54 protein-coding genes (1 of these 54 running past the window's edge) are annotated in these 56,675 nt (G+C 69.3%); 28 read left to right on the forward strand and 26 right to left on the reverse strand.

Annotated elements, in window-relative coordinates; translation table 11 throughout:
* Nucleotides 1-650: 650 nt before the first annotated feature.
* Both ACZ4D5_RS41575 and ACZ4D5_RS41580 read left to right on the forward strand, forming a co-directional pair.
* The gene (locus ACZ4D5_RS41575; protein ID WP_467777719.1) at nucleotides 651-1,127 is read left to right on the forward strand and encodes a hypothetical protein; all 477 of its coding nucleotides are present in this window, start codon (nucleotides 651-653) and stop codon (nucleotides 1,125-1,127) included.
* 37 nt (nucleotides 1,128-1,164) lie between these two features.
* Nucleotides 1,165-4,065, forward strand: coding sequence for a helicase associated domain-containing protein (locus ACZ4D5_RS41580; protein WP_467777720.1), 2,901 nt, complete (start codon nucleotides 1,165-1,167; stop codon nucleotides 4,063-4,065).
* Nucleotides 4,066-4,073: 8 nt separating this feature from the next.
* Here ACZ4D5_RS41580 and ACZ4D5_RS41585 read toward each other — a convergent pair whose 3' ends face one another.
* The 14 genes from ACZ4D5_RS41585 to ACZ4D5_RS41650 form a co-directional block, all read right to left on the reverse strand.
* The gene (locus ACZ4D5_RS41585) at nucleotides 4,074-5,264 is read right to left on the reverse strand and encodes an IS110 family RNA-guided transposase (RefSeq protein WP_467777721.1); all 1,191 of its coding nucleotides are present in this window, start codon (nucleotides 5,262-5,264) and stop codon (nucleotides 4,074-4,076) included.
* A 503-nt stretch (nucleotides 5,265-5,767) separates the two neighbouring features.
* On the reverse strand, nucleotides 5,768-6,487 hold the full coding sequence (locus ACZ4D5_RS41590) for a hypothetical protein (protein WP_467777722.1): 720 nt from the start codon (nucleotides 6,485-6,487) through the stop codon (nucleotides 5,768-5,770).
* A gap of 365 nt (nucleotides 6,488-6,852) precedes the next feature.
* Entirely contained in the window at nucleotides 6,853-8,001 is a 1,149-nt protein-coding gene (locus ACZ4D5_RS41595) for a hypothetical protein (protein ID WP_467777723.1), read from the reverse strand.
* Between the two features lie 3 nt (nucleotides 8,002-8,004).
* Complete coding sequence (locus ACZ4D5_RS41600) at nucleotides 8,005-8,757, reverse strand: ParA family protein (RefSeq protein WP_467777724.1); 753 nt, start codon at nucleotides 8,755-8,757, stop codon at nucleotides 8,005-8,007.
* Nucleotides 8,758-9,078: 321 nt separating this feature from the next.
* On the reverse strand, nucleotides 9,079-9,345 hold the full coding sequence (locus tag ACZ4D5_RS41605; protein ID WP_467777725.1) for a hypothetical protein: 267 nt from the start codon (nucleotides 9,343-9,345) through the stop codon (nucleotides 9,079-9,081).
* Nucleotides 9,342-9,581 carry a hypothetical protein gene (locus tag ACZ4D5_RS41610; protein ID WP_467777726.1) on the reverse strand — a complete coding sequence of 80 codons (240 nt, stop codon included), beginning with the start codon at nucleotides 9,579-9,581 and terminating at the stop codon, nucleotides 9,342-9,344. Before ACZ4D5_RS41610 ends, ACZ4D5_RS41605 begins: the two co-directional genes overlap by 4 nt.
* Complete coding sequence (locus tag ACZ4D5_RS41615; protein ID WP_467777727.1) at nucleotides 9,578-10,102, reverse strand: hypothetical protein; 525 nt, start codon at nucleotides 10,100-10,102, stop codon at nucleotides 9,578-9,580. The genes ACZ4D5_RS41610 and ACZ4D5_RS41615 overlap by 4 nt, the downstream gene beginning before the upstream one ends.
* A gap of 123 nt (nucleotides 10,103-10,225) precedes the next feature.
* Entirely contained in the window at nucleotides 10,226-11,440 is a 1,215-nt protein-coding gene (locus ACZ4D5_RS41620; RefSeq protein WP_467777728.1) for a helix-turn-helix domain-containing protein, read from the reverse strand.
* Nucleotides 11,441-11,601: 161 nt separating this feature from the next.
* Nucleotides 11,602-11,877: a hypothetical protein gene (locus ACZ4D5_RS41625; RefSeq protein ID WP_467777729.1), complete on the reverse strand. Its 276-nt coding sequence runs from the start codon at nucleotides 11,875-11,877 to the stop codon at nucleotides 11,602-11,604.
* A gap of 54 nt (nucleotides 11,878-11,931) precedes the next feature.
* A complete protein-coding gene (locus ACZ4D5_RS41630; protein WP_467777730.1) occupies nucleotides 11,932-12,264 on the reverse strand; it encodes a hypothetical protein in 333 nt (110 codons plus the stop codon).
* Between the two features lie 147 nt (nucleotides 12,265-12,411).
* A complete protein-coding gene (locus ACZ4D5_RS41635) occupies nucleotides 12,412-12,774 on the reverse strand; it encodes a Pycsar system effector family protein (RefSeq protein ID WP_467777731.1) in 363 nt (120 codons plus the stop codon).
* Nucleotides 12,775-12,989: 215 nt separating this feature from the next.
* On the reverse strand, nucleotides 12,990-13,475 hold the full coding sequence (locus ACZ4D5_RS41640) for a hypothetical protein (protein WP_467777732.1): 486 nt from the start codon (nucleotides 13,473-13,475) through the stop codon (nucleotides 12,990-12,992).
* Nucleotides 13,476-13,658: 183 nt separating this feature from the next.
* Entirely contained in the window at nucleotides 13,659-15,878 is a 2,220-nt protein-coding gene (locus ACZ4D5_RS41645; RefSeq protein ID WP_467777733.1) for a hypothetical protein, read from the reverse strand.
* The gene (locus ACZ4D5_RS41650) at nucleotides 15,878-16,855 is read right to left on the reverse strand and encodes a hypothetical protein (RefSeq protein ID WP_467777734.1); all 978 of its coding nucleotides are present in this window, start codon (nucleotides 16,853-16,855) and stop codon (nucleotides 15,878-15,880) included. Before ACZ4D5_RS41650 ends, ACZ4D5_RS41645 begins: the two co-directional genes overlap by 1 nt.
* A gap of 126 nt (nucleotides 16,856-16,981) precedes the next feature.
* On the opposite strand from ACZ4D5_RS41650, the gene ACZ4D5_RS41655 reads away from it, so the two are divergent.
* The 6 genes from ACZ4D5_RS41655 (at nucleotide 16,982) to ACZ4D5_RS41680 (ending at nucleotide 21,188) form a co-directional block, all read left to right on the forward strand.
* A complete protein-coding gene (locus ACZ4D5_RS41655) occupies nucleotides 16,982-17,299 on the forward strand; it encodes a hypothetical protein (RefSeq protein ID WP_467777735.1) in 318 nt (105 codons plus the stop codon).
* A gap of 39 nt (nucleotides 17,300-17,338) precedes the next feature.
* Nucleotides 17,339-17,827: a hypothetical protein gene (locus tag ACZ4D5_RS41660; protein WP_467777736.1), complete on the forward strand. Its 489-nt coding sequence runs from the start codon at nucleotides 17,339-17,341 to the stop codon at nucleotides 17,825-17,827.
* A 516-nt stretch (nucleotides 17,828-18,343) separates the two neighbouring features.
* Nucleotides 18,344-18,907 carry a Uma2 family endonuclease gene (locus ACZ4D5_RS41665; RefSeq protein ID WP_467777737.1) on the forward strand — a complete coding sequence of 188 codons (564 nt, stop codon included), beginning with the start codon at nucleotides 18,344-18,346 and terminating at the stop codon, nucleotides 18,905-18,907.
* Nucleotides 18,908-19,045: 138 nt separating this feature from the next.
* Complete coding sequence (locus ACZ4D5_RS41670) at nucleotides 19,046-19,534, forward strand: hypothetical protein (RefSeq protein ID WP_467777738.1); 489 nt, start codon at nucleotides 19,046-19,048, stop codon at nucleotides 19,532-19,534.
* Between the two features lie 62 nt (nucleotides 19,535-19,596).
* Nucleotides 19,597-20,028, forward strand: a complete 432-nt coding sequence (locus tag ACZ4D5_RS41675; protein ID WP_467777739.1) for a hypothetical protein — start codon at nucleotides 19,597-19,599, stop codon at nucleotides 20,026-20,028.
* 560 nt (nucleotides 20,029-20,588) lie between these two features.
* On the forward strand, nucleotides 20,589-21,188 hold the full coding sequence (locus tag ACZ4D5_RS41680) for a DUF6058 family natural product biosynthesis protein (protein ID WP_062751688.1): 600 nt from the start codon (nucleotides 20,589-20,591) through the stop codon (nucleotides 21,186-21,188).
* 493 nt (nucleotides 21,189-21,681) lie between these two features.
* Here the strand turns inward: ACZ4D5_RS41680 and ACZ4D5_RS41685 are convergent, their stop codons facing one another.
* On the reverse strand, nucleotides 21,682-22,212 hold the full coding sequence (locus ACZ4D5_RS41685; RefSeq protein ID WP_467777740.1) for a hypothetical protein: 531 nt from the start codon (nucleotides 22,210-22,212) through the stop codon (nucleotides 21,682-21,684).
* Here ACZ4D5_RS41685 and ACZ4D5_RS41690 point away from each other — a divergent pair.
* On the forward strand, nucleotides 22,189-22,380 hold the full coding sequence (locus tag ACZ4D5_RS41690; RefSeq protein WP_467777741.1) for a hypothetical protein: 192 nt from the start codon (nucleotides 22,189-22,191) through the stop codon (nucleotides 22,378-22,380). The two genes, ACZ4D5_RS41685 and ACZ4D5_RS41690, sit on opposite strands and share 24 nt — an antisense overlap.
* A 79-nt stretch (nucleotides 22,381-22,459) precedes the next feature.
* On the opposite strand, the gene ACZ4D5_RS41695 is transcribed toward ACZ4D5_RS41690, so the two are convergent.
* From ACZ4D5_RS41695 to ACZ4D5_RS41735, 9 genes are all read right to left on the reverse strand, one after another.
* Nucleotides 22,460-23,482, reverse strand: coding sequence for a hypothetical protein (locus ACZ4D5_RS41695; protein ID WP_467777742.1), 1,023 nt, complete (start codon nucleotides 23,480-23,482; stop codon nucleotides 22,460-22,462).
* Nucleotides 23,483-24,047: 565 nt separating this feature from the next.
* Nucleotides 24,048-24,707 (reverse strand): hypothetical protein, encoded by a 660-nt coding sequence (locus ACZ4D5_RS41700; protein WP_467777743.1) that lies wholly within the window; start codon nucleotides 24,705-24,707, stop codon nucleotides 24,048-24,050.
* A gap of 185 nt (nucleotides 24,708-24,892) precedes the next feature.
* Nucleotides 24,893-25,450 (reverse strand): telomere-protecting terminal protein Tpg, encoded by a 558-nt coding sequence (gene tpg / locus ACZ4D5_RS41705; RefSeq protein ID WP_467777744.1) that lies wholly within the window; start codon nucleotides 25,448-25,450, stop codon nucleotides 24,893-24,895.
* Between the two features lie 6 nt (nucleotides 25,451-25,456).
* Nucleotides 25,457-27,688 (reverse strand): telomere-associated protein Tap, encoded by a 2,232-nt coding sequence (gene tap, locus ACZ4D5_RS41710; protein ID WP_467777745.1) that lies wholly within the window; start codon nucleotides 27,686-27,688, stop codon nucleotides 25,457-25,459.
* Between the two features lie 548 nt (nucleotides 27,689-28,236).
* A complete protein-coding gene (locus ACZ4D5_RS41715) occupies nucleotides 28,237-29,616 on the reverse strand; it encodes a replicative DNA helicase (protein ID WP_467777746.1) in 1,380 nt (459 codons plus the stop codon).
* Between the two features lie 81 nt (nucleotides 29,617-29,697).
* A complete protein-coding gene (locus ACZ4D5_RS41720; RefSeq protein WP_467777747.1) occupies nucleotides 29,698-30,750 on the reverse strand; it encodes a helix-turn-helix domain-containing protein in 1,053 nt (350 codons plus the stop codon).
* A gap of 445 nt (nucleotides 30,751-31,195) precedes the next feature.
* Nucleotides 31,196-31,450: a helix-turn-helix transcriptional regulator gene (locus ACZ4D5_RS41725; RefSeq protein WP_467777748.1), complete on the reverse strand. Its 255-nt coding sequence runs from the start codon at nucleotides 31,448-31,450 to the stop codon at nucleotides 31,196-31,198.
* 245 nt (nucleotides 31,451-31,695) lie between these two features.
* Nucleotides 31,696-32,289, reverse strand: a complete 594-nt coding sequence (locus ACZ4D5_RS41730; protein WP_467777749.1) for a GNAT family N-acetyltransferase — start codon at nucleotides 32,287-32,289, stop codon at nucleotides 31,696-31,698.
* Nucleotides 32,286-33,059 carry a GntR family transcriptional regulator gene (locus ACZ4D5_RS41735; RefSeq protein ID WP_467777750.1) on the reverse strand — a complete coding sequence of 258 codons (774 nt, stop codon included), beginning with the start codon at nucleotides 33,057-33,059 and terminating at the stop codon, nucleotides 32,286-32,288. The genes ACZ4D5_RS41730 and ACZ4D5_RS41735 overlap by 4 nt, the downstream gene beginning before the upstream one ends.
* A 576-nt stretch (nucleotides 33,060-33,635) precedes the next feature.
* On the opposite strand from ACZ4D5_RS41735, the gene ACZ4D5_RS41740 reads away from it, so the two are divergent.
* From ACZ4D5_RS41740 to ACZ4D5_RS41815, 16 genes are all read left to right on the forward strand, one after another.
* Nucleotides 33,636-34,088: a hypothetical protein gene (locus tag ACZ4D5_RS41740; protein ID WP_467777751.1), complete on the forward strand. Its 453-nt coding sequence runs from the start codon at nucleotides 33,636-33,638 to the stop codon at nucleotides 34,086-34,088.
* Nucleotides 34,085-34,216, forward strand: a complete 132-nt coding sequence (locus ACZ4D5_RS41745) for a hypothetical protein (protein WP_467777752.1) — start codon at nucleotides 34,085-34,087, stop codon at nucleotides 34,214-34,216. The genes ACZ4D5_RS41740 and ACZ4D5_RS41745 overlap by 4 nt, the downstream gene beginning before the upstream one ends.
* Nucleotides 34,213-34,407 carry a hypothetical protein gene (locus tag ACZ4D5_RS41750; RefSeq protein WP_467777753.1) on the forward strand — a complete coding sequence of 65 codons (195 nt, stop codon included), beginning with the start codon at nucleotides 34,213-34,215 and terminating at the stop codon, nucleotides 34,405-34,407. The genes ACZ4D5_RS41745 and ACZ4D5_RS41750 overlap by 4 nt, the downstream gene beginning before the upstream one ends.
* A gap of 181 nt (nucleotides 34,408-34,588) precedes the next feature.
* A complete protein-coding gene (locus tag ACZ4D5_RS41755) occupies nucleotides 34,589-35,701 on the forward strand; it encodes a hypothetical protein (RefSeq protein ID WP_467777754.1) in 1,113 nt (370 codons plus the stop codon).
* A gap of 44 nt (nucleotides 35,702-35,745) precedes the next feature.
* Complete coding sequence (locus ACZ4D5_RS41760) at nucleotides 35,746-35,976, forward strand: hypothetical protein (RefSeq protein WP_467777755.1); 231 nt, start codon at nucleotides 35,746-35,748, stop codon at nucleotides 35,974-35,976.
* A 206-nt stretch (nucleotides 35,977-36,182) separates the two neighbouring features.
* Nucleotides 36,183-36,872 (forward strand): hypothetical protein, encoded by a 690-nt coding sequence (locus ACZ4D5_RS41765; RefSeq protein ID WP_467777756.1) that lies wholly within the window; start codon nucleotides 36,183-36,185, stop codon nucleotides 36,870-36,872.
* A 189-nt stretch (nucleotides 36,873-37,061) separates the two neighbouring features.
* Nucleotides 37,062-38,075 carry an NlpC/P60 family protein gene (locus ACZ4D5_RS41770; RefSeq protein ID WP_467777757.1) on the forward strand — a complete coding sequence of 338 codons (1,014 nt, stop codon included), beginning with the start codon at nucleotides 37,062-37,064 and terminating at the stop codon, nucleotides 38,073-38,075.
* Nucleotides 38,076-38,113: 38 nt separating this feature from the next.
* Nucleotides 38,114-38,395: a hypothetical protein gene (locus ACZ4D5_RS41775; protein ID WP_467777758.1), complete on the forward strand. Its 282-nt coding sequence runs from the start codon at nucleotides 38,114-38,116 to the stop codon at nucleotides 38,393-38,395.
* Between the two features lie 89 nt (nucleotides 38,396-38,484).
* Entirely contained in the window at nucleotides 38,485-39,468 is a 984-nt protein-coding gene (locus tag ACZ4D5_RS41780; protein ID WP_467777759.1) for a hypothetical protein, read from the forward strand.
* Entirely contained in the window at nucleotides 39,461-40,756 is a 1,296-nt protein-coding gene (locus tag ACZ4D5_RS41785; RefSeq protein WP_467777760.1) for a hypothetical protein, read from the forward strand. Before ACZ4D5_RS41780 ends, ACZ4D5_RS41785 begins: the two co-directional genes overlap by 8 nt.
* A 6-nt stretch (nucleotides 40,757-40,762) precedes the next feature.
* Nucleotides 40,763-43,117, forward strand: coding sequence for a hypothetical protein (locus tag ACZ4D5_RS41790; protein ID WP_467777761.1), 2,355 nt, complete (start codon nucleotides 40,763-40,765; stop codon nucleotides 43,115-43,117).
* A gap of 85 nt (nucleotides 43,118-43,202) precedes the next feature.
* Nucleotides 43,203-43,658, forward strand: a complete 456-nt coding sequence (locus ACZ4D5_RS41795) for a hypothetical protein (protein ID WP_467777762.1) — start codon at nucleotides 43,203-43,205, stop codon at nucleotides 43,656-43,658.
* A gap of 240 nt (nucleotides 43,659-43,898) precedes the next feature.
* Nucleotides 43,899-44,381, forward strand: a complete 483-nt coding sequence (locus ACZ4D5_RS41800; RefSeq protein WP_467777763.1) for a hypothetical protein — start codon at nucleotides 43,899-43,901, stop codon at nucleotides 44,379-44,381.
* Nucleotides 44,382-44,512: 131 nt separating this feature from the next.
* Entirely contained in the window at nucleotides 44,513-45,190 is a 678-nt protein-coding gene (locus ACZ4D5_RS41805; protein ID WP_467777764.1) for a GGDEF domain-containing protein, read from the forward strand.
* Between the two features lie 565 nt (nucleotides 45,191-45,755).
* The gene (locus tag ACZ4D5_RS41810) at nucleotides 45,756-46,739 is read left to right on the forward strand and encodes a ParA family protein (RefSeq protein WP_467777765.1); all 984 of its coding nucleotides are present in this window, start codon (nucleotides 45,756-45,758) and stop codon (nucleotides 46,737-46,739) included.
* Nucleotides 46,736-47,524 carry a hypothetical protein gene (locus ACZ4D5_RS41815; protein WP_467777766.1) on the forward strand — a complete coding sequence of 263 codons (789 nt, stop codon included), beginning with the start codon at nucleotides 46,736-46,738 and terminating at the stop codon, nucleotides 47,522-47,524. Before ACZ4D5_RS41810 ends, ACZ4D5_RS41815 begins: the two co-directional genes overlap by 4 nt.
* A gap of 217 nt (nucleotides 47,525-47,741) precedes the next feature.
* On the opposite strand, the gene ACZ4D5_RS41820 is transcribed toward ACZ4D5_RS41815, so the two are convergent.
* A complete protein-coding gene (locus tag ACZ4D5_RS41820; RefSeq protein WP_467777767.1) occupies nucleotides 47,742-48,827 on the reverse strand; it encodes a hypothetical protein in 1,086 nt (361 codons plus the stop codon).
* Nucleotides 48,827-49,759: a ParA family protein gene (locus ACZ4D5_RS41825; RefSeq protein WP_467777768.1), complete on the reverse strand. Its 933-nt coding sequence runs from the start codon at nucleotides 49,757-49,759 to the stop codon at nucleotides 48,827-48,829. Before ACZ4D5_RS41825 ends, ACZ4D5_RS41820 begins: the two co-directional genes overlap by 1 nt.
* A 1,070-nt stretch (nucleotides 49,760-50,829) precedes the next feature.
* Between ACZ4D5_RS41825 and ACZ4D5_RS41830 the strand changes: the two genes are divergently transcribed.
* From ACZ4D5_RS41830 to ACZ4D5_RS41840, 3 genes are all read left to right on the forward strand, one after another.
* Nucleotides 50,830-53,100 carry a type IV secretory system conjugative DNA transfer family protein gene (locus ACZ4D5_RS41830; protein ID WP_467777769.1) on the forward strand — a complete coding sequence of 757 codons (2,271 nt, stop codon included), beginning with the start codon at nucleotides 50,830-50,832 and terminating at the stop codon, nucleotides 53,098-53,100.
* A 160-nt stretch (nucleotides 53,101-53,260) separates the two neighbouring features.
* Nucleotides 53,261-54,937, forward strand: a complete 1,677-nt coding sequence (locus ACZ4D5_RS41835) for a DUF2637 domain-containing protein (RefSeq protein ID WP_467777770.1) — start codon at nucleotides 53,261-53,263, stop codon at nucleotides 54,935-54,937.
* Between the two features lie 673 nt (nucleotides 54,938-55,610).
* On the forward strand, nucleotides 55,611-56,675 hold the 5' portion of the coding sequence (locus ACZ4D5_RS41840; RefSeq protein ID WP_467777771.1) for a conjugal transfer protein. Its footprint extends 42 nt past the window's final position; the window shows 1,065 of its 1,107 coding nt (coding positions 1-1,065); its start codon is at nucleotides 55,611-55,613; the stop codon falls past the right edge of the window.

Below are 56,675 nucleotides of genomic sequence, written 5' to 3' on the forward strand. Positions count from 1 at the left end.
CCCGCGGAGCGGGTCCCTCCGGGCTGCGCCCGGAGCAGCGAACCACCGCGCTGCGCGCGGTGGTTGCGCTCCCGCTCCGCGTGAGCGCTGGCTGCTGGCTGCGCCAGCAGCACACCAGACTTGCTGCGCAAGTCTGGTGACGGTCCGTTCGCTGCGCTCCCGGACCGGCCGGGCGTTGCCCGGCTTTCCGGGACTCCGCTGCGCTCCGTCCCGGGGTCGGCGGGTCCGCTGCGCTCCCCCGCCTCGGGCGGGCCTTCCGGCTTCGCCTCCAGACCCTTGGGGCCCGCTGGCGCGGGCCTGGCTGGCTAGGAGGGGTGGGGGTCGCTCGTTCGGGTCGGGTTTCAGCGTAGCAGCTGCATCAGGGTGATGCAGCATGTACCGTTGGCGGAACTGAGGGACACCCCCTAACCGCCACTGGTGGGGCGGTTTCGAGAAATGGAATCATCCATGCCATTCCAGTACACGGCTCAGGAACTCTCCCGTATGAAGGTACAGCGAAAGGCATCCGGGATGACCCGCGAGGAGGTCACGAAAGCTACCGACTTCGCGCGGGCCTTCGAGCGGCAGAAGGGGCGGGGTCTCGGCGAGCCGGGTCGGCTGGACGCCTGGCCGAGCTGGAGCACGCCGAGTGGCGTCGGATCGGCTACGTGATGGCCGAGGAGGACATGGACGTCTACGACCCCGAGGCCGATCCGAAGGCCGTGCAGTGGGAGCGGCAGCGTCTGGCGCGGGTTGAGGAAGCCGAGCGGATGAAGACCGGGCGTGTGGCCGTGGGGCGGCAAGGGGAGGCGTCGGCCGCGGGTGAGGGCGTCTCCGGGGAGCAGGCCTCTTTGGTGCGTCTGGAGAGGCTGGAGGCGTTCGTGCGGGATGTGGTGCTGCCGGGGACGCTGCCGTTCACCACGGAGCGGCGGCGGGTGCTGGAGGCGCTGGGCGAGGCCGGCGGTCTGTGCACCGCGCGGACACGGAACGCGGACGGGGACGTCATCGTCTGCACGCTCGATGCCGGGCACTACGACCCGGACGACAAGCCGCCTTTCAAGGGCGGAAATCCGGGCGGCTGGCACAAGGCGGATGCGTCGATCTGGAACGACTCGGGCACGGCCTGTATTCCGCACTTGGCCCTCTGAAAAACCACAGGAATTCAGGCGCTGGGGAGGCGTGAAAATGTCATTGATTCCGCTCAAGGAACACCAGGTCGACCAGAAGTCAGCGTTTCGGAAGTGGGTGGGATTCCCTGTAAGAGCATCTGTACCCCCGCAGGGTGCCCGGGCCACGCTCGTGTCCGCGACCGGATCCGGGAAGACGATCACCGCTGCCGCGTGCGCGCTGGAATGCTTCCTGGGCGGCCGGATCCTGGTCACGGTGCCGACCCTGGACCTGCTCGTGCAGACTGCGCAGGCGTGGCGGGCGGTGGGCCACACCGCGCCGATGGTCGCGGTGTGTTCGCTGGAGAACGATGCGGTGCTGGGCTCGCTGGGGGTGCGTACGACCACCAACCCGATCCAGCTCGCCCTGTGGGCCGGGTCCGGGCCGGTGGTCGTGTTCGCCACGTACGCCTCCCTGGTGGACCGTGAGGATGTCGACGCTCCCGAGGGTCAGCGGAAGGTTCGCGGGCCGCTGGAGGCTGCTCTGGCGGGCGGTGAGCGGCTCTACGGCCAGCGCATGGACAGCTTCGACCTCGCGATCATCGACGAGGCCCACGGAACCGCTGGTGATCTCGGTCGGCCGTGGGCGGCGATCCACGACAACCAGCGGATCCCAGCGGACTACCGGCTCTACCTCACCGCCACCCCGCGAATCCTCGCCGCAGCCCGCCCACGGAAGGGTGCGGAAGGTCCGGAGCCGGAGATCGCGACCATGGCTGACGACCCGGACGGCACCTACGGGGCGTGGCTTCCCGGGGCCGAGCTCGGGCTCTCGGAGGCGATCGAGCGGGGCATCCTCGCGGGGTTCGAGATCGACGTCCTGGAGATCCGCGACCCCTCCCCCGCCCTCGGGGAGTCCGAGGAGGCGCAGCGCGGCCGGCGCCTCGCGCTGCTGCAGACCGCCCTCCTGGAGCACGCCGCGAAGTGGAACCTGCGCACCGTCATGACGTTCCACCAGCGCGTGGAGGAGGCCGAGGCGTTCGCGGCCAAGCTCCCCGAGACGGCCGCGGAGCTGTACGTCAACGACGCCTCCGACGAGGACCTGGCGCAGGCGGACCAGTTGCCGAAGTCGTCGATCGACGCCCGGTTCTACGAGCTGGAGGCCGGCCGCCACGTCCCCCCGGACCGGGTGTGGTCCGCGTGGCTCTGCGGCGACCACCTCGTATCCGAACGGCGCGAAGTCCTGCGGCAGTTCGCAGGCGGCATCGACGCCGCCGGGCGCCGCGTGCACCGTGCCTTCCTCGCCAGCGTTCGCGTTCTCGGGGAAGGCGTAGACATCACCGGCGAACGCGGCGTGGACTCGATCTGTTTCGCGGACACCCGCGGCTCGCAGGTCGAGATCGTGCAGAACATCGGCCGCGCGCTCCGCCTCAACAAGGACGGCTCCACCAAGGTCGCCCGCATCATCGTGCCCGTGTTCCTGGAGCCCGGCGAGGACCCGACCGACATGGTCGCCAGTGCCAGTTTCCGCCCCCTTGTGGCCGTCCTCCAGGGCCTGCGCAGTCACGATGAGCGCCTGGTGGAGCAGCTCGCTTCCCGCGCCCTGTCCCGGGGCAAGCACGCGCGCAAGGTGCACGTGAAGCGCGACCAGGACGGGCGGATCGTCGGGGCCGGCGGCGAGGGCGACGGCGAGGACCAGGCGCAGGACGACACCGACGCCGCTGTCGAGTCGGCGCTGCTGCACTTCTCCAGCCCGCGCGACGCGGCGACGATCGCGGCGTTCCTGCGCACGCGGGTCTACCGGCCCGAGTCACTGGTGTGGCTGGAGGGTTACCAGGCCCTGCTGCGGTGGCGGGCGGAGAACGAGATCACCGGCGTCTACGCCGTCCCGTATGACGTTGAGGTCGAGGTCGGTGTCACCAAGGACTTCCCCCTCGGGCGGTGGGTGCACCAGCAGCGCAAGGCGCTGCGGGCCGGTGAGTTGGAGAAGCGGCGTAAGGAGCTGCTCGACGCTCCCGAGGCCGGGATGGTGTGGGAACCGGGCGAGGAGGCCTGGGAGGCTAAGCTGGCCGCGCTCCGGTCCTACCGCAGGGCGACCGGGCATCTGGCGCCGCGTCAGGACGCGGTGTGGGGCGAGGGCGAGGCGATGGTGCCCATCGGGCAGCACATGGCCAACCTGCGCCGCAAGGGCGGCGGCGGCCTCGGGAAGGATCCGAAGCGGGCAGCGGAGCGCGCGGAGCAGCTGGCGGCGATCGATGAGGACTGGGACTGCCCGTGGCCGCTGAACTGGCAGCGGCACTACCGCGTCCTCGCGGACCTGGTCGACGCCGACGGCCACCTGCCCGACATCGCGCCCGGCGTCACCTTCGAGGGCGACGACATCGGCACCTGGCGATGGCGGCAACAGGAACCGGGCACCTGGGCACAGCTGATGCCCGAACAGCGGGAGCGGCTGACCCGGCTGGGCGTGCAGGGCACCGCCCTCCCCGTGACGGCCGCGACCCCGAAGGAGCTCACCCCGGCGCCGGCCGACACGGCCAAGGGCCCGAAGAAGGCCGGGAGCAAAGCTGAGGCGGCGTTCCAGCGGGGCCTGACAGCCCTCGCACAGTGGGTGGAGAAGGAGGGCCAGCGGCCCGTCCCGCGCGGCGCGGTCGTGGAGATCACGGTCGACGGCGAGGCGCAGCCGGTGCCGTTGAAACTGGGCGTGTGGCTCTCCAACACCAAGACCCGGCGGGCCAAGCTCACCACGGAGCAGCGCGCCGCCCTCGCCGCGCTGGGCATGGACTGGGCGGGCGCGGTACCGGTCATCGAGGCCGCCACAGCGCAGCCCGCCCCGCAGCCCGCGGCGTCGGCGGCCCCGGCGAAACGGCGGCCGTGGGACCACCACGAGGAGTGCGACAAGACGCACTACGGAGGCGGGAACTGCACCTGCGACCTCATCGAGCAGTACGGACCCAACTCCGAACGCGACGATTCCTAATGGAGATGTCAAGCGGCCAGTGTGACGGGCGGTATTGGGTCGTAGCACCGTCCGTCACGCAAGAGGGCCCACAGAACGTTGACCCTGCGGCGGGCGAGGGCCATGACGGCCTGGCTGTGTCGTTTACCTTCGGCGCGCTTGCGGTCGTAGAAGCGGCGGGATTCGTCGCAGCATCGGATGCTGATCAACGCGGAGGTGTAGAAGACGCGTTGGAGGCGTCGGCTGTAGCGGGTGGGACGGTGCAGGTTGCCGCTCACCTTCCCGGAGTCACGAGGCACTGGAGAGACGCCGGCGAAGGCGGCCAGCCGGTCCGAGCTGGCGAAGGCATCCATGTCTCCACCGGTGGCGGCCAGGAACTCGGCGCCCAGCAGGACACCGATGCCAGGCATGCTCGTGATCACTTCCGCGTTGCGGTGGCGGCGAAACCGGCCCTCGATGAGCTTGTCGGTCTCCGCGATCTTGTCGTTGAGGGCCATCACCTCCCTGGCCAGGGAGTGCACGACATGGGCGGTCATGTCCTCACCGGGGACAGTGGTGTGCTGTCCTTCGGCCGCCTGGACGGCCTTGGCGGCGAGTTCGTCCGCGCTGCGGACCTTGCGGTTGCGCAGCCAGGTGGCCAGGCGTCGTCGGCCGGTGCGGCGTATGGCGGCCGGGGTCTGGTAGCCGGCAAGCAGCACCAGGGGACCGACGTTGCCCAGGTCGAGTTCGCGTTCCAGGCCGGGAAAGATCTCGGTGAGGTGGCCGCGGAGCCGGTTCATGGTCCGGGTGCGGTCGTCGCTGAGATCTCGGCGGTGGCGAGTGAGGACCTTCAGCTCGGACACCAGCTCGTCGCTGGGCCGCAACGGCGTGAGGTCGCGCCGAATGCGGGCTTGGTCGGCGATCACCACCGCGTCCTTGGCGTCGGTCTTGCCGTCGCCCCGGTAGCCCTCGGAGGCCCGGTTGACCGCCCGTCCGGGGATATAGAGGAGCTGCTGACCGTGGTTGAGCAAGACCGCGATGACCAGAGCGGCCCCACCGTCCGCCAGGTCGATGCCCCACGTCGCTTCGTCGCTCAGGTCGAGAACGTCTCCGAGCAGCTTGAACAGGTCGTTCTCGTCGTTGGCGACGCGCCGGGACAGCAGCCGCTTGCCGGTGTCGTCGATGACCACGCAGTGGTGGTGGGTCTTCCCGGCGTCGATACCGGCCCAGATCGCTGTCACTTGCCACTCCGCAGGTCGTGTTCGTACAAGTACCACGGACGACCTCGCTGTCGAGTCCCTACTGAGCGATCAGTGCCGCAATTCCTAATGAGCAGCCGAGTCGTCGTGGGGCGCCGGGCGGCCAATCGTTGCAAGCCACAGCCACGGCAGACTACTGAGAGCCACACCCGGCACCCCTGGGTGAGCCAACCCTACGAATGGCTCGCTCAGCCCGATCAACAAGGTAGGGACTACTGACACCGCCCCCCGGGCCCGTGCGCCCAGACGACGCTTCTGGCCGATCGGCCAGAAGCGTCAAGCCGCGCTCGCGAGGGCGTACGGAGAACGGGTGAGGTGTCCATACCCGCATCGGCGTCCGTCGAGGGCGAGCGCGGCAGGCTCGAACGACTCACCGAATCGCAGCTTATCGCCGGTCGGCGACGAAGGGAGGGCTGCGGGCTTCTCCGCCCCACAGCCCTCTTCTCCACAACTGCCGCATGGGGCTTCGCCCGGGGCGCCACCAGCTATACCCCCGTCTCCCGCAGCAGTTCGGCCCGTTCCGCCTCCTCCCGTCGCAGAACCTCCGCGTACACGGCCATGTCCAGACGCTCCTCGATCGCCGTACGGACCAGGACGGCAAGCCGGTCCGGCGGCAGCGCCTCCAACTGCGTCGTGGCGGCCGCGGTGAAGGAGCGGCGGTCGGTCGGCTTGGGCGGAGCGGTCGGCAGGCCGTAGCGGTCGACCTGGTCCTCGGTGACCGCCACGCGCACCAACTCCGTACGCCCGCCGTCCACCGCGGCGAACGCCGCGACATCCTCCGCCAGGGCGCGCGGCAGGTGCACCCCGGACGGGTCAAGATCACCACAGTGCAACAACACCAGCACCTTCCCGCACGCGACGGCCCGCAGCGCGGCCTCGTGCTTGCCCGACAGGGAGTCAAAACCCCCGCCGGAACGCACAGTGATCCCGTACGGGTCGGCGATCCTCGCCAGTTGGGCGGTGGTGCCCGCGGCCTCGCTCCACAACTCCAACACCTGCGCCTGGCCCTCCTGCCGGTTCCGGCGGTAGTTCTCGACCGCGCGGCGCGCCTGGGCGCGGAAGTCGTCGGGGCCGGTGAACGCGGGCGCAGGCTCCAGGCAGGTCCCGGTGTCGTCCCGGATCGCCTCCCACGGAATGCGGCCCGAGCGCCGGCCCATCCCTACCACCTCGCCCAGCCGCTTGTAGGCCCGCTCCGTCTTGGCCAACACCCCATCCGAGACCGCGGCGTAAAACACCTGCCTGAGCGACATCGGGAGCAGATCCGCGTAACGCGCCAGGATCACATCGACCGCAGCCAGCAGCTCAAGTGTGGGCGGCCGAGGCCGCCATGACGGCTGATACCCCCGAGGACGCCTATCCGGCACAACAACCACCCCACGACCCGAGCGAAGGACGCCAAGACGTCCCTTACCCCTCCGAGGGCCGGTGATAGGCGCCGCCTAGCAGTACGGAGCGGAGCGCGCCCCACCGCGCGTGCCGTCGCCGACCGGGTTCGCCCACCGCACGGACGTAGAAACAGCTGTGGGGCGGCTCGGGAAGAGCAGCCCCACAGCTGCAGATCGTCGTGCCGTCAGGAGCCGCTGGCCACCTTCTCGCGGCGGCGCTTGGCCATCTCGGTGACCTCGTCGACCATCACGAAGAACGACGCGTCGTCCATGCGGGTGTTCAGGTAGAACGCGGCCTCCTTCCCGTCGTCGTACGGGAACCGGCGGGCGCCGGAGGGCGCGTCGGGTGTACGGGGTTCCGGAAGACCGCTGTCTCCCTCTTGCTCCTGCGCTGCGGGGGGTGAGGGCTGCGGCGTGGGGCTCGAATTTTCTGCAGAAAATTCACCGGTCGCCGGGTCATCGCTCCCGGACGGCGCGGGGTCAGCTTCCGGCGCTGCTTGAGTGGCAGCCCCTGTTTTACGGCCGTAAAACGAATCAGTCTGGTGCGGGCCAGGGTTGGCAGACGGTCCTGGAGACGCTGTCGGCTGCCGAGCAGCAACCTTCTTGGCGGCCTTCTTGGCGGCTGACCGGTCAGCAGAGACAACCGTCCGCCGCTTCTGCTCGCCTCTCCACCATGCCTGCTGTTCCGCGCTGTCCCATCCCTTGTCCCGGACCAGCTTGCCCAGCTCCCGCGCGGCGTCGAGCGGCATGCTCTTCTTCCGCACGAGGTCCTGGACTTCACGGGACAAGTGGGTGAGCAGGACGCGCTGGGTCACCCATCCGTCGGCCCGCTCGAAGTGCTGGGCTACGGCGCGGTTGGAGCCGAATTCAGCGACGAGGGCCTTGACGGCGTAGGCCTCTTCGATGGCGTCGAAGTTCTGCCGGTCGACGTTCTCGGAGACGACGGCCTCCATGAACGTCCTGCGGTCCTTGGCGAAGTCGTCGTTGACGACGCAGTCCAGGCTGGGCAGCTCCGCGATCGTCGCTCCGCGGTATCGGCGCTCGCCGCTGACAAGGACGTAGTCGACGTCACCGATCTCTTTGGCGTGGTCTGGCCACAGTTTCAGGTAGGCGCTGCGGCTGACTGCAGAGCAGGCCTGGTTCTGACGGCGTGCCAGGCTCTTCCCGAGGTCGAGCAGCTGCTCGCTGGTTCCGAAGTCGTCACGCGGGTTGACCAGGTTGGGGGAGAGCCGGCCGAGCGGGACACGGTAGAGGCGCCCGTCAGCGCGGGTGTCGGCGGGGTCGGTTGCGTCTTCTTCGAAGAAGTCGTCGAACTCGTCGTGTTTCGCGGTCATCTGCTACGCCTCCCCGTACGTCTGGCGGCGCAGTTGGTGTTCGAGGGCGAGGGACACAAAGTCTTGCTTCGCCTTGGTGGAGGCGTGGTTGGACTCGTACTGGGTGCAGAACCGGCCGTTGGTAATGCCTCGGGTGTGCTGCTTGTAGTGGCGGATGGTGGCGTTGTACCGGTTCCAGCCTCGCTTCTTCACCAGGTTGATGGTTCGGTCGCGGTCTGCTGTGCCGTCACGGGGGTCCCAGTTGTTGATGACGACGCCGTAGGGGAGTTGCCGGGGCATAAGCACGCGTTCGATGGTGACCTTGGTGGGAGTGAAGGCCGATCCTTCGGCTTCGAGGGGGACGATGACGTCGTCAGCTACGTCCAGGATGGCTCGCAGCGCATCGCCGGTCGTGCCGTCACCGAGGGGGTCGATGGACTCGTCTGTGTCGTCTTCGCTCGTCAGCGGCATGAAGCCCGGGGTGTCGACGATGACGATGCTGGCCTTGGCGCGGCGCAGGCGGCGGAGCTGGTCAGTGTTCTTGCTGGCGTCGACGACGCGGAAGGGCACGGGGCGTCCTGCCTGCCGCACCTTCTGTGAGTGTTCAACGCTGGTGGCCTGGGGGTCTATTGAAACGACGGCCACGGACGGGGTGTGCTCTTCGGCACCAACGGCTTCCCCGTCAAGGATTTCTGCATAGACGGCGGCGAGGTTGACCGCGAGGAGCGACTTTCCTACGCCGCCCTTCCGGTTCAAGACCACGGTGATATATGGCATGTACTGCGCTCCGACTACTTCCCGGGAACCCGGTACTTCGGATGGACGGAACGCATCCTCTCAGATGATCAGTCAGGTTCTGACGAGTCGTCCGCGGCTTGCTGGGTGTTTTACGGCCGTAAAACACCCAGCAAGCCGCGCGCTACCGTCTGCGGGCACAGCCACTGCGACTCGGCGGGGCCCACCGCACGGTGTGGTGGGCCCCGCCGGTAGCCTCCCCAAGCGGTTCCGTGCCGGACGCAGCCGGTACGGTGCTCCGCACATCAGCGGGGCCCCTGGCCGCCGACAGCCAGGGGCCCCGCCTGCTCCAACTGGCGTCGCCTACGCCTTCCCTTGAGCGTGGGCGGCTTCTTCGGCCTCCGTTGCCCGAGCCTGCGCCCGAGCTGCTCGCACCGCCTCGCTCTCCTCGTCGAGGGGGCAGTGGCACCGGCACTCCGTCTCGCCGCCGACCAGGAGCCGGGTCCCGTCCACGGTGACCGCCGTCACCAGCTGGCAGTCGTGCAGCCCCTCGGCCCCTGTCAGGAGCGCGTACAGGCACGGCGGGCACGGCACGGTGACGGTCTCCTCCGTCTGGTCCGGAGCGGTCACCGCCGTGTCTCCTGGCTCAGCGGGTCCGCGTGCTTCAGCACGGACGGCACGGCGTGGAGCGCGCGGAGCATCTTCGCGCCGTCATCGCAGTGGTCCCCGGCCGCGCAGGCAGCACAGGTGATCGCGTGCGAGCGGAAGCGCAGCGTGATCTGCCACGCGCAGCTCTCCAGGTTGAGCCACTCGCAGACCTCCGGACCCGGGGTGAACGTCACGTCCTCCGCCCCTGGAGACGTCATGACGTCCGCCCCCGCCCCTGGAGAGGAGTGCGGGCGATGTGGATGAGCGCGGCGACGGCTTCCAGGGGACACAGGTCGCCGACGATGCGCGGTCGCACAGCCCAGTACAGGCCGGTCGGGCCACGGAGGTCACAGGCCGGCACACACAGGTGATGGCTGGTGCCCAGCACCGGGGCCTCGTCCGCGTACCCCCACCGCACGGTCGGGAAGGGCTCGACGAGGGCGTAGTAGGCCTGTTGCGGGTGGTTGTGGATGACCGGGCCGCAGAGCAGATCGGCCAGCGCCCGCGTCACCTCGTCCGGGGCGTCGGTCCCCGCGGCTGCGTGCACCAGGCGCGCGGAGAGCACCACTGTGTTGAAGCGCTCGCCGAGCGGCAGCAGCGCGACACCACGTTCCATCCACTCCTTCCGAGCCTGCTGCGGCTCGGACTGGGCGCGCGCCAGCCAGTCGAATGCGGCGCTCGTCAGCCTCGGGGATTCGCCACTTCCCGCGCCGAGGGCGGCGCCCGTAATCTCGCCCATGTCGACTCCTTCGCAGTCGGCCATGCCCCGGGGCCGTGTCAGCGGTCGCCGGGGCTCTGTCCGACTCATGGAATCGGGTCACTACTCAGCGTGACAGGGACGTAGCGTCCTACTTTTGCGACGCTATTCGGCAACCCCCAGGAACTCCGCCAACGGCCGCAGCCCCGGCGGGTGGTGGGGGAGCACCCACAGATCACGCACGATGGCCACGGCCAGTGTGTGGTGCTGTATCCAGGTCGGTGCCACGCGGCGCAGCGATTCCAGGGCCTTCACTGCCTCTGCCGCATTCCCCAGGTCGGTATGGGCGCGGGCGACGTCCAGCAGCAGCCACGTCCGCCACGAGGGCGGTGTGTCTTTGCTCAGCCGCATGCCCTTGGCCAGCTTCAGGGCTTCTTCGGCGTGCCCGTACTGGACGGCCAGCCGGACCCGTTCGATGCGGACCGAGGAGGGGCTGAAGACGCTGACCATGCGGGCGTCGCTGCCCTGCGGCAGCTTGGTCACCCGGGCGGCTTCCTTCTCCGCGTGTGCCATCAGTGCTGCGGCCTGCGCGTAGTCGTTGCTCCGTGCGGCCGACGTGGCGGCGGACATGGTCAGCGCGCCCCAGACCTTCAGGCCGTCGGCGGTGGCCGTGTGCCCATGGTCCTTGGTGTCGGCTGCGGCGTGCAGGGCAATGTTCAGCGCATCGCTCAGACGTCCCTGCCGCTGATAGGTCCACGCAACGGAGTTGACGATCATCGGGCGCAGGAGCGGGTCGCAGGAGTGTCCCGCAGCGTCTATGGCGCGCTCCAGGCTGATGAGCGCGAGATCCGTCTTTCCCATCCGTACGGCGACGTGCCCGGCGAGCTGAAGTGCTTTGCCCAGCGCTGCGAACCCGGCGCCTCGGTCGTCGCCGCTACTGGAGACCGTGGCCGATCGCGCGTCGGAAATCATGTCGGGCAGGGCCTTCATCACCGTGTCGAACTCGGCGGAGTGGTACTGCGTCCAGCCGTCCGCGATCTGCTCGCGCAGGCTTTCCAGCGAGAAGGCTGGCCCTGGCGGCTCAGGCTCCGGCGCCCAGAGCGCCGGCATGATGGCACGCCGCACCGCCACGAAGCGCGGCCCGTCGTTCTCCCCCGTCGCAGAAACAGCAGGAGGATCCCCCAGCAGCGTCGTCAGCTCCACGCCCAGGCCGTTCGCCAGCGCATGCAGCGTCGGCAAACGCGCTGAGTGCTTCCGCCGCTGCTCCAGCTGCCGGATCACATCGACAGACACCGTCGAGCGCTCAGCCAGTTCCTCCTGTGTCAGGCCAGCCAGACGCCGTAAACGGCGAAGTGTCCGCCCCAGATCCTCAGTTGCCACGCTGTCACGGTACGCCGCCACTCAACGCGGCAGCAGGGGGATCGGGGCATGACGAACTGCCCGCTTCGACACCCCGCGTTCATCGTCCGCCACCTCGTATCCGCACCAGAACGCAAAAAGGCCCCGCTTCCGGCGCGGAGCCGGAAGCGGGGCGAGTCACTTCAGTGGTCGCGGTCGAAACGGATCGGGTACGACACCGTCGGCTTCGGCGCAGGCTGCGGCTTGTCCCAGCCGGGGAACTTCACCAGGTACTCGGCCGTCGCCTTCGGTCGCGGCTCCTGCCCGCCCGGCTCTCCCTGGCCCTGCCCGTTGGTCTGGGCGCTGCCGAATCCGAGGACCACCAGGGTGGTCATCTCCCGCCGTCCGCCCGCGGCCCACCGCGAGTGGGCCCTCACCTTCGTACCGTCCGCCCGCTCGTACTCCTTCACATACACCATGGGTGTCCGTTCTCGGCGATGTCGGCGAATTCGTCGTCCAAGGTGGCGATCTGGCTACCCGTGCAGCTCGCCCCTGGCGCTGCTCTCCGCATAGGTCACGTGCCACTGATAAGACTTGCGGCACAAGCGCGCCATACGGTGGCGGCGGGCCAGGACCACAAGGGTGCTGATCTGGAACACGATGGTCCCGACCAGCAGACACCGGACCGGGAAAGACACTGACGGAAGCACCACGGCCCAGCCGCACAGCAGCGCGAAGGCTGCATTGAGGATCATGAAGCCTCCCGTCCGCCTGACTCGCCGCTGTTCATCCCCAAGATGCTTCTGCATCCGGATGAGGAAGTCGGCGTCGCTGCCCCGGTCCGAACTCCTTCTCTCGTCAGGCATGGTTCCCCCTCGTCTCAGGCCAGTCATCCACATGATGCGCCCCTGGTTCGCCAACATCACTGAGAACGGACAATGAGCTGCTCCCCTTACCTTGTCCGGGCACGCGCGATGTGCGCCCCGGACGTCTCAGGTCGACCACGGCCGCCATCACAGCGGGAGGCCGGCGGCGGCCAGGGCGAGCAGGGCCAGGGCGGTGAGGATGAGGTCGACCGCGCGGCGCAGGTGACGGAACTTGCGGACTGCGAGGGTGGACTGCACGCGGATGCGGGCGGCGCGGGTGTCGCCTTCCATACTGGCGCGGATCTCGTCCTCGTCGAGCTGCGCCCAGTGAGGGAAGGAAGCGCGGTCGTCGCCGCTGAGGCGGGGGCGGACGACCAGGAGCAGGAGCACGGCGGCGGCGCCCAGGGCGAGGATCGCGAGCGTGCCGAAGACCCTGGTCGGCAGCGGCAGATCCTTGCCCGCGACCGAGGCAAGTCCGGCCAGGACGGCGCCGTTGAAGGCGAGCAGCAAGGACGCCTTTGCCGTCCGTGCGGCTGATCTCGCCGGACACCGACGTACAGGCGGCGTCCAGGTTCTTGTCGGTACACGAGGCGGGGACGGTTAAGTCCATGGGTGGTGGCTTTCCTTCGGGGAGGGGGGTTGGTCACAGACGCCGGTGACGTCGACGAACGGGCCGCCGACGGTGAGGAACGCATCGGCAGGCCCGTTCAGCGCGGCGGTGTTCTTCACTGCTCGTGCGAGAGGATCACGCGCCCTTCGAGGACCTGCGGAGACTCGGAAGTGAAGACGGCGGTGCTGCCCAGGTAGGTGATGGCGCGCGCCGCTCCGAGAAGGGCGTTGAAGCGGTTGTGGAGGTGCCGCGCATCCTCCAGGGGCCCCGGGCGCGCCCAGTGCCGTTCCATGGCCTCGATCGCGTCGGTGAGCCACTTGATCTCGTGGCGGAAGAGCGGGATCCGGACGCGCTGCCGGTCAGGCTGGACAGCGGACGCGGCACCGGCCCGCTGGTACAGCACCGCGCTCACGTCGTGCACGGTGCGCAGCTTCAGACCGTAGTACGGGAAGTTCTCCCTCCAGGTGCGGCGCAGCCGGTCCGCCTCGAGTAACGCCCGTTCCAGCGCAACCAGTTCGTCCAAGCTGATCGCAATGGCTTCCGGCTGCTCCGGGGTGCTCGGAGTGGTCGGGGCCGGGTTGGTCTGGTTCCTGCGGAACACGGTGTCCTCCATCAGAGAGGGGCGGGTGGGGTTGGGCAAGGGGTGGTCGAGGCCTGCGCAGGCCTCGACCACCCCAGGAGCAGGGGAGGGCGAGGACCAAGCAGAGCGACCGGAGTTCGTGCGCGAAAACGCCGCTGACCCGCGCCCCTCTCTGGGGCGCGGGTCAGCAGGGGGAGAGACGTGTCAGAGGTCCGACGGAAGCCGCTCCCCGGTTTCGCCGTCGTACGCGACGCCGGTGGGGGAGAGACGAACGGTTCGGGACTCGGCCCTGGAGCCCTTCTTCCAGGACTTCCCACCGACCGCTATCCGGACCGTCACATCAGCAAGACGATCCTTGACGGGGACCACGATTTCAGGATCCTCGGGGAACCGCCCTTTTTCCCGAGCGTTGAAGGCGCTCTCTCCGCTGGAGTCGATGCGCAGGTACTTGGCGTCATCGTCAAAGTACGAACTCAGCTGCAGGATCACGCTGTCCTTGGTCCACTGAGCGATTACATCTGCCTTGACGCTGTCGATGTTGAGCGTCGCTCTTGACCTGCCTTCATACCCGGCGGCTTTGGTCTCGCGTTCCTGGCGCTGTTCCTTGTCGTCGGCGTCCTGCCATACGGCGGCCGCGGTGAGGGCAAGGGCTGCGATGACGGCGACGGATGCCCAGGTGCGGCGCGGCCGACGGGCCTTTCCGCCTCCAGGAGCGGTGTTCTCGTCATCAGGGGCCGGTGTGGGTGCAGCCGTTGGCGGCTGGGGGCTGTGGTGCCACTCCGACGGCGCGTTGTCGGTCTGTTCGTCCCACCAGTTGATCTCGCTCCCCTTTCCCATGTGGGTGACGGTAGCGCGCAGGTGCGCGGCTTGGTCGGGCTTCCCGCTGAGTTCGGCCACCTTCGCGCGGGTGGCGAGCCACTGTGCGGCCTGGGTGGAGTTGAGGCCGTGGGCGGTGATGTCGTCGCGCTCGCCGATCGCGGCGAGGTCGGCCGCCTCGGACAGTCGGCCTTCCACCGCGGCCTGGACGACGTCGTAGTGCCGGGTGTCGATGGGCGGGCAGGTGTCGACCACCGTCGGGGGCAAATCCCAGTCCCAGCCCCCCTCTTCGCCTTCGTCACCGTCGATCGCGTCCAGTTCGAGAAGCGGGAGCTCCTCCTCAAGGAGCGGGAGATCCTCGCTCTTCTTCTCCAGCAGTACCGCAGGGACGAAGTCGCCCTCCGGCTGAGCCTCGTCGACGGCCTGGTCCTGTTGTGCCTTGCGGCGGCGGGTGGAGGTGTCGGTGAGCGCGATTTCGTCGTCGGTGATCACGGTCTGAATGACGTCGACGAAGTCGGAGCCCACCTTCCACACGGCCTGCCCTGGCAGCAGGTTGGGGATCTTCTCCACGGTCCAGGCGGGCAGTTCGAACAGCGTGCCGACCTTGAGGGCCTCGTCGGGGCTGAGACGGCCGATCTGGATGATCACGCAGAGGCTGGCCAGATCGAGGGCGCGGCCGTCGCCGAGGTCGGACAGGGTGTGCATCACCGCGTCGACCGACAGGGCCTGTTTGCGGGAGAGCTTCAGCAGTCGCTGGATCAGTTCGGCGGTGACGGGGTTGAGGAGGATCTGCCAGGCTTCCTCGATCACCAGGTGTCGGTGGACGGCGGTCGACTGCTTGAGCCAGACGTGCTCGACCCAGCACGAGATCGCGGCCATCAGGGCCGGGATCGCGGGACTGTTGCGGTCCAGCTTGGTGAAGTCGAAGGAGATGATGGGCAGATCGGTCTCGGGCAGGCCCGCGGTCGGTCCGTCGAAGAGCCCGCGCAGTGATCCTTCGGTGTAGCGGGAGAGGGCGATCGCGGCGCCCTCTCCCCACTCCTCCAACTTGGCAGCGGGCCGCAGTCCGTCTTCAGGGTGCAGGAGCGCGTCGACCAGGCCGCCGAGCTCGGTGGCCTTGGGGCTGCTCAGCGCGTGCTGCAGCGCGTGCCCGGCCTGCGGGGTCAGGGCCTCGGGCTCCACCGCCGCAATCAGCGAGCGCACCAGCTGCTCGCGGACCTCGGGCGGGAACATCGGGCTGAGCGGGTTGAGGCTGAACTCGCCGGCCGCGATGACCTGGCCGCCCAGATCGCGGGTCAGCGGCGCCCACTCGCCCTCTTCGCCCTGGGTCTGCTGCTCGCCCGCGCTGTCGATGACCACGGCCTGATGGGCATTCTTCCGGATCTCCCGGCGGATCTGCACTTTGCGGGAGGTGGACTTGCCCGAGCCGAGCCCGCCCAACGTCAGGGAGTTGGTGGACTGCAGGGCCCTCTCGTCCACCTTGACGGGCGAGAGGTGGAACGCCCGTCCGTCCGTGACCGAACGGCCGATCTCAATGCCGGGAAAGCGGGCGTTGGAGGCGACCAGCGGCACCGTGATGGAGACGTGGTTCGACGGCAGACGGATCATCAGAGGATCGCTCCCTTCCGGGTGGCTGCGCCGTGCGGAGTGGTCATCACGTGCGCGCGGTGCTGCTGGCCGGTGAGCCAGTCGAGCCGCAGACGGTGTTCGTCGGCATCCAGCTGGACATCCCAGCGGGCCTCGGTGACCTCCTCGGGGCTCGCGCCCCAGACGGTCAGGAAGGCGTCGACGTCCACGAGGGTGGCGCCACGCACCAGGGCCTCATGGGTGCTGCCGGTCGCTTCGTCGTTCTCGTCCTTCTTCACGTCGTCCGTGGTGAACGCCGCTCCAAACCCCTTCTTCCACCGCGCCCAGCGGCGGGCCTGACCGATCGGCAGCGGCCGGTAGAGCACCGAGAGGGACCGGTCACCCTGCCGCTCCTGCTGCGCCTGGTCCTGGCCCTCCTCCAGCAGAAGCTCGGGCATCAAATTCCCGTCACTCGTGGAGGGCCAACCAGTGATCCGTGCGGTGGCCGCGTACCGGCCGTCCTCGAGCTCGGCCCAGTCGGACGCGCGGTCGGCGACGGCCGGAACAGCCGTGGGCGTGACCTCGGTAAGGACGCCGAGCTTGGTGAACTCCCGCGCAATGGTGTTCAGGACCCGCTCGGGACGGGGGAACACCTCCTTGGGGACATGGACAGAGATCGTCTGCGTGTGGGTGGTGACGTCGCCCACCGTGGCGTGATGGGTGACGTGCACCTGAATCCCCGCGGTGCGCGACTGGCTGGCGACGTACGTCAGGGCGCGGCCGAACGTCTCGTGGAACCCCGCGCGCATCAGAGGATCCTGCATGGTGCCGTGGTGCGGGTACAGCGTCCAGGTCCGGGTGGCGCCCTGGGAGGTGGCCAGGCGGGGCTGGCGTTCTCGCCAGTGACGGAACCCCACGCCCGCCCAGCGGGCGAGCGAGCGGGGCCCCGGCGCGACGTTGATGATTCCGGCCGCGGCGGCGATCACGCCGAACGCCCACGGGGGCGGCGTTTCGATCATCGCCGATGCCAAAACGGCACCCCCCGCCCCGAAATTGACCTTCGTCAGCAGGGATTCCAGAGGGCTCAGCCCCAGCGCACTGGAAGACGATTACTGGTCGCCCTCGCAGCGGGGACACTGGCCACTTTGTCGCTGCCGTCGGCGCAGGCGGATGAGCGCCGGCCTAACTGGGTCGAGATCTACAAGAAGGTGGGAAATCAGTACTACTACCTCGATAACTTCCCATGCGAGGAATACGATTACGCCTTCCCGAAGTGGCCGATCAACATGATTGACAACAGCGGTTGCGACCGCAGGGTCTGGGTGCACAAGAACATCGACAAGGAGGGCGACGAGTACTGCGTGGGGCCGGGGAAGCATCCCATCGGGATCCGGAAGATCGAGTACCCCGCCTGGTTCAACGTCGGGAAGAAGAAGCCCTGCCCGCCGGGTACGGGCCCCTGATCCGTCGGCCGCTCAGCACGTATCTTTGGGGCGGGGGGCATGGGCATCGCCTTCGGTGACAGCGAGATGAGCTCGGTGGAGGTTTCTCTCCACGAGCACGAGGTGGAGAACGTCGGACCGGAGACGGAGTTCATCCCGCGGCATCTGACCACTTACGAGGTCGCGTGGGAGGACTCTGTCTCCTGGGAGGTAACAGCGGGCCATACGGAGTTCCTCACTCTGTGCAGGACGTTCCGCTCAGGTGCCGTCTTCCGGCGCCGTGTGCAGTCCGGCGTCGCTGGCCACGACGAGACCGGTCACCGGGTCGCTGCCTCCCGGCAGGTGGAAGTTCCGCCCCTGACACGGATGGTCATCTCGGTCGTCGGGACGCATGAAGTTGAGCGCGTGGCCGTCACTGGGGCCGCGGCGGGCTTCGTGGCAAGCTCACGCATCACGCACCTGCGCTTCAAGCTCACGATGCTGACCCCTGGCGGGGACCATGTGCGCACACAGTATGCGAAGGCCGAGCTGCGCAAGTCCCCCGACTGAAGGCCTCACGGCTCCCGAGCCGAAGGGATCCGGCTCGGGGCTGTGCCTGCGCTGTCACGATGAAGCTCAAGGCCGGTCGGCCCCTGTACCTGCACCGAGCGCCCGCCCAGCGCGGAGCGTCAAGGCTGTCCGCGGCGCGTGCGTCTGTTCGGACCGTACGGGAATGCGGAATGCCCAGGCAGCAGGCCCGCCTCCCGCGGCCGGTACGCGCTGGTCGGACAGCCGGAGACACTGGTCATCTGTGAGCGGCGCGGATGGACACCCATCCGTTTCTCCTGCGCAGCACGTGGGGCAAAGAGCTGGAGCTGATCCTGCTGGATGACCTGGAGTTCGCGTGGGCTCCGCGGATCCGGCTCGCCCGCTGAGCTGAACCCTGGCGCATGACGGGGCGAGCCGTACGAACCTGGGTGCGGCCCGTCTGCTGGCGGGGTTCCCGGTGCCGGGACAGGGTGCTGGGCCATGCGCCACACTGGGCGTACGGCAGCACGAGCAATGGAGGGATGGGAGGCACCCGGTATGAGCGTCGCCACCGATCACAGTGGCCCGTGGACCATCGCCGACGTCCTCGCGCTCCCCGAGGACCGGCGCTATCGCTACGAGCTCTACGGGGAATCGCTGATCATGTCGCCCGCCCCCGGCACCCGCCACCAGCGGGCCTCCTTTCGGCTGCACGTTGCTATCGAGGCCGCAGCGAAGGCCGCGGGCGCCGGTGTCGAGGTCCTCGAGGCCGTCAACGTCCTCACGCCGTCCGGTCTGTTCGTGCCCGACCTCGTCGTCGTCGATGCCGGCGCCACCGAGAACGACCCGGTCAGTATCGACGCCGAGGCCGTGCTCCTGGCCGTCGAACTGGTCTCCCCCGGCAACGCGCCCGTGGACCGCAAGCTGAAGCCCCTCGCCTACGCCGAAGCGGGTATTCCCCACTTCTGGCGAGTCGAGTTCGACCCGGGCATGCGCATCGTCATGACACGCCTGGTCGAGGGCCTCTACACCGAACAGGCCTCCGCTGTCGCAGGCACCGTCACCGAGGTGACCGATCCCTTCCCGGTCGCCATCGACCCGGCCACCCTCACCCGCCGCTGACAGCCGACGGCGTACAGCCCTGCACTGCGGCAGGGCTCACCGAATTTTCTGCAGAAAATTCGGCCAACTGGACGGCGTACGGACAGACACCGACGGGCGTGACTGGGTCGGCCAGCTCGTCGTTGAGCATGCGGAGTCGTGTCTGTCCGCCTGCTGCTGGAGTTGCCCGTGCCCGTCCTCACCGCCCCTGCCCCGCCCAGGACCACGCGGCCCCGCCTCGAGGCCACCGGGGACCGCGGCCCGGCCGAACGCGCCGTGGTGGATGACGCGCTCGCCGCGGCCGGCCCCGAGACCCTGGTACGCGCCGACATCCCCCAGCCCGACGGCTCGGTGCACCAGTACGCGGCCTGGACCCACGGTGGCCGCCCCCTGGCCGATCACATCGACCGCCTCGCCCTCGCGCACGGCCTGGACGCCTGGTCCTGGATCGAGATCCTCTCCCACTGCGCCCGCACCACCCACCGCGGCCGCATCGACGTGTGCGCCCACCCCCTGCGCCAGGTCCTGGCCGACGTCGAGCGCGGCCACCGCGGCAACGAGGACCACCGGGCCCGCTTCGCCCGGCTGCTGGCCGACACCGACCTGCGGGCCGGCCGCCCGCCGCTGCCCGCGCCCGGCATCCCGTGAAATCGCTGGGCGGCACCCCCAGCCGGTACACACCGCAGGGGCCGGACGCCACCGAGACCTTCATGAAGGCAGCCCTGGCCACCGCGGCCTACGCCCGCGCCGCCCGGACCGCACAGAAGGCACAGGACGACCTCGCCAAGACCGGTGCACTGCAGGAAGGGGCATCACTCAACCGGCTGCTGACCGCCGCCCTCGAAGAAGGCGACGACCGCCTCGATGCCGTCCCGCGCTTCTGGTACTGGCAGACCAGCGACATGGCCCGCGCGCTGCGCGAGATCCGCGAGACCGCGCCCCAGGCCGATCCCCTGATCAAGGCACTCGCGGACACCTCCCGCGCCCTCATGCTCCTCCTGGAAGCCCGCCTCAACCTGCGCCCCGAGCACACCGGCGAACTCATCCGGGCACTCGCGGAGGCCGAGGAGATGCTGACCAGCGCCCGTTCCAACACCGCCCGCCTGCCCGGCTGGATCCGCCGCGGCCACAACCCCGCCTAGACAGAGAACAGCACGCAGGCACCACACGGCCTTCCACCCTCCCCGGCAGACGAACCGGACCCCTCTCCACCCCCGCCCTCGCCGAACCGCATCCGCGGAGACCGACACAGCCAAGAGCGCAACCGTTCTCCCACCCCGCTCGTTGGACAGGCCGCCTCACCCTTCTGGAGGCACCCCGATCAGGACCGCCTTGGAGGCAGGCCCCGGTCGTACGTGGCCCGCACAGCCACACCCGCAGGGCCCGCAACCCCCCTCGTTTGCGGGCCCTGCCAGCAGAAGACAGCCACCACAATCCCAGGTGGGGTGAGCTACTCCCCCAGCACCTGCAGCAGCTCGGCCCGCTCCGCCTCCTCCCGCCGCAGGACCTCCGCATACACGGGGCGTGACTCGCCGGATGAGTAATGGTCAAGAGCTGTGGATCGGTGGGCGGAGCGAGGGCGAGGTGCCCTCGTGCTGTCGTGGTTCCATCGATGGTTCGGTGAGTGCCGAACCGTCCGGCCGGTAGCGTGCCGAGTCCTGTGCGGGAGATGCCCGCGCTGGTCAACGCCGGAGGCGACCCGATGTCGGAGACAGATCTGAAGCAGCAGCTCGCCGAGCGATTCCGCGAAGTCAACGGCGACCATCCGATGACCGATACCGATGACGCATACGTCAGCGCGCAGTTCGTTGCCCTGGAGGAACTGTGCGCAATTCACGGCCGCGATGCCGATGCGGTCCGCCGGCTGATGCTGGGGCAGCATCTGCCGCTTCCGGGATATCTGCGCTCCGACGGTGCCGAGATGGTGCCGGCCGACCTGTTCGCTCTCGCCGACGAAGCTGGCGGCGTAGAGCTGCTCGAAGCGTGGTTCACCGCTCACTGGGCCGACCCGATCACCGGGAAGGCGGAGTGGAATGCGTATCTCAGCGGACAGTACGTGTGCCTGCACTCGGTGACCCCGGCCGCCATTCAGCGCAAGGATTACCTGACGACCGCGATCAGCGCCGCAGCGAACGAGCCGGATGCCGGTTCAGCACGGTGGTCTGAGCGGCTGCACGCACTGGTCGACGAACTCGACACGCTGGAACCGGCGTTCACGGCCTACGACCGTCTTCGGTTCGGCGGACCCACGTCCCGGGACACCTGCATCGACGCCCCGCGCGCCCGCTTCCCGCGCCCGTGACCCGGATCCATGGGTGGCGTTCTGCGGATCGGTTGCGATCACTCATGCCACGCGGGCTTCGGGACGTTCGACGAGGTGGCCGCGTTCGAAGCGGGCTCCGGCGCGGACGCGGGCGACGAGGTGGGGCGCGGGGAATCGCGGCGACGTGCCGCATCACCGAACGCGCCGTGCAGAACATCGTCGCCGACCTCGAACAGGCCGGATACCTCAGCCGGACACGTCAGGGACCCGGCACGAAGTACGCCCTCCACCTGGACGGATCACTCCGGCACCCCGCCGAATCCCACATCCCCGTCCACGCCCTGCTGACCCTGCCCCCCCCAGCACGACCGCCAGAGCTGACGCCGCGGCCCGGGCCCGTGCACACCGTCCCGGTGCGGTGCCCCTCACCCACGCCGGCCTCCGTCGAGGGCGAGTGCAGCAGGAGGACCGAACGAACCGCCGAACAACAGCTTCTCGCCGCTCGGCGAGAAGCCGGCGCAGTGGTGCAGCGTCATGGATCGATGCCCAGACTCCGCAGATGCCGACGGGCCGCGGTGACAGCCTGACGCGCCGCCTTCAGTTCCGCCTCCGCCGTGCGCAGCGCCTCACGCGCGGCGCGCAGCTTCTCCCGCAGCTGCTCCAGCGAGTCCTGCGGCAGGTCCGGGACCGCCACGGTCAGCATGGCCTGCGCCGCGGCGAGCATGTGCTGAAGAGCCGACGGCGGCACGGCATCGCCGCCCTCGCTGTCGGGGCGGGTGGCATCCACGTCCATCAGAGTGCGGGAGATGCGGGCACGCAGCAGGTAGGGCCACAGCGCCGAGGACGGCACCTCCTCCGCTTGCGCTTCGGGGCTGGCCGGGTCCACTCCCAGCGCGGCATCCATAGCCAGCACGAAAGCCTCCCGCAGCTCCTCCACCTCGACCCGGTCAGCCGCAGCCGCCGACGACTCCGCCCAGAACAGCAACGCCCCCAGCACCGTCGCGCGCGACAGCAGCTCGGTGACTACCTGGGTGGGATCGTGCGGCACCTGAGCGAGCAGCACCCGGAGGGCAGCTTCGAGGAACGCGCGGCCCGCACCCTGAACGAAGCGGCCGGCGTTCACCTCGACGCCCTCAACGAGGGCTTCGAGGACGAGGAACCCGCCACGCTCCGGCCCCGACGCCGCGGCCTGGGCCCCGGTTGCCAGGGCGTGCAGCCCGTACGCGCCTGAAGCTTGAGTTTTAACGTCTTGATTTGCGACGCGACATAGACGTTCACGTTGTCCGGATCGAGGGTCGTCTGGTGGGCCGTCACCGGCGTAGGACACTGACGACGCGTTCCCGGCCCAGGATCGGGGCGTCCTCGCACCCTTGGGGAGTAACGAGGTAGGGGCCGACCCACTTGCGGGAGTAGCCCGTCGGGTCGTCCTGGTCGGGGTAGGTGCGCCGGTGCGGCTTCACGAACCACTGGTGCCGGTAGATGCGGCCGGCAGTGTCGCGGGCCCCGCGGTCGTCGTCGGGGGCTGGTCGGATGGACTGGCGGAGCGTGATGTAGCGGACCGGGGCGTCGGGGTGCTCGGCACCGGCGCGGCGCAAGCGCTTGCGGGCGGCGGCATCGGGCCGTACCTGTTCGGCCTGCCACAGGGCACGGCGGGCGTCGGCAGGCTGGCGGATCAGCAGCAAGGTGCCCAGCAGGGTTCGGATGATCCGGAGCTGGTCCTCGTTGATTTCGTTGAGCCGGTCTGCTCCCACGCCGTACCGGTCCTTCACCGGACGGCCGTGCTTGTCGAGGGCCCAGGTGTGCTTCACCTCGTCCCATGCGGTCTCGGTGTTCAGCGGGATCGTCACGCCGAAGGCAATGGACAGATCTCCGGCGAGCGAACCGCGGACCTGGCTGGCCCAGGTCGGATCGGCCCGGCTGCCCGCGTCCTCCAGAGCGCGCCGGTACGGGCTGGCGTCGTCCAGGACCAGGACACGCAGCGACATCCCGGTCCGGCACCACAGCACAGCCCGAGGCCGCCCGAGAGTCGTGGTGTGGGCGCTCGGGTCGTCGGACCAGATCAGAAACCCGGTCGGGTCTGGCAGGGTGTTGGCGTCGAACGCGCACACCGGCAGTTCTTCGCCCGTCGTACGCGCCAGCCACGTCATACGGTCGTTGACGAAGAACTGTTCCGCGCCGCGTACTGCCGACTGCATCAGGAGCGGATCGGTGAAGCCGTTGACCTGTACTGCGCCCGAGCCTCGTTGGCCGCGCACGACGTTGTCGGCGGCCCACTGACGCAGGCCCTGCCGGACCTCCGGAACATCGCACGCCCGCAGGTGAGTTGTTGCCACGTTCGGCAGCCTCCCGAACAGTGCCATCGCGTTGCAAGTCGAGACGTTAAAACTCCCGACTCAGCCGAGGATCCCGCGGCGGCCCCCAGCGCCACTGACGACGAGCAGCCGGCCCCGGCGACCGAGGACCGGGAGCCGGGCGCGCGCGTCGCCGCCGTCCTCATCCAGGCCGCATTCCATGGCCAGGCTGGCCCCGGCCTGGAGCGCCAGTTTCTTGGTCCGGTAGACCCAGATGTCGAGACACCTCGGCGAGCTGCGAGTACGCGGCGCCGAAGTCGAAACCGGGAGCGGGGTCCAGGCAGAGCGCGGCGGTGAGGTCTCGAACCGTGGTGAGCCGCGAGCACGACGCCGCCACGGGTACGGACGCGCGGGACGTGAGCGAGGTTCCGGTTCATGGCTGATCGGGTTGGAGGAAGGCGGCTTGAACGCGTAGCAGGTGGTCGTCAGGGGAGAGCTTTTCGTAGCGTTCCAGGACTGCTTGAAAGCGCCGAGCGGTGAACAACACGCAGGCCGGAAGCGCGCTAACGTCACCCTCTGATCACACACGCCCAGCTCGTGGCGCCGACTACAGCGGCTCAGGGCCGCACAGGGCGCACCGCCGCTTGCGGCAGCCCTTGATCCGCAGTTCCTGTGCGGTGTAGAGGTCCGGCAGCCGAGGCCAATAGAGCCCGCCCATTTTGCGGGCATAAGGCCGTGCACTTTCCATCTGAGCCAGGCTCTTCTCCGGCGAGTTCAGGCTCGGGCAGTCCCAGCGGTGCAGCCGGGCAGCACCCCGCCCGATGGCATAGGTAGCTCCGGCATCCCGCTGGCGCTTCCACCGGTCGAGGTCCTGCCGCGCTGTCTTCTCCACACGGTCGATGTCATCGCAGACTCGGCACAGCCCCTTGAGGTGCTCGCAGGAGCACTCGTCGCACCGCCCGCAAGGGATGCACCCGTGGGTACGTCGTTCCGGCGACAGCGGAGTCCGGTAGAGCAGAAGGCGGGGCGCCCGCCCGAGATGCGGGCGCGTCTCAACGACTCCGGCGGCGACCAGCTCATCAAAGAACGGTCGCATTTGCTCTGTATTCTCCAGACCAATCAATGGGGCCGCGTCCTCCACGGAGACCCCGTCATCTACTCGGGCTTGGAGCACGACGTAGAGCAGGCGACTGGTAGCGCTCAGTTCGGCATTGAGGACCAGATCCCGGTGAACGGACACAAACGGCGAGTACGACTCACGGTGCATAGGGAAACTCACGCCTGGAGAACGGCCGAAGGCGCATCAGCGACGCGGCGCCGCACTGCGGTTCCCGCGTTCGGCCCACGTCCCGAAAGCAGGGCCCCGGGGCCGACTTCCGGGCCCCAGGTGCGGGTGAGCACGGCGAGCTGACCGGTTGGGCGTCGTGACCCTCTTGGACGCTCAACCGTCTGCTAGAGCTCGATTTCGATGTGCTCCACGTCGGTGAACTCCACGCCCAGGCCGTGCGCGCGGTTGTCGTTGGCACGGAAGTACATCCGGGCGAGGCCGTCGGCCGCGATCTGCTGCAGCTGCTGCTCGGTGGCGCCTTGCTCGCGGGCGGTGAACAGCTGGTCGGCGTAGGCGGGCGGCAGGGCTTGGGTGATGTCCCGGATCCGGGCGTCGTCCGTGGTGCCCGGTGCCGCGGTGAATCCGAACCGGGCCCGTGTGGAGACCACCAGGCCATCCGTGGAGGCTGCCTTCTTTCGTGCCTTCGCCCGGATCTGCGGCTGCCACCGCTTCTTGACCTCGCCCTCCAGGCGGCCGCGCAGCTCTTGGCGCGGCCGCTTGAGCTTGCCGGCGACGTACCGCTCGACGGTGCGCTGGGAGATGCCGAGCGCCTGAGCCGCGGCTTTGGTGCCCTTGAGCTGCTTGACCAGGTACTTCATCTGGGCCTGGGCGCTCTTGGGGGCGGGGCGGGTGAACGCCCCTTCCAGCGCGCGGTCCAGGCTGTCTCCGAATGTCTCAGCCATGGCCTGCTACTCCCCTTCCCCGGCCGTCGGGTCGGTCTTGATCAGGTTGGCGATGTTGAAGACGCCTCCGTGCTCTTCGAACTGCTCCTCCGCCCACAGCACGGTCTGCGTGCCCTGATGTTTGACCATCCCCGGCGAGATGCCGAGCCGGAACGTGCCCGGCACCGGCTTGCCCTCGTCGGTGTGCGGCAGGACGTCCAGCGGGGACGGTCCGGGTGAGGGGTAGACGATGGCGTCGGTGCCGATCGCGATCGGATACAGGTCGGCCGCCGCTGCGGTCTTCACCAGCTTGCGGTGCAGGCCGATCCGCTGGTTGGCCAGGACGGCGGCCCGGATGTCGGGGCGCCACGTCTCCCGAGCGAGCGCTGGCCACGGCTCGTAGTACGCCACCTGACCGCGGTTGCGCTGGCGCAGCTTGCCGATGCCGCCCTTCGCGGTCGACTTGACCGCGGTCGCCAGCAGCGCCATCACCGGGTCGACCCGCCGGGAGCGGGCCATCGCGTCCAGGAACTCCTGGCCCCCGAGATCGGCGGTGACGTCGAGGTCGGCCATGGTGGCGATGTAGGCGTCGCGCAGCCGCTTGTACCAGGGGTCCAGGTAGCGGCCCGACTGGGTACGCACGTACGCCTCGATCGGCGCGACCTCGAAGCCGAGCTCCACCGCGTACTGCACGGTGGGCGTGGCATACCAGGCCGGCCCCGTGGGGCCCTCGCCCTTCGGCGTGAACGGGCTCGGCAGCCGGTCGCCGTCGACGGTGCGGCCGTTGACCTGAATACGGGACAGATCCACGTGCGAGAGATCGACCAGCCAGGAGCCAGGCAGCGACGGGTCGAAGGCCGGGTCGCCGGTCAGGTGGACGGGTCCGTTCAGTCCGACGGTGAGCCCGTTGGCGGCCGCGGCGAACGACATGTTGATGTCGACCGCGACCAGGAAGGGGTTCATGCACTCCTCGTCGGTCAGCGGGCGGCACCAGTCGTAGGGTTCCTCCATCAGCATCTCGGCCTCGGTACGCAGATGGTGCCGGGCGAACTTCCCCTTGAGGACGGGGTGTTCGTCGGGGACCTCGCACTCCACCACGGGGTAGAGCTGGGTGAGCGCGTCATCGTTGAAGGCCCGCTGGAACTCGCCGGTGGCCGGGTCCTTCTCCGCGCGAGTCGGCGGGCGCAGCGCGACCATCAGCTCAAGGCCGGTCGTCGCGGTGGTGCCGCGCGGCGTCATCACGCGCTCCGCGTACGAGCCGAGGTAGCGGGCCAGGTCGGCGGGGTGCATCCCGGGCAACTGAGGGTCGTCCTTCTTGTCCCACTCCCGGGCGTCCAGCGCGTTCCACGGCAGGATGCACAGCTGGACGCAACGCCGCCTGGCGCCCTCGGGCTCGCGGAAGAGGCGGGCCCAGGGACCGAGGCCGCGCTGGGTGAGCTGGAGGCCGGCGCGCTTGATCTGCTTGACCACCTTGTGGCCGTCCGCGAGCCGTCCGTGACGCCGCTCCTCCTCCGACAGGGCGGCGGGCAGGCCGTAGCGTTCCAGCGCGGACGCGGTCAGGACGAGGATCGGGTCGGCGTCGCGGCCGTTGCGGTGCAGCCGGGCCTGCCCGAGCTTGGCCTCGGCCAGCGTCCAGTCGACCAGCGCCGGGACCGTCTTGGCGGGCACGTCCAGGACCAGACCGCCGACGCAGTACGCCGACACCGTCCCGTCCTGGTCGGCGTCGACGACCGCGAGGGGCCCGTTCTCGAAACGCGGGTCGACGGCGGCCGCCGTGGACTTCTGCGCCGTGGTCCTCTTCACCGTGGCCTTGTTCGCGCCCGGGCGTCGTGACGACGACGCCGGTCCGCCGGTGCTGCTCGCTGCCGTCTTCGGACGGGAGGGCGGGACAGCGGCAGGCTCCGGGGCCGGTTCCAGGACTGGTTCCGGCTCCGGGCTGGTGAACGCCTCCGGGGCCACCGCCGCCGGGACCGCCGCCTCCGGGGCAGTGAGCACGCCGGCGGCGGCGGGGAACCGCTGGGCGAGGCCCTCCAGCAGACGCGCGTACGCGGCACGCTTCGGCGGCCGCGGCTCAGTCCGCCCGGCCTCCCAGTTCCCCACCGCCTCCCGGCGCGCGTCCAACGCCGCCGCGACCTGCGCCTGGCTCAGACCGGCAGCTTCCCGCAGTCGCTTGCGCTCCGCAGGGACCGGCAGACCATCCTGCGCGACCTGCCCCAACAGCGCATCGACCGCACTGAACAGCTCGTTCTCAGTGGACACAGAAGGCACCTCCGTGAGGCACCATATCCGAAACGCACTTCAAATCGCTCACTAAATCGCTCTCTGATCGAACAGATCGGAACCGAGAAGAGGAGGGCACGATGACGGTGGATTAGGGCGTCTCCGCGCCTCGCGGCCGATCAGCCCTTGCCCGGCCGCGAGGGCCTGGGCGCGTGTCAGAGCGGTCCGCAATCGAGCCCTTGGTCGCGCCGTTCAAGTCGGTGCCCCGCCGCCGGAGACAGCGCGGGTGCTGGAGCCAGTGGAGTTGCCGCTAAGGGTTAGGAGTTAGGGGTTAGGGCTCTGACCTGCTTTTCTAACCCCTAAGGGCCCCGAGAGCGAGATCACGCCCGCGTGGCGGATCGGGGCAGGACCTCTTGCTCAGGACGCGCCCCGGTTCCTGTATCCGTCGCGGCGGAGGGATTCCAGCGCCGGGTTGTCGATAATCGTGTGAGGGACCCTGCTGGGGCGGCGATGCAGTCAAGGACCCGCCGCGTCGACGGGCGGGCAGCGGTCCACAGCTCGGTGTGATGCAGGGACTGGTCCTCGCCTCAGGAGGTTTCGAAGTCGCAGGCCCGGCTGTAACGGCCCTGCCAGGCGACGGTGCAGGTGCGGGTGTTGCCGTTGCGGTTCTTCGCGACGATCAGGTCGAACTCGCCGGCGCGGCGGCTCCCCGGCTCGTAATAGTCCTCCCGGTGCAGCAGCACCACTGCGTCGGCGGCCTGCTCGATCTCCCCGGACTCGCGAAGGTCGGAAATCTCGGGAACCTTGTTGTCCCGCGAGGTGGTCTGCCGGGACAACTGCGCGGCGGCGACGAGGGCGACGTTGAACTCCAGGGCAAGTTCCTTCAGCCCGCGGGCGATCGCGTCGACCTCGGTGGTGCGGTTGGTGTAGCCGTTGCTCTTTGCGGGCTTGACGATCTGGGCGTAGTCGACTGCGACGATCTCGGGCAGCCGCTCCTCGATGGACCACTTGCGCAGGTGCGAGCGGAGCTGGGCGACGGTGACGCCGCCCTTGGGCACCGCGATGTGCAGCGGGCTTCGGGCGATCTCAGCGCGCTTGGCGTCGTACCGCTTCCAGGCGCTGGCGTCGAGCTGGTGGCTGCGGACCATGTTGATGTCGATCGAGGCCTCGGCGGAGACGAGCCGGTTGAGGACCTGCCGTCGAGTCATCTCCAGGGAGACGAATGCGGCGCGGCGTCCGTGGGCCAGGGCGAGATTGCGGACGATGTCGAGCAGGACGACGGATTTGCCCATCCCGGGGCGGCCCGCGAACACGGCGAAGTGGCCGGGCTCCAGGCCCAGGGTCTGGGAGAGTTCGGCGTATGGCAGGGGCAGCGCGGGGTTCGGACCGGAGGCCTGGTTGTCCTCCCAGTCCTCCAGGCTCTCCTCCATGGGAGTGTCCCAGCCGTCGGGGTCCTTGCCCAGGTCGAAACTTGCGGTGAGCGCGAGCAGTTCCCCGGCTGCACCGTCCAGGACCTCGCGGACGTCGGCCCCACGCTCATAGCCGCGGGCGGTGACCCGGGTGCCAGTGTCCACCACCACACGCAGCTGCGCCATCTCCAGCACGATGTCGGCGTAGTACTCCGCGTTCGCCGCGGTGGGCACGGCCTGCACCAGGGTGTGCAGGTAGGGCGCCCCGCCGATCCTGTTGATCTCGCCGCGCTTGGTGAGCTCGGCGGTGACCGTGATCGGGTCGGCGGGCTCGCCCTTGGCGTAGAGGTCGGTGATCGCGCGGAACACGAGCTGGTGCGCGGGGGTGTAGAAGTGCTCGGCCTTGAGGACCTCCAGGACGTCGGTGATTGCGTCCTTGGACAGCAGCATGCCGCCCAGGACGGACTGCTCGGCGTCCAGGTCCTGAGGCGGCCGACGCTCGGAACCGCCCAGGCTGCCCTCTGAGGCCTCGTCAAGCCGGGGAGCGGGCACAGTCATTGTGGATCTCCGTTCGGTCTCCCAGCGGGCACACAGGGCCCTTTACGGGCCGTGTGCCGCTCGTGGGGCAGGTGGGGAATGTCAGGAGGCGCCGACGGGCGTCGCCCGGCATTCGCAGCGGCGAGGGCCAAGCAGCAGCTCCGGATCGCGGTAGACGAACCCGTTCTGGCACTTCCCACACTGGCCCGGCGCCTTCCTCCCTCCTGCGCCGGAAGGGGGGCGCGGAGGGTTGTGCTCGGCATGACGGGTCAGGCTCGAATAGCCCAGGTCCGGCAGCTGACCGATGAGCGCGGCGACATGCGCCACGGGCCACCCCAGGGTCAGCAGCTCCTGGGCCTCGCCGCGCAGCCGGCGCGCGATACTCGGTGCCGGGAACACACCGAGCGCGGTGACGTACGCGGCCATCACGGTCTGCAGGTCCGCCTCCAGCTGGCTGGACTGCGGTTGCTGCATGAGGTCGAGGCGGGGACCAGGCACCGAGGCGCCGTCGGGAGCGGGCTCGGGGAGCAAAGCATTGTTCTCTCTCTTCGACCGGGACGGAGAGCCCGCTGACGGCAGAGCGTTGAGACCGCCGGACGGTACAGAGAGAGGAAGCTTCACTTCCTTATTACTTCTACCGCTCGATTTGAACACCCGTGGCGCATCGATTTGAACACCCGTAACACCCGCATCGCCTGGCCGGTGTTCAGATCGAGCACCGGCTGAACTGCGCTTTTGGGGCGAGTGTTCAGATCGAGCACCCGCGGCGGGTGCCTTCTTCGACGGGTGCTCGATCTGAACACCGGCGGCCATGGTGGTCTCGCAGAGCACGTCGCTCGGGTGCCCGCCGGGGCAGCCCGGCTCATGCCCCCCAGCGAGGTCGTAGACAGGCGGGCGCTTGTCGGCGCGGATGTGATCGACGAGCCTCTCGTCTCCCGGCAGCAATACGCCTGCGGCCTTCAGGCGCCGTAGGTGCTTAAGGACTGTCGACTCGCCCATGAGGCACTCCTTGGCGAGCGTCGCCGCCTTTGCGTAGCAGCCCCGCATGTCCCCGCCGACGTGGTTGCCCACGCGGATGAGCACCAGGAGCTCCCCGCCGTTCTTGCAGCCGTTGATGCCGATCTTGTCGACCCACGTCTGACCTTGGGTGCTCATCGGGTCCCCTCTCCGGCGGCCTGAGCGGCTGTGGGAGAGGCGGCCGTGAAGGTCGCCATGAAGGAGATGGCCGGCTCTGCGTATGAGACAGAACGAGCGGAAGAACCTCTGGCCTCGCGACGGGTCGAGGACAGGTCCGCGGCCGCGATAGGGCGGCGACGGGGGTGGTGCATCGGTGGATCTCCCCTGATTTGGGGAGCCGTGACCTGCGAGTGTGACCTGGAAGTTCCCGTGGATAGTGGCGAGGCGTGACGTATCACGCCTATCCTTGGGCGCAGGTGACCGCGCGGGCCTATGGCCCACGGGTACACCCCGGAGAGGTCACCTCACCGGCACGACTCAGAGTGGCTAGCTCGGATGAGTCGGAACTTGGAAGCGGCTCCGTTGTGGCGACGGGGCCGCTTCGCTTTTCTAGGGGGGCTTCACGGTCGTGTCCCTCTCCAGGTCATGTCTGCGGGAACTTCTCGGCGAGGGCATGGAGGAACTGGGCGTACTTGCCTCGGTGCGGCTGACGCGGTTCGTGGGCGCCCGTCTCCCACCGGGCGACTGCGACCCGGTGGACGCCGAGTGCCTCGGCGACCTGAAGCTGCGTCAGGTTCGCGGCCAACCGCAGCCGGGCCCGCTCGGCAGGGCCGGGCAGGCTCACGGCCTGATTCAGCAGGGCCTTGAGCGGTTCCGGAAGCTGCTGTGCGGTCGTCATCTCGCTCCCCTCCATGGAATGCGCGCTGAACGTTACATCGGTGTCGCGAGTGGTTGTCCTGGTACTGACGGTGTGTCGGAAGATGGCCACGTCTCTTCTTGCCTGAGTAGCGGCTGCCACAGTCCGCTGGCTCTCACGGAACTGTTCGACGGGCCCCTTACTGCCTGGCTTACCACCAGGGGTCTTGGACCGTCACGAAGCCATAACTCCGGCAGTGGTAAGTCGTGCTTCCACGCTTTGCGAGGTCAGCACGTGGGCTTCGGGGCGCCGGGAGCGGTGCTGCCGTTCTTGGTCGACAGAAGGCGGTCTGGGTGCATCACGACCTCGGCGGACCGCTGCGCCATCCAGCCGGAGAGGCGATGGGGCGGAGCCTCCGTACGGACATGTGTGAACCCCTCGCGTAGGTAGTAGTTCTGCAGCTTGGTGTTCGCTCGCCAGCAGTCCAGACGGACCCAAGTACGCCCTTGTCCCCTGGCGATTGAGCCTGCCCAATCCAGGATTCGCCCGCCGAGAGCGAGTCCCGTCGCCTTGCGCGCGGTGATCAGTTTGGCGACGTAGACACCGGCGTCGGGGCGGTCCTCTTCGGTCCAGAAGTCCATGTCAGGCCGGGCGAGGGTGACGGTTGCGAGTACTGAGGAAGTGCCGTCGGTGACGATCCAGGTGCGGCCTTCGCCGATGTCGACGCGCCATTTTGCGAGCGCGCGGTCGCGGAAGCCGGGACTGCGCCATTGGTCGATGCCGGCCTCCGCCAGCCACCCCTCCGCTTCGATGCGCAGGCGCATCAAGTCCGGTTCATCCGACGTTGTGGCGGGGCGTACCAGCAGGTCGTCCACGCTCATACGTCCATCTCGTAGATGAGGGTGTTGAGGTGCCCGGGGGCAACGGTCACCATCAAGCGGATCGGGGTGCCGTCTTCGCCGTAACCGATGCGGCAATGCCTGATCACGGGCGTTCCAACTCCCTCGGGAAGTTCGAGGCGTTCGGCCTCAGCAGGGCTGATGGGGGGCCAGGAGCGGATCTCGTCGCGGATGGCCACCTGCGGGTGCCCAGAATCGGCGAGTATGCCACCGGGTTTGGTGATGTCCGCCTCGACCATCAGGTCGGTCCCCATGGCAATTTCGGTAGGGAACCAGCTGTCTGCGAGCTGGAACGGCTCGCCGTCGACACGGCGCACACGGCGACGCACGACCACGAACGTGCCGGGATCGACCTGGAGCCATTCAGCGACGTCGGCTGGCGCTGGATCGACACTCACACGCGGAGTGTCCTGAGTGGCCGTGCGGCCCTGCTCCTCTGCCGCAGCCTTCCAGTCGTCCTTGCCGCCGGAAGGATCATCGCGCCGGTTCCCTCGTTCGAACCGGTGCAGATGCCACTCCAGGGGCTTAATGGAGCGCACGAAAACGCCCTTCCCCTGGCGTGCCTCAAGCTGCCCGCTGGCCTTCAGCAGCGAGATGACGCGGTAGACCGTTTTCTCTGCCACGTCGTACCGCGCGGCCAGGTCGCGCGTGCTCGGCAACTGGTCGCCCGGACTCAACTCGCCCGAGGCGATACGCCCCAGCAGATCGTCCGCGATCTCGCGGATCGGCGGTGACTTCTTCCTCGGTGGCATGCGCGGCAGCGTAGCCCAACTTCAGGCCCGAAGTCAGCCCTCTGATCGCCAACTTCAGGTCCGAAGTGTACCTCTACCGTCCGCACCTCCCGCAGAAGGCTTGCATGGAGCAGATTCGCAGCTCACCACGATCGACTCACTTCGTGTCTGAAGTTGTTGACGAGGTGCTGCGCATAGGTCTACGGTCTTCCCTGTCGCCACTTCGGACACGAAGTTGCGTGTGCCTACAGAACCGGCCCGAGAGGGCAAGGCTGGACGGACGTCCGTTCCTTGAAAACTCAACAGTGGATGAGAGATAGAGAGTTCGGGCCGCGGCGCCCCTGCCGTCACAAGGTGACGAGACGACCCCCTCACCAGCGGTTTCTTACTGGTGAAGGTCTTGAGCGGGGGGCTGGCCGCGCGGCAGCCCGAGAGCGGATCTTCAGAGGGCCCCAGGGGTGGGGCCACGGGTGCAAGTCCCTGTCCGCTCACCGCGCCGCCATGACGGCGCGGCCCCCAGCACGGCGCTGGAGACGCCATGTGTGCCGGGGGCCTGCACGGACCACGCCATCACCCCATGACAGGGAGCTGATCCGCATGCACATCATCGCCCACGCCTCGGGAGCAGGGAACCGTCCTCCGTTGCCGAGGCGGCCGATCCCGCACGAGCGGGACGGCCGTCAGCCGCTCCCGTCCGGGGGCCGGCCCCACCCGCAGCAGTCGGCCACCGCGGCCGTCGACTCCGTCACCGTGGAGTTTCTGAACCAGGCCCTTACCCGCGTTGTCGAGCGGCAGATCGGCCCGCGCCGCCCCGGCGCCATCTACGAGAACGCCGATGGAGCCTTCGAGGTCCTGGCTGTCATCACCCGTCCGGCCATGGCCCGCGAACTGCTTGACCGCCGTTCCGCACGCTTCGCGATCATCGTCCGCGACATCTGCCGCGCCGACGACCAGCCGTTCGTCCTCGGCGAGGCCTGGACGGACAGCGACTGGCTCCTCCGGGCCGGGCACAACGCGCCCGCCCACGAGCGGGAGCAGGTCGCCGCATGAACGCGCAGGAGCAGGCCGAGGAGGCCGCCAAGGCGGCGCGCGCGGCGGAGGAAGCTCGCCAGCAGGCCGAGGCGGAACTGCAGCGCCACGGCCAGGCGATGCTCGGCGTGCGAGGAGCGGGCCGATGACCAAGTCGCCGCAGGACGATCTGTACGTCCGCTACATGAAGGCGTTCGGCGACTCCACCGAGCACACCACCAACTGCCCGTCCTGCCAGGACGGGCAGGAGTGCGCCGACGGAGCACCGGTCCACGAGCGGTTCGCCCGACTCCAGGACGCCTACCGCCGCCGCCAGCCTCCGCCGCAGCAAGGCCGCTGACCGGCCCCGCGCTGCCGTCCCGTCCCGGGGCGGCAGCGCGCACACCAAGTGGATCTGCGGAAGGTCAACTCCCTCTGTCCGGCGATGAAAGCGCCGCCGGAGAGCGGGCGTCGGGGATCACCGCGGAACGCCTTGCTGACCTAGAGCCAACTCCCCTGCACAGAGCAAGGAGACGCATGACATGAGGAAATTCCTCAAGAGGTTCGTCGGGGCCAGCGGGCTGAGGGCCGTCGGCTACGCCCTGACTGCCGTCAGTTTCGTGCAGGTCGCCGCGATGATCGCGCCGACCGTGGCCCCGCACCTGACCAGCCTCGGCCGCCTGTCCATGGCCACCGCGATGGCCATCGCCGCCGCCTACGACACCGTGTGGGCCGCCCTGCTCCACGCCACCGGACGGGCGATTGCCCAGCGCAACCACCGCGCCGCGTACGCCTTCGGCGCCGCCGCCGCGGCCGTGGTGGTCCTCTCGGCCGTGATGCTGGCCTGGGTCGGGCATGCCGGACCCTGGTCCGCACTGCCCGCCTGCGCCGCCCTGCTGCTCGGCGCGGACATCTACCGCACCCGCGTCCTGGTCGACACTGCTACCGCCGGGCAGATCACGAAGCTCGCCGACGACGGCCGCAGCGCCCTGGCCCTGGCCCACGCCCATGCCCGGCGCCGCGGCGACGAGGCCGAGACCGACGTCGTCCAGCAGATGGCCGAGGGCCTGGCCGATGTGCGCCGCCGCATCACGGAGGTGGAGCTCGCTGCCAGCAGCCGTGCCCAGCTGATGAAGGCGCAGGCCAAGGCGGAGGAGAAGATCAAGGCTGCTGAAGAAAGGTGGGGAGACCTGGCCGAGGCCTTCACCGCTCGACAGAGCGAGCAGGCCCGTACCGGTGCCGTACCGCCTGGCGTACCGGACGTACCGCAGGTCAACGGCCCGAAGTCGGGAGGCGTACCGCAGGGCGTACCGGGTGCCGTACCGCCCCGGGACGCGGGGGTGACGCTCGACGGGCTCGCTGCCGTCGCCGGGGTTGCGACCCCGCTCACGCAGGTGCAGTTGGAGGACGAGCAGATCGATGTCGTCATCCGGTGGCTGCGCCACGGCGAGGACCCGCCCCGCTCGTACCGCGAGGCCACCGACCTGTTCCGCGAGCGCGGGTTCCAGGGCTCCCAGGAGCGAGTCCGCAAGGCGTGCGCACGGGTTGAGGCCGAGGAGAAGCAGCTCCAGACCCACCTCGGCGGCGCGGCCGACGAAGAGACCGAGGCGGCCGAGAACGCCGAGGAAACCGAGGATCCGGAAGGGGCCCGGTGACCGAGGCGTCCGACTACCCCGCCCCACCCCAGAAAGGGAGCACCATGACCGCCCAGTCCACGCGGCAGAGTGAGGTCGTGCAGCGCACCGAATTCCACTACGTCACGACCGTCCAGACCCGCGAGGGCCTTCTCAACACCCGTGACGGAATCCTCGACGTGCCCGCCGGCCACACGCGGCAGGCCTGCTTCAACCACCTGATGGGACAGCTCAGTGAGGAGTACGGCACGCCGATCAGCGTCCTGTACTTCGCCCTGGAGCCCAACCGGCTCTGACCCAGTCCGGCACCACCGATGCAGCCCAACCCCCATGCGTGGCACGCGGGTTGGGCTGCGTCGCGACTGCCGGAAGCCAAGCGCAGTCGAGCAGTGCAGAGCCAGCGGAGGCAGACCCGGCGAGCGCGCAGCGCAGACCCGGTGAGCCGACCTGGCGAGCACCATCCGTACCGCCACCGTCGCAACTGCCACAGGAATGAGGAGGTATGAGTGAGAAGTCTTCGCAGGTGGAGTGGGGTTCGAAGGAGTCCCGCAACGGGGTAGGCGAGGTCGGCGGTGGCCTGCTGGCCATCCTCGCCGCCCTGGTGGTGCTGTTCTTCGTCCGCGTCGATTCTCCCGAGGAGAAGCTGAAGAGCTGGGCCGCTACCGCGGGCCTGGCGCTCGGCCTCATCGCGGGCGCCCTCGCGGCCGCCGTCTTCCTCGCGGCCGTCATCAAGTACACGCTGCCCGCCAGAACAGCGGCCGAAGAGGCCGACGAGGCGCCTGACAGCGACGAGGAAGACGCCGTCGATGAGGGCGACGACGGAGGAGAGGACGAGGAAGAGCCGGTTGAGGAGCTGGGGGAGGAGCCCTCGCTTCTCGACGGCGACACCCTCGTGCCGTTCCTCGTGAAGGTCATGGCCGACCGTCGCGGCTGCCACCTGGACGAGATCGTCGTCGCTCTCGCCGAGGCGGGGGAGCCGGGGTGGACGAAGGACGCCCTCAAAGATCACCTGAAGGCGCGGGGGATCAAGGTCGACGCACAGACCAACCTGGGCTCCCCGTGGGGCAACAAGGTGGGGGTCAAGCGGAAGAACCTGCCCGCCGCTCCCCCGCCCGCAGGCCACAACACGGGCCGCGGGTTCACGGTGGTCGACACCCACAACGGCGCAAAGATCGCCTGGCACGACCGCTGACCTCTCCCCCTTCCCTCGCCCCGCTCGTGGGGCCGGTAGGGGTTAGAAGTGCAGGTCAGAGCCCTAACGCCTAACTGTCCTACCTCCCCTAACCGTGCCTGAGAAGGGGCGGGAAGGGGAGGTCACCAGCACACGGAAGACCGTGATTCACATGCGTTCAGCACAGCCGTCACCGAAGGGGGTGGCGGGGTGAAAGGCGGCCTGGTGGTCGTGGCCGGAGGAGGTCTCGCGATCGTCGCCGCGGTGTTCGCCGCGGGCTCCTCCGCCGGCAACGGACCGGGCGGTGGCGCCCTTGGCCTGTCTCTGGCCAAGGGCCTCATTCCCGCCGACTACCAAGAGCTCGTCGAGGAGAGCGGGCACCGCTGCGAGGGACTGACCCCGCAGCTGCTGGCCGCTCTCCTCCAACAAGAATCCGGGTTCAACCCGCGCGCGAAGAGCCCCGCGAAGGCGTACGGGATCGCGCAGTTCATCAAGGGCACCTGGGACGCGAACGCCGTGGACGGCGACGGCGACGGTGACCGCGACATCTGGGACCCCGAGGACGCCATCCCGTCCGCCGCCGAGTACCTGTGCAAGAACCTCAAAGCGGTGAAGGACGTGCCCGGGGACCGGGTCGCCAACGCGCTCGCTGCCTACAACGCGGGCCCCGGCGCGGTGCAGAAGTACGGGGGCGTGCCCCCGTACCGCGAGACGCAGAACTACGTGAAGACGATCACTGCGAGCGCGAAGACCTTCACCAACGCGTCCAAGAAGACCGGCGGTCCGACCGTGATTCCTGCGGGCGCCCCCGCCAGTGACGAGGACCTGGCCGCGCTGGCGGCCCAGGCCGTCAACGCAGCCCAGCAGCACCTCGGCAAGCCGTACGTGTGGGGCGGTGACGGTGACGCCGAGGGCGGCTTCGACTGCTCCGGCCTGACCAAAGCCGCCTTCGCGAAGGCCGGGGTCACCCTGCCCCGGGTCGCCAACCAGCAGTGGGACACCGGCAAGCATCCGAGCCGGGACGAACTGGCCCCCGGCGACCTGGTGTTCTTCGCCACCGACAAGACCGACCCGGACTCCATCCACCATGTCGGCCTCTACGTCGGCGGCGGCTACATGCTCAACGCTCCGCGCCCCGGCGAGGAGATCCGTTTCGACCCGATCGACCTGCCCGACTACTACGGCGCCACCCGCGTCGCCCCTCAGAAAGGAACCCAAGCGTGAACCCCACCACTGTGGTCTTGGCCGCTGATGAGCCGAGCGTGCCCGACACCCTGCGCAACGCCAAGCCGGACCCTGGCCCGTTCGCCGCCCTGCAGCCGCTCTTTCAGACGGTCTTGCCGCCGTTTCTGTGGCTGATCACCATCTGCGCCGTCGTCGGCCTGCTCGGGATCCTGTTCTACCTGGCCAACGGCTGGCAGAAGGGCAACAAGGAAGACCTGAAGTCCGCCGGGAAGAAGGTCATGCCGATCGCCTTTGTCCTGGTCGCGGTCATGGTCTTCGGACCGGTCACCGCGACGCTCATCACACCGGCCGGAGCGTAGGCCCTCCACCGCACCCGTTCGCACTGCCCCGCCCGCCACCCCGCTGCCGCGGGGTGGCGGGCGCCATCGTTCACAGGAGGGAAAACACCATGCCCGGCGACGACAAGTGCAGGCAGATCCGAGGCCCCGCCCACAAGTACTGCATGCGCGGACAGGACGAAGACGGCCCCGGCGGCGACGGCAGCGACGACTGGGACACCAGCCCGGACGGCGGAGGCCCGATGGGGCAACTCGTGGATCTCACCGCCGACATGTACGACGCCATGCACAAGACCATGACCGGGAAGTGGGAAGTCAAGCTCGACGGAGACTTCCTGACGGCGTATGAGCCGGTGCTGTTCCTGGGGCTGCTGGCCGGGATCCTGACCTGGCTGGTGATGACGCTGCCCGTCGCCCTCGGCCGGGACCGCTCCGTGGGCAACCTGGCCCGCTCCACCGGCGCCATGCTCCTGTTCGCGGCGTGCGGCGCGTTCGCCCCGGCCCTGTTCTGGATCGCCTTCGGCACCGTGGCGGAACTGATCTCCGCCCTCGGCCAGCCCAAGGGCGAGTCCTTCGCGGACATGGCCAAGCGCATGCACCAGATGGGCGACGGCCCCATGGCCTTCCTGGGCCTGCTGGCCTCCGCGATCTGCCTGGGCGGGATGTGGCTGCTGTCGATGCTGCGCGGCATCGTCGTCATCCTCGGCGCGATCAGCTCCCCGATCGTCGCCTCCACCCTGGTCCGCGGACACCTCACCAACCTCGCCCGCCTGTGGTGGCGCTACATGTGGACACTGCTCCTGGCACCCGCGGTGATCTCCGTGGCGATGCTCATCGGCCTCGCCCTGCCGAACAAGCCCGTGTTCGACGTGCTGGAACTCATCGTCATCGCGGGCGCCTTGGTCGGTCTGTTCGTGTGGCTGCCCGTCATCGGCTCCACCCTCAAGGCCGTTGTCCACGGCGCGCAGCCCGAGGGCGGGCGGCTGACCGCCACGTTGGAGAAGGCCGAGTCGGCGACCTCCTACGTGGAGCAGCAGGCCCGCGACATCCGTTCTCGTATCGCCCGTCACCGCAGGGAGACCGGCCGTGTCTGACATGCAGTTGCAGTCCGAGTCCAGGCCGGTCCTCTACCGGCCCGAACCCTTCAAACCCCGCATCCCGCTCAAGACGACGACGGTCCGCCGCGACGGCATCGCCACCGCGGCCGTCACGGCCGCGACCGGGATCGGCATGGGCGCCGGCGGCGCCTTCGGCGATCCCGTGGGCACCGTCGCCGCCCTCACCCTGTGGGGAGCGGCCACCGCGTCCGTGTGGGTCCACGGGCGTGACGGACGCACCCCGCTCGACACGCTGCTGACGCTGGCCCGCTGGCAGCGCGAGAAGGCGTGCGAGCACACGAGCTCCATCACGGCCGAGGACGGCATGCTCCGCGCCCTGGGGCGCCGCGCGATCGTCGTCCCTCTCCAGGCCGGGGGCGCGCACCTGTCCGACCGGCGCACCCTGGAGACGCTGCACGACTCGCTCGCCTCCTATCTGGCCTGGTCGGCGACCGCCGCACCCGGCGGCCGCCGCCTGACGACCAGCCTGGTCGCCGCGACCCGTGCCTTTGAGCCCGCCACCTGGCGGGCCTGGCACACCCCCCGCGCCGACGCGTCGGCGCCCTCCGTGCTCCACCGTTCCATGGACGGGCTGTTGGCGGATCTGGCGGACATGGCGCGGGTCACCGACACCTTCGCGGTGATCAGCATCGACACCGCCTCCAGTGAGGCCGGGCCCGTGCTGGAGTCCGCGGCCGAGCAGCTGCACCGCACCGGCCTGACCACCGGGCGGGCCCTGACCACCGAGCGCCTGCAAGCCCTGCTGCCCGGCCCGGTGAGGCCGGGCAAGGACGCCGCCGCCCAGGCGGACGGGACGTTGACCGCGGTGGCCGAGGTGACCGCCTGGCCCTCCCGCCCCGCCACCGCCCCCATGCTGCTGCCCCTCCTCAAGGGGCCGACCGGGTTCGACCGGTGCGTGACGGTCACCCACCGGCCGCTCGGCGTCGGGGAGACCGGGAACGCGCTGCGCCGTACGGAAACCGTCTCCGACGCGATCAAGGACCATCACGAGGACAAGAAGGTCAAGGAGAAGGTCCAGCACGCGGCGCAGCGCAGCGTGCTGGCCACCGTGCGCGAGGACCTGACCGACGGCGGGCACCTCCTCGACGACGTGCGGATCACCGTCAGCATCACCGCCGCCAGCGAAACCGCGCTCGGCGAGGCCCGCAAGGTCACCGCGGCCGATGCCGCCTCCTGCGGGCTCACCCTCACCTGGACCCGCTACCGCCACCACCGCACCCGCCAGGCCACCGGCATCACCGCCCCCCTCTACACGGAGGAGTAAGTCTCTGTGCGCACCTCAACCCGGCAGGCCTCCCTGCTCAATCCGGCCGCCGCCTCCGCCCCCGACACCACCGGCCTGCCCATCGGCGTCAGCCTGTGGACGGGCTCCCCGTTCTTCTTCTCCGCCCCCGACATCGACCCCAGCGAGCTGCCCTCCACCGTCACGCTGACGCTGGGCATGCTCGGCGTCGGCAAGAGCGCGCTGACGAAGGCCCGCATCCTGCGACAGCTCCTGCTCACAGGTCGCCAGACCGTCGTCCTGGACGCCCAGGGCGAGGACGGGCGGGGCGAGTGGGCCGACATCTGCCAGGCCCTGACCATCACCCCGGTCGCCTTCGCGCCCGGCTCCGCGGCCCGCATCAACGTCCTGGACGACCTCATCCCCGCCCCGCAGCGCGTGCAGCTGCTCATCGCGCTCGCGGAAATCTCCTGCGGGCAGACGATGGGCCCCACCCAGCAGCACGCCATCCGCCGCGCCCTGGCCCGCCTGGGCCAGGGCGCGGTCCTCACCGAACTCGTCGCCGAGCTGCACAACGAGACCGACCCGGACGCCGATCCGAAGATCCCCAGGATCGCCCTGGCCCGCTACCTCGACGGCGACCTCGCCGGGCTCTTCGACGCCCCCACCCGCGGCATGCCCGACCTCGACGACCCGCTGATCGTTTTCGACTTCTCGGGCATGGACCGCAACTCACCCGCCCTCCCGGCCGTGATGGCGGTCCTGGGGACCTGGCTGGAACACGCGTGGATCCGCCCCGACCGCACCTGGCGCACGCTCGTGATCGAGGAAGCCTGGCACCTGCTCGCCACCGAGGCGACCTCCCGCCTCTTCCAGCGCCTGCTGAAATACAGCCGCCGTCTGCACCTGTCCGTCGATGCCGTCGCGCACACCCTGTCCGACCTCGACGGCAAGCAGGCCAAGGACCTGGTCAGACTCGCCGGGACCCGCATCATCCACCAACTGCCCGAGGAAGAGGCCCGCCTGGTCGGCGCCGTGTGCGGCCTCCCGGCATGGGCGGTCAAGAAGATCCCCAAGCTGGGCGTCGGTGAGGCGATCTGGCAGGTCGGCCAGATGATCGATGAGGTCTCCTGCGTCCTCTCCGCGGTGGAGGAAGCGCTGGTCTCCACGACGAAAGGCCGTGAACGCATCCGCGACGCCCACCCCTCGGCCTGCACCGAGCAGCTCGGCGGCGTCGACAGCAGCGGCGACATGGAGGACCTGGCCCGCCTGGTCACCCAGCTCATGCCGCGGCCGGGCAGTGACGAGGAACTGCACGAGGAGATCACCGCCGCGTCCCAGGCCGGGGACTACACCCGCGCGGACCTGGCCGCGGCCGTCGGCGAGCAGCACGTCCTCGACGTCCACGGGCCCGGCACCCTCCTGGCCGTGCAGTGGGTCCAGGCCCGCGCCCACCTGGCCGCCGTCCACGACCACCCGGCCATCAGCTGCCATCTGTGGATGCTCGCCGCCACCCAGCGACTCGACGTGCTGGGCCAGGCCTCCGACGACGCCGAGACCGAGGCCTGCGTGGACCACGCCCACCACGAGTGGACCAAACTCCACGCCGCCGACCCCGCCCGCGCCGCCCGGCTCGGGCCCCGGCTGGCCGTCTTGCGCCGCCGGGTGCCAGGGCCCCAGCCTGGCGCCCTGGCCGACATCGAAAGCAAGCTCGCCGAGGAAGGTATGGACGACGTGACCGACCAGCAACAGCCGGACGACTGGTGGGCCGTGGCCGGTCCCGTCATGCCCCAGCACCACGACGAAACCGCCGCCGAACAGGCCCCGACCCAGCCGCCGACAACCCTGCCGGCCCCCGCGCCCAAGCGGCGCGGCATGCCCCGATGGGCCAAGGCCACCGCGATCCTCGCCTGCGCCGCCACCGGCATCGCCATCTGGAACACCGACACCCCCAAGGAACAGGAGAAAGCCGCGGCCGAGGCCAAGGCCGAAGCCCGAAAGCACGCCCCCAACTACGACCCCGAGCACAAGAGCCTTCGCACCGACCCGGGATGGGCGGGCGGCCTCGTCGAAGAAGCGAAAGGCCTCGACTGCACCAACACCGACCACCACTCCCTCAAGGACCGCCGGGAGATCGGCAACACCGGCTCCGTACTCGACGTCAGCTACACCTCCGGCCTGTGGTGCGCACAGATCGTCTCCGAGACGAAGCAACCCACGCTCACCGTCAAGATCTCCCCGCAGAACAGCACCGACTGGACCGCCAAGACCGGCAAGGACACCGTCCACACCCCCGGCGCCCTGCTGCGCCACAGCCGCTGCGTCGACGTCCGCGCCGAAGTACCCAACCGGGCCGGACACATGGTCGGCGTGACGGTGCAGAACATCTGCACCGACGACTGACCCGCAATGTCAGCTGGAGGCCCCGGAGTGCGACCGCCCTCTCCGGGGCCTCCACCATTCCCCGCCCCCGTCACGAAGGGAGCTCATGACCGTGTCGCTGCCCCTCCTCCAACGCGCCCCTACCTTCTCCGACATCGGAGCCGCCGCCTGCGTCACCGACCGGGACCCTTTCGACGCCGTCGCAGACCACGCAGGCACGGTGCCCGCCCGACTCCTGCGCGCGGCCGCCCGCGTCTGCGACGGCTGCCGCGTCGCCGCTTCCTGCCCCGGCCGCATCCAGCCCACCCGCACCGCCGCCCCACCGCACGCGCCTGCCGACGTGCTCGCCGCGGTTCTCGCCCACCTGAACACGATCGAGGGCGAGACCAGCGCGCCCGCCATCCACCGCGCCACCGCCCTGCCCCTCTCCGCCGTCCGTACCGCGATCAGGACGCTGCGCGCCGACGGGCGGGTCACAGCACGGCGGGTGACCCACACCTCGGGCAACGTCCACATGCTCACCCTCACGGCGAACGCGCCGCGGCACACGCCGACTTCCTGAGCCCCACTGCCGCGGCCGTCGAGCTGGATCCCGCTCACACAGCCCGCGCCACCCGTTGCGGCACGAGGTGCTGCTCCAGGGGGCGAATTCCCTCGGCCTGGACGCAGGCCATCAGCGTTTCTGAGTACCTCTCTCCGGCCGATCCGTCTGGTCCTCGCCCTCCCGCACGTCCGGGACGGGGCGAGGCCCGGGCAGGCCGACCGGCCCTACCCACCCCCTGCCCAAGCGACGGAGGAACCCGTGTTCCGCAGGAACCAGCCCAACCCGACCTCCACCCCGAAAACCGAGCAGCCGGAGGCCATCGCGATCAGCTTGGATGAACTCGCCGAACTGGAACGGGCGTTACTCGAAGCGGATCGGCTGCGCCGAACCTGGAGGGAAACCTCGTACTACGGCCCCGAGCTGCGGCTGCTCACCGTGCACGACGTGATTGCGGTGCTGTACCAGAGGGCCGGCGCCGCGTCCGCCGTCGAGCCCGACCGGCAGCGCGCCCGAATCCCGCTCTTCCGGCACGAGATCAAGTGGCTCACGGACGCGATCAACGCCATGGACCGGCACTGGGCGCGTGGCAGTTTCCTGGCCGACGCGCGACGCCTCCACAACCGCTTCAACGCCCTTCTCGGCGCGGCGCGCGCCATCACCCACCTGGGCGGCACGGCCGTCTTCACCCCCGAGTCCCCGCAGGTCCCCGAGACACGCGTGATCCTCTCGCGCGAGCAGTGAAGAAGACCGACGCGCTGCACACAGGTGACGTCGAGTTATAGCTCTCCCCCGGGGCAGCTGCCCTGCTTGACCGGCTCCGACAGCTGCCCCGGGTTCACCCATCCCATACGAGACGAGAGGGAGGCCCCACTATGGCTTCCGTACTGCGCATTCCAGGCCGGATCGGCCCGCGCACTCTTGTGATCAGCAGTGTTGCCGTGCCGTTGGCCGGGTGGGGCGTGCACGCCATCACGCTGCACAAGCGGCTTGCCGCCACCCGGAAGGACCCGCTGACTGGTCTTCTTCGCCGTGACGCCTACGCGGCCCGAGCCCGTCGGCTCCTGGCCCGTCACCACGACACCGCAGTCGTGGTCATGGTCGACGCCGACCACTTCAAGAAGATCAACGACCGCGAGGGCCACCCAGCAGGTGACACCGTCCTCGCGGAGATCGCGGCGCGGCTCACTGCCTGGGCCGGCCCACGGGCCGCAATCGGCAGGCTCGGGGGCGATGAGTTCGCCGTCGTCCTGGAGCTGCCCGCCGACCGGCGCGAGCACCGCCTGGAGCAACTGGTCCGGAAGCTCCACACGCCCGTCGTCCTCCACTGCGGGCGCACCATCGACGTCGCCGCCTCGGTCGGCACCGCGACACCGCACGCCGTCGGCAGCAGTGACCTGGCTCTGGTACAGAGGGCGGCTGACGCTGCCCTATACGAGGGCAAGCACTCGGGGCGCGTAGTCCAGGCGACCACCGCGCACGCCGAGACGCGGTCCGTAAACGGTCGCCGGGCAGGCCGACTGGGCACATCCGCCTGGAGACGCGCTGTCTGAACGCCCGACACCACAACCCACCTCCCCTGAGCTGCGCTCGGCCGTACAGGTCGCGCGCAACTTCTTCTCCTGGCACTTCTGCTCCACCTCGTCACGACCACTCCCGCACAGCCGAAGCAGCAGGCCGGCTTCGCCTCCCTCCTGAGACAGGTTGCCGCCCGTCCCGCAAGCGGCAACACGTCCTGGACATAGATCCAGCACGCCGAGCTCAGTCGGCGATCCAACGATGGCCCTCGCGCAGCCCGGTGGCTGCACGAGGGCCTTCTTGTACCCGGACGCGGTCCCTGCCTCCGGGGAGCACATTGCGCTGCCCTCTAGCGCACTACACCGCGGGCTAGTCGACGTACGAGACGTGGTGCTAGCCGCCGCGCTAGCCGGGACGCTAGCCGCTGTGTCAGTCGTCGAGCACACAGGTCCTCTCGCTAATCCGGCGACGGCTGCCTCCAACTGGGTGGTCGACATTGGGCTCACGGCGATGCTGCCGCGTGTCATACCCGGCCCGCCCACCAACGTCCATAGCGTCGATCATCAGATGATCTCCGCTGCGTGACAGGAGGTGGTGTGCGTGGCCTTGCGCACCGTCAGATTCCACATCGTCGACCTCGGCAAGGTGAAGGCCGCGCTGCGACGCCGCCTCCAGCACATCGCCGAGGGCGTGCATGACCGCAAGGTCATCGTCATCGTGAACGGCAAGGGGGGAGTCGGTAAGAGCAGCCTGTCCGCCGCCCTCGCTGCGGCTCTGGCCAGGACCGGGCTGTGCGTCCTGCTCATTGAGATAGATGAGCAGGGAAACCTGGCCGAGGATCTCGGCCTGGACGGTACCGGGCTCGACGACGGCGGCCAGGCCCAGGCAGCCGCCCTGCTGGAGGGCAAGACCCTCACCCCGACCGGCGAGGCGCGCCCAGGCCTGCACATCGTCCCCGGTGGAGCTTGCCTCGACGCCATCGTGGAAGAGCTGTACTGCCAGCGGCGCCAGGCGGCCACCAGCGACGACCCGGAAGAGCAGATGGCGTGGATGGGGATGTACGCCGAGAAGATCGACGAGGTTCGTCACCTGTACGACGTGGTGATCCTGGATGTTGCGCCCGGCTGCGGCCCGCTCCAGCTCCAGGCCCTCGTCGCGGGCGAGATGACGCTCATCCCTTCCCGTAGCGACCCGTCCTCCCGCAAGGGACTGCGTACCGTCGCCCGGCGCTTCGCCCAGGCCCTCCGCCTCAACCCGACCATTAGGCTCATGGGTGTGGTGCTCTTCGGCGGAAACACCTCGGCGACCCGTGTCCAGAGCAACATCCGCGATCAGCTTGCCGGTGACCTCAAGGGCGCGGCGCCCGTGATGGACCAGACGATCCGGCACGTCGAGTCCGCCGCGGTCGAATGCCGCACACAGGGGCGGCTGCCCCACGAGCTCGCTACCGACGATGCTCTGGCCCCTGCGCTGAAGCGCTCTATGAAGGCGTTGGCCGGCGACTACCGCTCTCTGTCGATGGAGGTTCTTGAACGCAAGGCCGCCCTCGACCACGCGGATCGCGCCCAGAAGGGAAGCTCATGAACAAGACGACCACGAAGAGCACGAAGGTCACGACGAAGGCGACGTCGACGGGCGCGGGAAAGCGGGGCGGTCTGCCCGACGACGATGCGCTTGACGCATTCGGTCTGGACGCGGGCACCGTCGCCGCCGCCTTCGCCCCACGCTCCCGAACCCCCCACACCGTTACGGAGGCCCCCGCCGCGCCTGACGGCGGGGGAGGGGAGACCGCCGCCTCTCTGCGGCCCCTGGCCTCTTCAGGCGGAACATCAGCGGCAGTGGCAGCTCCCACTGCTGGCACGTCGCCCGAGATGCCAGTGGCTGATCCGGCTCCCGCAGCGGTCCACATCCCCGAGCTCGCCGCAGCGGTCGCAGACAACAGGCCTGGCCCCTGCACTGTCATGGTGGAGCGTCAGGTTCGAGAGCGCTTCAGCCACTACCAGACGATGTGCAAGACCCAAACCGGGTGGGAGCCGACCAACGCCGTGGTCGTGCGCCGCGCGTTTCTCCATGCCAAGAAGCACAATCTCTGGGCCGAGCTGCGCGAGGAGACCCGGCACCGCCAGCAACCCGTCAGCGAAGAGGACGCCGACCCCGACGGCCTGTTCGGAGACGTGCCTGCACGCCGCGTCGACCGTGGCGCCCTCAAACAGGGCACACAGCAGTCGTTTCGCCCATCACCGCAGGAGCTCCACGTCTACGACAGCTACGCCGACGCGTACGCCTTCGACAATCGAAGCGCCTTCATGAACGCGCTCCTGGACGCGTTCCTCCCCGCCCTGCCAGCCAGCCGCCGCACTTCTAAGTAGAGGAATAGGTAGAGGAACGGGTCGCCCGAAGCGGCAGCACGCGGTAGGGAGCTGGTGACAACAGCCCTGATCCACAGGACCATCGGGAGGTGCCGTCACCGGTGGCAGGCCCACTCCCCAATTGGGGAGTGGGCACCAGGCATCGTGGAGGGCACGGCCGGTACAGGAGAAAGCGGGTCAGAGCCACACATGGCTCTGACCCGCTTCCGGGGCGCGGTCAGTTGCTGGTGCGGACACTCACGGTCCGCTCGATTCGGTTCAGCGCGGCCTCGATGCCCGCGATGACGCTGCGTGCCCGCTCGTCATCGTGCTCCAAAGCCCGCCGCACCGCGGCCTTGCTGGTGCGCCGGTCCACGTCTTCCAGGTTGCGCAGCGTCTCGATAAGGGACCGGAGATCTGCTGCGTTATCGACACGTGGCTCGCTGCTGGCCGTGGCCGTGGTCGGACTGCCGGAGGGGCCCTTGGGGGAGCGGTCGTTGGGGGAGGGGTCTGGTTCGGCCCACTCCCCATTTGGGGAGTCGGTGCCCGGCTCGGAGCCGACCGTCGTGATGGTGAAGACGTTCTGCTCAGAACCCTGCTGCTCAGCGGACCCCCCAGCAGGGTGCTCTTGCCCTCCAGCGCCCACGGAGGACGCCTCCGTCCGCTCGGGCTCGGCGAGGATCTCGCGCACGAGGCCGTCGATCTCCGAACGGGTCGACTCCTGCGTGAGCGGTGGCAGCTTGCGCACGACCTCGGCCAGACGCTTGCCCGTTGGCCGCTCGCCGGCTCGCACGACAGTGTCGTAGACCGTGGCGGCCGCGAGCGCGCCAGCCTTCTTCGTGACGGAGCCCAGCTCCCGAACCTGGCCCTCCTTTGGCCGGTGGCCGAGCTTCGACAGCTCCTCACCGACGCGCCAGGACTCGATCAGCCGGAACGTCTGCGACTCCGAGATCTCCCACCGCGCAAATACGAACTCAGCGAAGTTCTTGATCTCCTCTTCGCGATGGAGGTTGCCTTGCAGCATCGTCTCCAGTGACTTCCCGGCGACCCAGAAGGCGACACTCAGGTTGTCGACGCCCGCCTTGCACGCCTCGTACGCTTCCTGCTCCTCCGGGGTCAGCGGGCCCTCGGAGGCTGGCGGACGCGGAGCCGGAATACTCTCCAGCGAGGTTCCCACGCGGTCCTTGACGACGACCTGGGCATTCTGCATGACGGTCGCCAGGCCGCTGCCCAGCAGACCCGTGGCTTGGCCGACCGCCCCTCCCTCGTCGAACACCCCCCCGGGCTGATCGGTCTGCCCCTCGTCGTCGAACGCGCCGGACATCAGGTACCCACTCCTTCATACAGCTTGTCGATTTCCTGATTCAGCTGGTCCATCTCCCCCGCGAGCGGCTTGATCGACTCGGGTACGACGTCTGACCGCTTCGCCCGACCCGCGGCAACGTCATACGACTTGGCGCTCGTCGCCAGCAGTGCCGCGTACTCGGAGAACGTCAGCCCTTTATCCCTGGCATTGACCGCAGGCGTCTCCCGGTAGCCGACCACGGTGCGGAGCATCGGCGTGCGGGGCCCGAGAATCGAGGCGACCTTGCCCCGAACTTCCTCATGGAGCTGGGTGGCCGACGGATTCGAGCCGTACAGGCAGGCACCCGCGACCTGGATACGCGGATTGACCTGCTGACGCACGAGCTTGTAGTTCCGCGCGATGCGCTTCATACCGCGTATCGATGACACATCGGATCGCGTCGGGACCAACAAACGGCGCGCGGCGGCCAGCGCGAGCTGCTCGAGGCTGTCCTGCTCCGGCGCACTGTCGAAGACGACCCGGTCGTACCAGTGGGCGATGGGAGCCAGACATCGGGCCAGCGAAGCCACCACGTGCACACCTTCGGACGGCATTCGGGCCGTCAACAGGGTCAGCAGGTCACCGACCGCTTCGCCGCCGGGCACGACATCCAGGTTGGGTCGCACCTCGCGCACCGGGCGCAGCGGCGTGCGGTCGTGGATGGCCTGGTACAGGCCCCTGCCCTTCAGGACCGAGGCCCCCTCGGGGTGGATGCCGCGATCGTAACGCTCGATACCGAGATCGTCATCGTCCTGGCTCGTGACCAAGATGAGCAGCGTGCGCCGTCCCAGGGAGGCGTGCCAGGCGGCACGATGCGCGGCAAGAGTGCTCTTGCCCACCCCGCCCTTGCCCGTTCCGATCATCTCGGACTCTTCGGGCGGCTCGATGGACTCCAAGACTTCGCCCAGCATCTGAAGTGGCCTCCTCGTACACATTCCTGACACCCCAGAACTCCAGGGTGACCCTCGGCATCCTGGCACAGCAGGGCCCGGAACCAACGGCCGCGCACGATTCCACTCCCCAATTGGGGAGTGGAGATTGACGCGGTCTCGTCTCAATCCGGCGCAGCACGTTCGGGGTTGGCCGCCGAACTCCTCACGAGTTGTCCGTAAGTGAGTTGGACCACAGCGGTTGAATCGTGTCGCATCGGGCGGAAACCTTCCGGTGCGAGGGCGGCTTCCACCGCCGCCGCACCCATTCCCCGGTGCTCACCACACAGTCGTGGCCGCCGGACCACCATCCAGGACGATGCCAAGATCCCTGAGGCGTACTCTGCAGGGCTGTCAGGCACCCTCTGCCAGAGGCCGGTCAAGAATGCTGTGAGTGCCGATCCGGTGCCACACGATGTGCCGAGCCCCACTATCTGCTCTCGGCCATACGACCACGTCGCGCGCCCGTCCGACGCCCAGGTGAGCTCGTAGACGCCCGGCGCGCACCGGACGCGCTTGATGCGCAGGCCTGCGCGGAAGCGACCCGTGCGGAGGTCAGGCACGAACGCCCGAGTGACGACGCAGTGGAAGCGGTGACGCTGCTCGGGGTGGAGACGATCCAGGTCAATGGTGAAACGGAGCGTGGCTTCGTAGGTGGGCACGTCCATCCTCCAGAAAGCACGAAGCCCCCGGCGGCATCGCCGAGGGCTGGATGTCTTGCTCGGGGTGAAGGGACTCGGTGACGTCAGCCGCTCGTCGCGGAGCAGTGCCTGGTCACGAGCTCGGGTGCGGTGGAGGTCCAGTTGAGTTGCTGAAGCAGACGGAGTCCTTCCGCGCTTACCACTGCGATAGAGACCCAGTTGTGACCGCGGACGGCCGTTGGTGGTCAGTCCTGTGGTGAAGGAAGCCGGTCATCATCCGCGTGCGGGCGTTGTGCGCTCGCACGAGCCGGTCCCGTGTGCAGCTGTTCCTCTGTGCTCGCCGGCTCGGTCAGCTGCTGCTGCTGCGATCACGGATCAGCGGCCGCATAGCGGGAGAGGAGTTGTGCACGTATGACCCACGCCCTGACATCCCTGGCTGCAGACCAGCCACCTGACCGGTCGGTGACCGCGGGCCTTGGAGACCGCTTCACTGGCTGGTTGGTGGCCGTCCTGCCCGACAGCGGCACCGAGCTGCAGATCTGGGGTGCCTGCGGCATCGTGCTGCTGGGCGTCCTGTTCGCGATCGGGGCGCGTCGTCTGGAAGCGCAGGGCAAGAAGCAACGCGCAGGCCTGGACGGGACGGCTGATGCGCTCGGCGAAGGGCTGACGGTCGCGGTCGGGGGACTGCTCGACGGTGCCGGCCGCTTCGTGTCGGGGCAGCCCTTGTGGGGTGAAGCGAAAAGCGAGGCCCGCTTCTTAAAGTCCGGCGCCCTCCGCAAGGAGGCACCCTTGGACACCCTCGTCGCACCCGCGGACACCACGGACGACGACACCATCGAGCAAGACTCCTCAGCGGGGCCCCCTCATTCCGCGAGGGGCGCCCGCCTGTTCTCAGAGCGGGGCCGGCGGGCCATGACGGTCTGGCACTGCTGGCCCGGGATCGCCCGCGCTGCCGCGCGGACCAGCGCGCTGGCGAGCGCGACCGCACTTTGGGCTGGCCCCTGGTGGAGCGCAGGGGCACTCACCCTCACCGCGGCCCTCGTCGCCCTCTTCGCGGTCGCCTTCCGTAAAGGCGGCCACCGCACCGATGCCCAGACCTACGGTGCCGGTCTGTGGGCGGCACTGGTGCAGCTTCTGCGGCTCTCCGAGGAGGACCAGGCCCGCGGGCAGGCCCACTGGATCCGCCTGCCCGACGACCTCTCCCAGGAGAGCGCCCGCGTGGTGATTCGTCTGCCGCTGCGCTGGATCGGCACGGAGAAGGAACGCGCGGCGCTGGCCTATGTCATCCACTCCCGTCTCCCGGGCCAATGGATGTCCGCCTACGTGCCTCGCGGCCGTGACCCGTATGTGGTGTTCACCCCCAAGCCGCCGGACCCGCCGGACCCGGAACTGCCGACCAGGGTGGACTGGATCCCCTCCGATGATCCGGCCCGCGCCTATGTCGGGGAGACCTTCCGCGGCCCTCGCTACGTCGACACCGAGACCGAGACCCCGCACTGGGGCATCTCCGGCGGCACCGGTGACGGCAAAACAACATGCCTGCTGATCCCGGTGGTGCACGGCCGCCAGCACGGCGCCCTGGTCGACTGCATCACCATGAAGGCGGCCGCGTTCAAGGACATCGAGGGGGAGTCCGGCATCCGCGTCCACAAGACGGGCCGTCAGGCCGTGGCGTGCATGGCCGAGTTCTACGTCTCGATGAAAGCCGCCGAAGCGCTGCAAGGCACCCCGGAGGGCGATCAACTGCCGGGCCGGATCCTGGTCATCGACGAGTTCGCGTCCTTCGTGAAGTCCGCCAAGATCTGGTGGAAGTACGGCCTGAACGCCAAGGGCATGCCTCCCTTCGAGGCCTGGTTCCACATGATCCTGATGCAAGGCCGCTCCGCCAACCACAAGATCGTCATCGGGGCGCACACCTTCACCCGCGAGCTGTTCGGCGACACCGAGACCCGCGACCTGGTGGGCACCAAGGGCATCGTCGGCCCGGCCTCCAACCCCAAGTGGGGCGTGACCTACGGGCTGGACGCCCCGCGGGTGGACTACCGGCACGACATCAAAGGACGCGGCGTCATCGGCGTCACCGGCTCCCAGGACATCGAAGAGATCCAGTACGCCTACATCACCCCCTACGCCCGCGACTACCTGCGCGCCTGCACGCCGGCCCCGTCCTGGCACACCCAGGGCCATCTCGCCCCTTGGATTACCGACGCCACGCTGCGCGAGGCGGAACAGGAACTGGCGATCGCCGACTTCCTGCCGGGCGCCGCCTTCATGCGGGGTGTGACCCTTGTGACCGGGCGGGTAATCCTGGCACCTGACGCTCCTTCGTCCAGGTCAGAGCGTGTGACGGGACAACTCACCACGACTGATGTCCCATCCGATGTCCCATCGAACGACGCCACTTACCAAGACGCCTCAGCCGCCACTCACCACGGCGATCAGGTCGACCAGGCCGAAGAGGCCCAGCTGCCGGTCTTCAATCTCAGGCAGGCCTGCGAGGCCCAGATCCTGCCCATCACCTACGGCGCAGCCCGCAAACGCCTGGCCCGGGCCAGGCGGAACGGCGTGGAATTGCCCGAAGGCGTCACGGTCGACGGCATCACCTACTACACCGCCAAGGAACTGACGCAGTGGTGGACCCTGGTGAGCGCGCTCCGGCTCAACGCCACTCCGAGTCCGTGAGAACAAGCGCATGCCGAACCGCCGTCCCCATCCGCACGCAGGCCCCCAGAACACAACCGTGAAAGGCCAGCACCGTGCCTGGGCTCCCCGACCCCAGCGTGTCCATGAAATTGTGAGGGCTGCTCAGGTGCGTGATTCAAGTAGGGGAGTGGCACCAGAAGTGACTGCGGGGAACGGCAAGAGGCCCATCGAGCTGAGCCGGGCGCACCGGATCCTGATCGGTGTGGTCGTCACCGGGGCGGTCATCATCGCCGGGATCGGCTTCGCGGGATCGTACGCGGCCGTGCGCGAGCTCGCCGAGAAGAAGGGGTTCGGCGGCTTCTCGTACTTCTTCCCCATCGGCATCGACGCGGGCATCTGCGTCCTGCTCGCCCTGGACCTGCTGCTCACCTGGCTCCGCATCCCCTTCCCGCTGCTGCGCCAGACGGCATGGCTGCTCACGGCAGCCACGATCGTCTTCAACTCCGCGAGCAGCTGGGGCGACCCGGTGGGCGTGGGCATGCACGCGGTGATCCCGCTGCTCTTCGTCGTCGCGGTCGAGGCCGCGCGGCACGCGGTGGGCCGGATCGCGGACATCACCGCCGACAAGCACATGGAGGGCGTACGCCTCACGCGCTGGCTGCTCTCGCCCATCCCCACCTTCAAGTTGTGGCGCCGCATGAAACTGTGGGAGCTCCGCTCCTACGAGCAGGTCATCAAGCTGGAGCAGGACCGCCTCGTCTACCAGGCCCGCCTCCAGGCCCGGTACGGCCGCTCCTGGCGCCGCAAGGCCCCGGTGGAGTCGATGATGCCGCTGCGTCTGGCCCGCTACGGTGTGCCGCTCACCAAGACCGCCCCCGCAGGCCTCGCCGCGGCGGGCATCGAGCTCCCGACGGAACTGGTCCCGGCCGAGAGCACGCGCGAGCTGCCTGCCGAGGCGGCGGCCGAGGACCAGGAGGTCACCCTGGAGCGGGTCGCCGAGGACGTCGCCGCCCCCGCCTCCGAGGAGCCGCTGCAGCGAGCCGAGGAGGTGCCAGACCCGGACCCGGTCGTCATCAGTGAGCAGTGGCTGTACGACCTCTTCGTCGCCTTCGTCAACGCGTACCGGGACGATGATCCGGAGTTCGAGTACCCGGGCTGGCAGGAGCTCGTCGGGGCGGCCGCCGCCTGGTACGGCGTGACCGTTCCCGCGGACACCGCGCCCGCAGACCTCGACGCCTTCGCCCAGTGGTTCGAGGCCGGGCTGACCGGACGGCCCGAGGAACCGGTCATGCCGGTCACGCCCGATGCCGGGCACGAGAGCGTGACCGATTCGGTTCCCCCGGTCTCTTCAGTCCCGTCCGACGCGGCTGTCGAGGCTCCGGAGCACGTGACCGATCCGGTCGGTCACCCCTTCTTCGGCACCTCGACAGCGCCCCACCCGCCCGCCACCGAGACGCCTACTGCCGAGCCGGTCGCTCCGTCGACCGCGGCCACCGAACCGGTCACGGCCACCGTGCACGTGCCCCCGCAGACGGCGGTGGGCAGGGCGTCCGAGCGACCGGTCACGGCCCAGACCGACGCGGCACAGACATGGGAGGCGACGGTGACCGACACCGGGGAGGCCACCGCCCGCGTGCCGGAACAGGCGCCGGCAGACGATGGCGTCGACGAGGAGGAGGGGCGTATCCACCAGGTCATCGAGTGGCTAGCGGAGTTCGAGGCCGCCGGTAAGAAGCTCTCCGGTGCGGAGGCGGCGCGCCGTTTGGGGGTGTCGCCCAGCACCGGACAGCGGGCCGTGCGCAAGGCGAAGGAGCGCCGGGAGAAGCTGCGCCAGGAGCAGGGCCGCACGCATCTGCGCTCCGTGCGCACCCCCTGACCGCCCCTCACCCCTCCACCCCACAGCGGCGGTCGTGACCGCGCTCCGACCTCTCGTGCGATGACCGATGGCCCCCGACGGCGCACCCGTCGGGGGCCGTGACCGGTCCGCTCCGCAGGGCCTTGGGATCGGTCATGACCGATCCCAAGGCCCTGTCGTGACCGACGGCCGGTGACCGATTGACGGGCGATCGGTCACCGGTCATGACCGATCCGGGCCCACCGGTCAGTCCGTGCGTGACCGCTCAGCCCGCCCACTGCCGGTACGGCCACCGCTTCCTGGCCTCGCGCCAGTCACGCCCCGAGAGGGGCGCGTTCCAGAATTCTGGAACGCGAGAGACCCAGCCGCGCGCTACCTCGGTTCGACCGGACACGACACCGCCCGCTGGGCGGTGGGGCAGGGGCCTGCGCCGCGGAGAACGGCGTCACCGCGGCCAGCACACGCCTCACCCACGTCCGGTGACCTGCGGTGGTGAACGGACAACCGGCCCCGCTTACCACCGAGAAGGGCCGCCTCCCGCCCCGCTTACCACCAGGTCAGAGCCCGCTTACCACGGCTCACCACGGCAGGAGTTATGACCTCGTGACAGCTCAGGGGCTCTGGTGGAAAGCGAGGCGGTAAGAGCACGGGCGAACAGTGACGGCACCAGAACTTCCGCACCGAGGAGCCGTCCATGCCCGCCACCGTCCCGCGCCGATCCCGGCGCAACCCGAAGCCCGAGGAAGCCCCCAGCGCGCCGCACGCCCGGTCACTGCCGATCCGCCGCACCCAACTGGTGCGCGCGGCGGTGTGGGTGGCGGTGGCCGCCGGACCGCTCGCGCTGATCGCCAGCTGTGCCCGCCCCGACGCGGTCGTGCACACCCGGCCCGCACCGGTCACGCAGTCCGACACCGCCAAGACGCCCATGACCGATCCGGGCGGCTACGCCGAGCTGTTCGTGGACGTATGGCTGCGAGCCGGTCACGGCGAGGAGAGCCCGGCCGCCCGGCAGCTGCGCGCGATGGCGCCCGCCGTGCAGGCACCGTCCTGGGGCAAGCACGCCCCGGCCGCCGACCGCATCACGGTGGTGCGCAGCGTGCACCAGGGCGGCAGCGCGTGGTCGGTCACGGTCGCCGTCCAGTTCAAGGCGTCGGCCACGCGCGGCGGGAAGAGCGGCACGAGCGAGGGAGAGGGCGGCCTGCGGTACTTCGCGGTGCCGCTCGTCGTGAAGAACGCGGGCGCCGCGCCCGGCGCCTCCTTCGGATTCGTCGTGCCCGCCGCGCCGATGGAGGTGACCGCGCCGCGCACACTCGATGCCCCTGACTCCGCGTACGGCACCGAGGTGCCCGCCGACTCGGCCCTCGCGGTGACGGCGGGGGAGTTCCTGACCGCCTACCTCGGCGCGGCCGAGGGCGCCGACCGCTACCTCGCTCCGGGCACCTCGCTGCCCGCGCTGCGCGGCCCGTCGCCGTTCGACGCGGTCCAGGTCGACGAGGTCCGCGCCCAGCAGCAGACCGACGGCAAGCCCAGCGCAGATGGCGCGAAGGCCCGGCTCCTGGTGCAGATCACCGCGAGCGACGCCGACGGCGGGCAGTGGCCGCTGTCCTACGCCCTCACCCTCGCCGCGCGCGACGGGCGCTGGGAGGTCCTCGCCCTGCAGTCCGGACTCGAGGATGCCGGCGCCAAGAACACGCGCCGCCCCAAGCACACCGGCACGACCTCGGCCGCCGGCACCCGCGTGCGCCCGGAGACCGGCGCA

It is taken from the genome of Streptomyces sp. NPDC025651, from assembly GCF_055558735.1.

What these genes read in the sequence shown, in the direction of transcription:
- ACZ4D5_RS41575 (WP_467777719.1), top strand. Translation starts at nt 651, where the DNA reads ATGGCCGAGGAGGACATGGACGTCTACGACCCCGAGGCCGATCCGAAG.
- ACZ4D5_RS41580 (WP_467777720.1), top strand. Translation starts at nt 1,165, where the DNA reads ATGTCATTGATTCCGCTCAAGGAACACCAGGTCGACCAGAAGTCAGCG.
- ACZ4D5_RS41595 (WP_467777723.1), bottom strand. Translation starts at nt 8,001, where the DNA reads ATGACCGCGAAACACGACGAGTTCGACGACTTCTTCGAAGAAGACGCA.
- ACZ4D5_RS41600 (WP_467777724.1), bottom strand. Translation starts at nt 8,757, where the DNA reads ATGCCATATATCACCGTGGTCTTGAACCGGAAGGGCGGCGTAGGAAAG.
- ACZ4D5_RS41610 (WP_467777726.1), bottom strand. Translation starts at nt 9,581, where the DNA reads ATGACGTCTCCAGGGGCGGAGGACGTGACGTTCACCCCGGGTCCGGAG.
- ACZ4D5_RS41615 (WP_467777727.1), bottom strand. Translation starts at nt 10,102, where the DNA reads ATGGGCGAGATTACGGGCGCCGCCCTCGGCGCGGGAAGTGGCGAATCC.
- ACZ4D5_RS41625 (WP_467777729.1), bottom strand. Translation starts at nt 11,877, where the DNA reads ATGGTGTATGTGAAGGAGTACGAGCGGGCGGACGGTACGAAGGTGAGG.
- ACZ4D5_RS41630 (WP_467777730.1), bottom strand. Translation starts at nt 12,264, where the DNA reads ATGCCTGACGAGAGAAGGAGTTCGGACCGGGGCAGCGACGCCGACTTC.
- ACZ4D5_RS41645 (WP_467777733.1), bottom strand. Translation starts at nt 15,878, where the DNA reads ATGATCCGTCTGCCGTCGAACCACGTCTCCATCACGGTGCCGCTGGTC.
- ACZ4D5_RS41650 (WP_467777734.1), bottom strand. Translation starts at nt 16,855, where the DNA reads ATGATCGAAACGCCGCCCCCGTGGGCGTTCGGCGTGATCGCCGCCGCG.
- ACZ4D5_RS41660 (WP_467777736.1), top strand. Translation starts at nt 17,339, where the DNA reads ATGGGCATCGCCTTCGGTGACAGCGAGATGAGCTCGGTGGAGGTTTCT.
- ACZ4D5_RS41665 (WP_467777737.1), top strand. Translation starts at nt 18,344, where the DNA reads ATGAGCGTCGCCACCGATCACAGTGGCCCGTGGACCATCGCCGACGTC.
- ACZ4D5_RS41675 (WP_467777739.1), top strand. Translation starts at nt 19,597, where the DNA reads ATGAAGGCAGCCCTGGCCACCGCGGCCTACGCCCGCGCCGCCCGGACC.
- ACZ4D5_RS41680 (WP_062751688.1), top strand. Translation starts at nt 20,589, where the DNA reads ATGTCGGAGACAGATCTGAAGCAGCAGCTCGCCGAGCGATTCCGCGAA.
- ACZ4D5_RS41700 (WP_467777743.1), bottom strand. Translation starts at nt 24,707, where the DNA reads ATGCACCGTGAGTCGTACTCGCCGTTTGTGTCCGTTCACCGGGATCTG.
- tpg (WP_467777744.1), bottom strand. Translation starts at nt 25,450, where the DNA reads ATGGCTGAGACATTCGGAGACAGCCTGGACCGCGCGCTGGAAGGGGCG.
- ACZ4D5_RS41715 (WP_467777746.1), bottom strand. Translation starts at nt 29,616, where the DNA reads ATGACTGTGCCCGCTCCCCGGCTTGACGAGGCCTCAGAGGGCAGCCTG.
- ACZ4D5_RS41720 (WP_467777747.1), bottom strand. Translation starts at nt 30,750, where the DNA reads ATGAGCACCCAAGGTCAGACGTGGGTCGACAAGATCGGCATCAACGGC.
- ACZ4D5_RS41725 (WP_467777748.1), bottom strand. Translation starts at nt 31,450, where the DNA reads ATGACGACCGCACAGCAGCTTCCGGAACCGCTCAAGGCCCTGCTGAAT.
- ACZ4D5_RS41730 (WP_467777749.1), bottom strand. Translation starts at nt 32,289, where the DNA reads ATGAGCGTGGACGACCTGCTGGTACGCCCCGCCACAACGTCGGATGAA.
- ACZ4D5_RS41735 (WP_467777750.1), bottom strand. Translation starts at nt 33,059, where the DNA reads ATGCCACCGAGGAAGAAGTCACCGCCGATCCGCGAGATCGCGGACGAT.
- ACZ4D5_RS41740 (WP_467777751.1), top strand. Translation starts at nt 33,636, where the DNA reads ATGCACATCATCGCCCACGCCTCGGGAGCAGGGAACCGTCCTCCGTTG.
- ACZ4D5_RS41745 (WP_467777752.1), top strand. Translation starts at nt 34,085, where the DNA reads ATGAACGCGCAGGAGCAGGCCGAGGAGGCCGCCAAGGCGGCGCGCGCG.
- ACZ4D5_RS41750 (WP_467777753.1), top strand. Translation starts at nt 34,213, where the DNA reads ATGACCAAGTCGCCGCAGGACGATCTGTACGTCCGCTACATGAAGGCG.
- ACZ4D5_RS41755 (WP_467777754.1), top strand. Translation starts at nt 34,589, where the DNA reads ATGAGGAAATTCCTCAAGAGGTTCGTCGGGGCCAGCGGGCTGAGGGCC.
- ACZ4D5_RS41760 (WP_467777755.1), top strand. Translation starts at nt 35,746, where the DNA reads ATGACCGCCCAGTCCACGCGGCAGAGTGAGGTCGTGCAGCGCACCGAA.
- ACZ4D5_RS41765 (WP_467777756.1), top strand. Translation starts at nt 36,183, where the DNA reads ATGAGTGAGAAGTCTTCGCAGGTGGAGTGGGGTTCGAAGGAGTCCCGC.
- ACZ4D5_RS41780 (WP_467777759.1), top strand. Translation starts at nt 38,485, where the DNA reads ATGCCCGGCGACGACAAGTGCAGGCAGATCCGAGGCCCCGCCCACAAG.
- ACZ4D5_RS41795 (WP_467777762.1), top strand. Translation starts at nt 43,203, where the DNA reads ATGACCGTGTCGCTGCCCCTCCTCCAACGCGCCCCTACCTTCTCCGAC.
- ACZ4D5_RS41805 (WP_467777764.1), top strand. Translation starts at nt 44,513, where the DNA reads ATGGCTTCCGTACTGCGCATTCCAGGCCGGATCGGCCCGCGCACTCTT.
- ACZ4D5_RS41815 (WP_467777766.1), top strand. Translation starts at nt 46,736, where the DNA reads ATGAACAAGACGACCACGAAGAGCACGAAGGTCACGACGAAGGCGACG.
- ACZ4D5_RS41820 (WP_467777767.1), bottom strand. Translation starts at nt 48,827, where the DNA reads ATGTCCGGCGCGTTCGACGACGAGGGGCAGACCGATCAGCCCGGGGGG.
- ACZ4D5_RS41825 (WP_467777768.1), bottom strand. Translation starts at nt 49,759, where the DNA reads ATGCTGGGCGAAGTCTTGGAGTCCATCGAGCCGCCCGAAGAGTCCGAG.
- ACZ4D5_RS41830 (WP_467777769.1), top strand. Translation starts at nt 50,830, where the DNA reads ATGACCCACGCCCTGACATCCCTGGCTGCAGACCAGCCACCTGACCGG.